Genomic DNA, 55,221 nt, shown 5'->3' on the forward strand with positions numbered 1-55,221 from the left:
GCCGCGCGAAGCCTTCCTCGGTCCTGGGCCGTGGACGATCATCGCCGGCAACGGCAAGATCACGACGCCGAGCGCGGATCCGGCTCACATCTACCAGAACGTGCTGGTGGCGCTCGACAACGACAAGGGCATCAACAATGGCGAGCCGTTCCTGCACGCCATGTGGATCGGCAAGCTTGCGCCGAAACCCGGCGAAGCCGTTTGCCACATCGGCGCCGGCACCGGCTACTACACCGCGGCGCTGGCCAAACTGGTTTCGCCCGGCGGCACCGTCACCGCTCTCGAACTCGACAAAAACCTGGCCGAACTCGCACGACAAAATCTCGAAACCTATGGCAACGTGACCGTCGTCCATGGCGATGCCGTGACGACGCCCTTGCCGCCATCCGACATCATCTATGTCAATGCCGGCGTCGCCGCGCCGCCGGCAGGATGGCTGAAGGCGCTGCGCCCAGGCGGCCGCATGATCTTTCCCTGGCGCCCGGCCGAGCGCGTTCCGCTGGCGGTGATTGTGACCCGCACCGCAAAAGGCTTCGCCTGCGATCCCTTCATGCGCTCATGGTTCATTCCATGTGTCGGCGCCTCGGTGGTAGATGCTACGGCGAAGATCCCGACGCGCGACCAGGCCGCGAGCAGCCGCTCGATCTGGCTGACGTCGGACAAGGTGCCGGACCGCACCGCCACAGCAATCTTCGGCGAGGTCTGGTTCTCCTCGCGCGCCCTCGATGCAAGGCCTCGCAGATGATGCATCGACGGCGGGCCCGCCAAAATTTTGCCAGCGGTGTCGGACGGGCGGCTATTCGCTCGTCCTTGGGCTGAAGTCCAGCCGCTACGGCTTGGATTGAAGAAACCGGAGCACTGGAATGAGAAAGATCATCGCCGCGACATTCGTCAGCCTCGATGGCGTCATGCAGGCCCCAGGCGGTCCGGAAGAGGATCCGGCCGGCGGCTTCAAGTTCGGCGGCTGGACGTTCCACTACTGGGACGACGCCATGGGCGCGTTCATGGGCGAGACCTTCACCAAGCCCTTCGACCTGCTGCTTGGCCGCAAGACCTACGACATCTTCGCGGCGCACTGGCCGTACCAGGACAACGATCCGATCGCTGAAAGCTTCAACGCCGTCACCAAATATGTAGCGACGCACCGGCACGACACGCTGACCTGGAACAACAGCCAGTCGCTGGGCGACGACGTCGTGGCCACGCTGCGCAAGCTGAAGCAGCAAGACGGCCCGGACCTGCTGATCCAGGGTTCGAGCGACCTGATCCAGACCTTGCTCGCCAATGATCTGATCGACGAGATCAACCTCCTGATCTTCCCGCTGGTGCTGGGCAAGGGAAAGCGGCTGTTCGGCAACGGCACCATGCCTTCCGGCTTGAAGCTGACCCGTTCGCAGGCCTCCAGCACCGGCGTCATCATGGCGACCTATGAGCGCGGCGGCGAGATCAAGACCGGATCGTTCGCGCCGGAAAAGCCGTCCGAGGCAGAGATCGAGCGGCGCAAGAATTGGAAGTAGCGTGTCGGACTCGGTATCAAGCTGGAGCACCCCTCATCCGACCGAGCTTTGCTCGGCCACCTTCTCCCACAAGGGGAGAAGGTGAAGCCTGGCATATACGGCGCAGCCAATCTCAACGTTGACGATCAGCAATGACATCCGTGCGCGCTTGCCTTCTCCCCTTGTGGGAGAAGGTGGATCGGCGCACAGCGCCGAGACGGATGAGGGGTGCTCTAGTGAACTGCAACCTTCACGCTGCCACCAGCCGCCGTGCCAGCCCTTCGCGAAAATACCGCGCGAATTCCTGTGCAGCGGGTCCGACACTATGCCTCGGCAAATGCAGGTTGATCGAGAAATTCGGCAGCGGCGGTAGCCCGGACTCCAATGGCAATATGTCGAGATCGGCCGGCACGGTGGAGGCCAGCCATGTGGTGACGGCGAGGTCCGAGCGCACCGTTGCCGTCGTCGCGTCGATGTTGCCGTTCTCGAACACGGTGCGCCATTCCAGCCCGTGCTCGCTGAGCGCCGACAGCACTGCCGGCCGGAAGGCGCAGGTGTCGGCAACGATCGAAACCGGCAGCGGCCGCTTGGCCCGGGCAACGCCGGCCCTGGCGCCGACCCAGACCAGCCGGTCTATGGCCAGGCACTCGCCGGCCGACGGGCCGACCCGTTCCTCGATCACCGCAAGGTCGATCGTGCCTGCCGCGAGAGCAGCAGTCAGTTCCGGTGACGAGGCACAGACCAGCGATATCTCGACCTGCGGATAGGTCTCGGCATAGCGCTTCAGCACCGGCGCCAGCAAGGTGCCGACAAGATCGTAGGGCACGCCGAGCCGCACCTGGCCGGCCACCCCGGTGCCCGCCATCTCGCCCCAGATCTCGTCATTCAAGGCCAGCAGCCGCTTGCCCTTACCGAAGAGCCGCTCACCAGCGCGCGTCAGTCTGAGGCCGCGCCGGTCGCGCTCGAACAGGCTGGCGCCGAGCGCCTCCTCCAGCCGCTTGACCTGCTGGCTGACGGCGCCTTGCGTCAGGTGCAGCGCATTGGCAGCCGCCGTCATGCTGGCCTTGTCGGCGACGGTGACGAAGGTGCGGATCAGCGCCATGTCGAGATTTCGGATCATAGCTGCATTATGTCTTCTAATGCCAAGCATAGCAAACATTGTATTTACTGAAGTTCATGCGCGGCTAGGATGGCGGTGTCCGTCGATGCATGTCGCCCAAAAATGCGCAGCGGTTTTGGGAGAACGAGATGCAGAAACAAAACTTGAAGCGTGTCGACACGCTTAAAGGAAGCCGCATGCTCGAGCCGATCATCCCCCTCGTCCTGTTTGCGATCATTGCCACCACCACGCCCGGCATCGCCACGACCCTGTCGACGGCGTCCGGCGCGCAGTTCGGCTTTCGCCGTTCCGTTCCCTTGCTCGTTGGAAGTGCCGCCGGCCTCGCCACGGTGACGGCCGCCGCGGCCGCCGGGCTCGCCGGCCTGCTGCTTGCGGTGCCCTCGCTGCAACTGGCGATGAAGGTCGTCGGCTCGCTCTATCTCGTCTGGCTGGCGATCAAGATCGGTCGCAGCGGACCGCCCGACCTGGACGTCACCATGGCCAGTCCGAACAGCTTTCTCGGCGGCGCCGGCATTCAATGGATGAACCCCAAGGGCTGGGCGATGGGGCTCGGCGCGGCAGCCTCGTTCGCGGCTTTGACCAGCGGCCCGCTGCAGCTTGCGCTGCTGCTAGGCGCCACCTTCGGCTTGGCAGCAGCTGCCTCGCTGTCGCTGTGGTGCGTGGCCGGGATGCTGCTTGCCCGGCTGCTCAAGACAGAATGGCAATGGCGCGCGCTCAACATCGTGATGGCGCTGGTGCTTGCCGCCTCGATCATTCCAATGTGGCGGTCGGCCTGAACGCCAACCGCCACACGCGGGCTCAAGCCGCGTAGCGTGCCGCCGGCTTGTTGGCATGCAGGCTGCCGTAGAAGGCTTGGCGCGCGCCGAGGAAAGTGTCCAGCTTGGTGGCGTCGGCAAGCCCCGGCACGGTAACCGTTTCGCCCTTGGCCAGGCCGACAAGTGCGGCATCGACCAGATCGTCCGCCGTCATGACGATCTCCTGCGGAAGGCTATCGATATCGCTGCCGGCGATCTCCCAGAAATCGGTCCGGGTCGCGCCTGGCAGCACCACCTGCGCCTTCACCTGCGTACCCGCAACTTCGCGCTGCAGGGCTTCGGTGAAGTTGACGACATAGGCCTTGGTGCCGCTGTAGATGCCGCCGAACGAGGTGTCGAAGGCAAGCACCGAGGCGATGTTGACGATGGCGCCACGGTTGCGCGCCACCAGACCTGGCAGCACCGCACGGGTCAGCCGCGTCAAGGCGATGACATTGACCTTGATCATGCGCTCGACGGCGTCGGCATCGGCTGTCGCCACCACCTGCTGGCCGCCAATGCCGGCATTGTTGACCAGCACCGTCACGCTGTCGTCGGCGGCGATCGCCTGCTCGACGCGGCGGACATCATTGTCGTCGGCGAGATCGGCGCTGATCACGCTGACCTTGCGGCCGTAGGCATAGCGCAGCTTCTCCGCCAGTTCCTCGAGCCGGTCGGCGCGCCGCGCCACCAGCAGCAGGTCATAGCCCTGCCCTGCCAGCCGATCCGCATAGACCGCACCGATGCCCGCCGAAGCTCCGGTGACCACCGCCGTGCCCTTGTTGCTCTGTCCACTCATTGTCTTGTTCCTTCTTCGACTGATTGCTTCGCTTCGACTTTTGCCGCCGGCACCGTGGGCAACTGCCCTTGCCTTGCCGCCAAAGTCATCTGATTTCATTTAGTGGCATATACCACTATCCTTGAAATAGGCATATGCCACTATCTTGTCAATGATCGGGACTGAGATTATTTAGGGGTAAGCGGTCGGGCGTGATGCAGCCGTCGCCGAGAGAAAGAGCCGAGAGAAAAACATGTCAAAAGATGCCCTGCCCGGCCTGACGCTGTGCAACAACGCCATGCTGCGTCGCGCGGCACGCAAGCTCGGCCAGTATTATGATGATGTGCTCGCGCCTTCGGGCCTCAAGGCCACGCAGCAGGGCCTGCTTTACCAGATCCATATCGGCAACGAGCCGGCGATGGGTGCCATTGCCGCGTCCCTGATCATGGACCTGTCGGCGCTTGGCCACACGCTGAAGCCACTGATCCGCGACGGCTATGTCGAGACTTTCGCCGATCCGGACGACCGCCGCATCAAGCGCGTGCGGCTGACGCCGCAAGGTCTGGTCAAACTCGATGAGGCGATGAAGCTGTGGCACGTCGCCCAGCAGCGTTTCGAGGACGTGGTCGGCAAGGATCAGGCGGCAAAACTGCGCGCGGCGCTGGATGATATCGCCGCGCTCGATTTCGAGCTGCCGCCGGCCGGCTAAGGCAGCCGACGGGCTTCCGAAAAGACTATTCAGCCGGCATTGCAACCGGCCGCGCCGCCCAGCGACCGGCCAGCACGATGCCGAGCCCGATGATCGGGAAGGCCGCGGCGACCAGCCCGAGATCGGCCGGCGCGCCGTAGCGCAGCACGGCGCCACCGACCACGGCGCCCAGCGCCACGCCGAGATAGAGTGCCGAACCGTTGAGCGACAGCACGATCGGCGCGGCGTCGGGCGCCAGCTTGATGATGCGGCTGGCCTGCGCCGGTGGGAACGCCCAGCCGACAATGCCCCACGGCACCATCATCGCCATCAGCGCCGGCCCGGCAATATGGGACGGCAGGAAGGTCGGGATAACCGACAGCATGACCAGCATCGCCGCACTCAGCGTCAGCGACCAGCCGACGGTGCGCGTCGCGCCGAAACGGTCGGCCGCCTGGCCGCCGGCGATGTTGCCGATGACGGCGCCGACACCGAAGGCGAGCAGCATGCCGGGCAGCGCGATCTGGCTGAGCCCGCCGCCCTCGATGGCGAGCGGCGCGACATAGGCAAAGACGGTGAAGGCGCCGGTCAGCGCCAGAAGCGTCGTCAGCAGGATCGGCATCACGCCGGGACGCATGGCCGCTGCCAGCCTGCGCTTCAGGGGCAGCCTGGTGCCGACGATGCCGCGCGGCAGCCGGTACCAAAGGATCGCGCCGGCAAGCGCGCCAAGGCCGGCGATGGCGTAGAACGTGCCGCGCCAGCCGGCGATTGTCGCAACCAGCGCACCGAGCGGCGCGCCGACCGCGACGGCCACCGTGGTGCCGCCGACGACGACGGCAATGGCGCGGGCCCGGTGATGGTCATCGACCAGCGCCACCGCCGTGCCTTGCGCGGTCGCGGCGAACAGGCCCGACGACAGCGCCATGACGATGCGCGCGATCAACAGCAGTTCGAAGGAGGAGCTCAAGGCGGCGGCAATGTTGCCGATGACGAAGAACACCAGCGTCCACAGGATGACGCGGCGCCGGTCCCATTCGCCGGTCAGCGTCGCCAGGATCGGCGTGCCCACCGCATAGGCCAGCGCGAAGGCGGTGATCAGCGTGCCGGCCAGCGGAATGGAGATGCCCGCGTCCGCCGCGATGTCCGGCAAAAGGCTGGAGATGACGAAGCCTTCGGTCGAGATCGTGAACGATCCGAGCGCAAGCCAGAAGAGGCGCTTGTCCATGGGGCGGGTCCTTAGTTCAAAAGTTATTGAACAATTGGACATGGCAGGGCATGATGTCAATGAAGCCAGGGAAAAATAGCAGCACCCTCCTGACAGCCCTGTGTCAGCACAGTCGGTCAGCACGGATCGCAACGGAAGAACGGCGCGTATGCGCAGAGCAGGATGGATGCGTTGAAATCGGCCCGAACTGTGCTTAGTTTCCAGCCATGACCTTGCCACACCCCAATACCGACCAGATCAGCCTGCCGATCGTGCTCGGCGTGCTCGGTGACCCGACGCGGCTCGCCATCGTGCGCTATCTCGCCAGCAAGGAAGGCGTGGCGCTGAACTGCAGCCAGTTCCTCGACCTCGGCTCCAAGACCAATCTGAGCTATCATCTGGCCAAACTGCGCGAGGCCGGGGTCACCCGCGCCGAAGTCGTTGGCACCAACCGCATGATAACGCTGCGTCGCGCCGACCTCGACGCCCGCTTCCCCGGCCTGCTCGACAGCGTCATCGCCGCCGCCGGAGACGATCCCGCGCTGCCCGCGGTCGGTGGCCACGATCTTGAAGTTTCCGCCTGACCCTTGCAGGAATTGGGTTCCTCGCCCCGCATAGCGGGGGAAAGAGAAAACGCTGCCCCACGTTCGGAGCCACCCAAGATGCGCATCGCCGTCCTCGCCGATATCCATGGCAATGTGCTGGCGCTGGACGCCGTGCTTGACGATCTGAAGCAGCGCGGCGGCGCCGACCTGACCGTCAATCTCGGCGACAGCGTTTCCGGCCCGCTGTGGCCACGCGAGACGTTTGCGCGGCTGGAGGCGCTCAACCTGCCGACGGTGCGCGGCAACCACGACCGCCGCGTCGCCGCCGATCCGACCAGCGACGAGATGTGGCCTTCCGACGCCTATGCGCAGCAGCGGCTGACGCTGGCGCAGCGCGAGGCGCTGTTCGCGCAGCCGCTGGCGCTGGAGATCGCGCCCGGCATCATCGCCTTCCACGCCCGTCCCGACCATGACGAGAAATATCTGCTCGATGCGATCACCGATGGCCAGCTGGTGCGCGCGCCATTGGCGGCGATCCGGCGCCGGCTGAAGGCGCTTGACCCGGCCTGCCGCATCGCGCTGTGCGGCCACAGCCACCGGGCCGAGCTGATCCGCATTCCCGATGGTCCGGTCGTCTTCAATCCCGGCAGCATCGGCTGCCCCGCCTATGACGATTCGACGCCGCCCGCGCATGTCTCGGAGCAGGGCTCGCCGCATGCGCGCTACGGCATTGTCACCTTGGGCAGCGCCGGCCAGCCCGACCGCTTCGAGGCCATCGCCGTCGACTACGACCACGAAGCCGCGGCCAGACAGGCCGAAGATGCGGGACGCCCGGAATGGGCCCACGCGCTCAGGACCGGCTTCATGCCGGGCTGAGCGTAGCTCATGCCGGGCTGAACTCGTTGATGCCGCCAGCCTCCCTGACCCGTAAACTTGCAACGCCAAGCCGCCGCGGCTAGACACGAAATGCCCTCAGCCAGGCCGGGAGGATTGACCTGGCGAGGGGATCAGCTGGGGCTTCGCAAGGAGCAGCAGGGTTTCTCCCGTCCGCCCAGCACCATGGTTCGTTCGAATTTTCGGGCTTACATGGCGGCGCGCCGTCGCTTATAAAACCGGCCGGGCATGCGACGGGCTCGATCCATAGCGTGCACGGTGTCTTTGAGTATCAGCGCACGGCCGAATGATGAGGCGCACAGTTACGCTCCGAACAACCCTGCATGCGCTGATTGCGGCTCCGCTTCTGATGGCGGCCTGGCCGGCTGTTGGCCCCGCCATGGCCGAAGAATCGCCGGATCTCGTCATCTCCATCGTCACCGGCCTTGCGCCGGATGACCTTCTCAATATCCGCACAGCAGCATCGCCGGTCGCCACGGTCGAAGCGCGTCTGGCCGGAGGCGCCAGCGTCACCAATCTCGGCTGCAACGACGTCAACGGCAACAAATGGTGCAAGGTCGAGAGCACCGGCAAGGACAAGCTGAGCGGATGGGCGCCGGCGCGCTACCTCATCCCACTCAATCCGGCCCCCTATGTCGAAGGTCAGGCAAGACCGGCCGACGCACCGACGGTCGCCTCCACTGGCAATGAGGCCGATCAGGCATCGGCGCCGGACAAACCACAAACCGGCGACCCCGCCAAGCCACAGCCGCCGATCGCAACGCCGCCCGACCTGGCGGCGCGCCTGGGTGGCGCGGGTCCGGAGGCTGGCGCCGAAAGCACCCAGAGATCAGCCGTCGAAATCGGCCAAACGGCCATGCGAGACGCCTACGGCCTGGCCTTCGCGGTGCAGGAAAACCCGACGACCGGCGAGATCGAAAAGCCGCCGGCCGCGGCATCCATTGCCCCGCCGCCTGACTCGCAAGCCGTCGCGCGGCTGGAACCGCCAGCCGGCCATGCCACCCCATCTGACCACGTCACCAAAGAAATTCCCTGCGCCCGCTATGTCGGCGAGCCGATGACGCGCTGCGCGGTCAGCGTCGTGCACGCCGGCACGGACAAGGCCGACGTCACCGTCACCTGGCCCGACGGCGGCACCCGCGTCATCTCCTTCGTCGCCGGCAAGCCGGCCGGCTCGGACGGGCAGACCGACTTCCGCTTCACCCGTGAAGGCAGCCTGAACATGATCCGCATCGGCGTCTCCGAACGCTTCGAGATAACGGATCAGCTGGCGCTGGGGGATTAGTCTTAGGGGAGTAAGCGAGTAGGGCAGTAAGGCAGTATGTTTGCAGCGCGCTCCAAACTCTACCTACTCCCCTACTCCCCTACTCCCCTCATTTTCGGGGTTACATCGGGCAAAACTCTTCCCTATAAGGCCCTCCTAGCCTGATACCAGAATCGCGAGCACAACCGGCCGGGTCTTCCCGTCCCGGTTTTTTGTGCAAGCCGCCCGCCGAACGGAACTTATCGCCCATGCCAAGACGCACTGACATCAAGTCGATCCTGATCATCGGGGCCGGCCCCATCGTCATCGGCCAGGCCTGCGAGTTCGATTATTCCGGCACCCAGGCCTGCAAAGCGCTGAAGGAAGAGGGTTTTCGCGTCATCCTGGTCAATTCCAACCCGGCCACAATCATGACCGATCCGGAACTGGCCGACGCCACCTATATCGAGCCGATCACGCCGGAAGTCGTGGCCAAGATCATCGCCAAGGAGCGGCCCGATGCGCTGCTGCCGACCATGGGCGGCCAGACCGCGCTCAACACCGCTTTGTCGCTGCGCCGCATGGGCGTGCTCGAGCGCTACAATGTCGAGATGATCGGCGCCGACGCCACGGCGATCGACAAGGCCGAGGACCGCGCGCTGTTTCGCGAGGCGATGAAGAAGATCGGGCTGGAAACGCCGAAGTCGATGCTGGCCAACGCCACCGACGTCAAGAACACCGACCGCAAGACGCATGAGGCCGAGCGCGCCGCCGTCAAGGCTGAGGCCCCGGCCGATCTCGACGCCGCGCTCGACGCGCTGGAAACCCGCTGGAACCTCGGCGAAGGCGACCGCAAGCAGCGCTACATCAGCCATGGCATGGCGATCGCAGCCCAGGCGCTCGACCATGTCGGCCTGCCGGCCATCATCCGCCCGTCCTTCACCATGGGCGGCACCGGCGGCGGCATCGCCTACAACCGCGCCGAATTCTACGACATCGTTCAGTCCGGCCTCGATGCCTCGCCGACCACCGAAGTGCTGATCGAGGAGAGCGTGCTCGGCTGGAAGGAATATGAGATGGAGGTCGTCCGCGACAAGGCGGACAATTGCATCATCGTCTGCTCGATCGAGAACATCGACCCGATGGGCGTGCATACCGGCGATTCGATCACCGTCGCCCCAGCGCTCACGCTCACCGACAAAGAATACCAGATGATGCGCAACGCCTCGATCGCGGTGCTGCGCGAGATCGGCGTCGAGACCGGCGGTTCCAACGTGCAGTTCGCGGTCAACCCGGCCGATGGCCGTCTGGTGGTGATCGAGATGAACCCGCGCGTCTCGCGCAGCTCCGCCCTGGCTTCCAAGGCGACCGGTTTCCCCATCGCCAAGATCGCGGCCAAGCTCGCCGTCGGCTACACGCTGGACGAGCTGGAGAACGACATTACCGGCGGCGCCACGCCGGCCTCCTTCGAGCCGTCGATCGATTACGTCGTCACCAAGATCCCGCGTTTTGCCTTCGAGAAATTCCCCGGCGCCGAGCCGGTGCTGACCACCGCCATGAAGTCGGTCGGCGAAGTCATGGCTATCGGCCGCACTTTCCAGGAATCGCTGCAGAAGGCCTTGCGTGGTCTCGAAACCGGCCTCACCGGCCTCGACGAGATCGAGATCCCCGGCCTCGGCCATGGGACCGCGATCGCCAACCATGCCGACGACCGCAACGCCATCCGCGCAGCACTGGGCACGCCGACGCCCGACCGGCTGCGCATGGTGGCGCAGGCGATCCGCATGGGCACCTCGCTGGAAGACGTGCACGCCATGTGCAAGATCGACCCATGGTTCCTCGAGCAGATCGCCGGCATCGTCGCCATGGAAGCCCGCATCCGCGAGCACGGCATCCCGGGCGACGCCGTCAATCTGCGCATGCTGAAGGCGATGGGTTTTTCCGACGCCCGCCTCGCTTCGCTGACCAGGACCGACATCGAGATAGTCCAGAAGGCTCGCGAAAAGCTCAACGTTCACCCGGTCTACAAGCGCATCGACACCTGCGCGGCCGAGTTCGCCTCGCCCACCGCCTACATGTACTCGACCTATGAAGTGCCGTTCGCCGGCCACCTCGCCAACGAGGCGCAGGTGTCGTCGCGCAAGAAGGTTGTCATCCTCGGCGGCGGCCCCAACCGCATCGGCCAGGGCATCGAGTTCGACTATTGCTGCTGCCACGCCGCCTTTGCGCTGCGCGACGCCGGCTATGAAGCGATCATGATCAACTGCAACCCGGAGACCGTGTCGACCGATTACGACACATCCGACCGGCTCTATTTCGAGCCGCTGACGGCGGAAGACGTGCTGGAGATCCTGCGCGCCGAACAAGCGTCTGGCGAACTGGTCGGCGTCATCGTCCAGTTCGGCGGCCAGACGCCGCTGAAGCTGGCCGACGCGCTGGAAAAGGCCGGCATACCGATCCTCGGCACCTCGCCTGACATGATCGATCTTGCCGAAGACCGCGACCGCTTCCAGAAGCTGCTGCACAAGCTCGGCCTCAGCCAGCCGAAGAATGGCATCGCCTACTCGGTCGAGCAGGCGCGCCTTGTTGCCGGCGAGCTCGGCTTCCCTCTGGTCGTGCGCCCGTCCTATGTGCTCGGCGGCCGCGCCATGCAGATCATCCATGACGAGGGCATGCTGCAATCCTACCTGCTCGACACCGTGCCCGGCCTGGTGCCGGAGGACATCAAGCAGAAATACCCCAACGACAAGACCGGCCAGATCAACACGCTCTTGGGCAAGAACCCGCTGCTGTTCGACACCTATCTCTCAGGCGCCATCGAGGTCGATGTCGACTGCCTCTGCGACGGCAAGGCGACCTTCGTCTCCGGCATTCTGGAGCACATCGAGGAGGCCGGCATCCATTCAGGCGACAGTGCCTGCTCGCTGCCGGTGCACTCTCTGCCTTCGGAGCTGGTGGATGAGTTGGAGCGCCAGACGGCGGCTCTGGCCCGCGCGCTCAATGTCGGCGGCCTGATGAACGTGCAGTATGCGATCAAGGACGGCACGGTCTATGTGCTGGAGGTCAACCCGCGCGCGTCGCGCACCGTGCCCTTCGTCGCCAAGACCATAGGCCGGCCGATCGCGAAAATCGCCGCCCGCATCATGGCCGGCGAGACGCTGGAAGACGCTTTCGCCCATTACGGCGCCATGCCCGACCCCAGGAACCCCGGCCACATCGCGGTCAAGGAAGCGGTGTTCCCGTTCGCCCGCTTCCCCGGCGTCGACATATTGCTCGGCCCGGAAATGCGCTCGACCGGCGAGGTCATGGGGCTCGACCGCGACTTCGCGCTGGCCTTCGCCAAGAGCCAGCTCGGCGCCGGCGTCGACCTGCCGCGCTCCGGCACGCTGTTCGTCTCGGTGCGCGACGAGGACAAGAAAGGCATATTGCCGGCGGTCAAGCGCCTCTCCGGGCTCGGCTTCAAGGTGCTGGCCACTTCTGGCACCCAACGCTTCCTCGCCGAAAACGGCGTCGTCGCCGAGAAGATCAACAAGGTCCTGGAAGGCCGCCCGCACATCGAAGACGCCATCCGCAACCGCCAGGTGCAGATCGTCTTCAACACCACGGACGGCCAGAAGGCGGTGTCGGACTCCAAGTCGCTGCGCCGCGCCACGCTGATGCAAAAGGTGCCGTATTACACGACGCTGTCGGGAGCGGCCGCGGTGGCGGAGGCGATTGCGGCACTGAAGGCTGGGAGCCTGGAGGTCAGGCCGCTGCAGGAGTATTTTGCGTGACCGCATCAAAAGATCGGAATAACCTATCCCTCGATGACAGCCCCGAAGCGTTCGATTGCAGATCGAATACTTTGTAGAACTGTCTCTTCAAGCTGGGTATAGAAAGGGGACTTAATATCGAAGAACGGTTTTTTCTGTCCGGACATATAATGTTCGAAATCTCCGTTCTTTTCTTTACGTCGACTTCTCTCAAAAAATTCTCGATACCTGCGCGGTGTGACGCCAAAGAAATGTTTAAACTCTACCGAGGGGTAGTCCTTGTAGCCACCCCTTTCTTGACCTTCAATTTCTATAGAGTCAGCATGCAGCCTTGCGGCTAGGCTCTTTGGATAAGGTTCAAGGAAAACAACTTCTGAGACGCCGCTAGCTACTATGTGCTTTGCACACATATGACAAGGGAAAGTAGTAGTAAAAAGGACGGAGTCTTTAACAGATCTACCAATACGAGCAGCGTCAAGTAATGCTGACATCTCAGCATGAACAATTCGTCCGTATTCCAAAGCGTCCATCAATGCCGCATCGTCCAACTTTCTTTTTGTTTCCTTATCCAGTTGAGACACGTCCTTTTCCAATATTTTCAAAATCTCGTTCAGTATCTCTCGTTTTCTCGCATCGTTGGAGTCGTTTCCTCTTTTGAACTCACGATCGTCGTTTTGCTCATCTGGCCAATAAGTACCGCCTCCGGCTTTGGGAACCTCATTAGAACCCAAAGAAATTACTTCACCTCTGTCTGAGAAGATGGCGGCGCCAACTTGCCGCGAGAGGTCAGCTGTTCGCAAGGCAGCCGACTTCGCAGCAAACATTCCATACTCCATTTTACTTGGTGTATGGAAGTTAGCAGAGAATAACAGCTCAAAAAATCGCTTAATTTGGGAAGCCACATCCGGGTCAGAAATGTCTTTGTTGACTATGAAATCCGCATCATGGAATATCTTTGCAACTCTTTGTCCGTATTTTTCTTTCTGCTGGTTTTGGTCTTCATTTACCAACTCCTCTGCGGCAGATCTAAAATGATCGTGATTCAATTCGCCAGCATCTACAGCAAAGCTACGAGCCAAATAATCGACCCTAGCCGATCGCCGAGAGTATACTGATAACTGGAAGAAAACTCTACCGTATACAGCTCTAAATAACTCTATTTCTTCTTGTCTTTTAAACTGATCTAGAATATATACCACTTTAGAAAACTTATCACTGTCTTTCTGCGCATTTCTTATTCTGCTTCCAACGATCCTATAAATCGTTAATGCAGCCAATATAGAATTGTCATCCATCTCTCTTCGAATTTGATTCCCATAATAAGATTTATATCTGTCTACTTTTGTACTCTCATTCAAGGGATCCCTTGGCAATATGAATTGCGAAAGCAATTTGTATATGTCTGTTACCTTTATCTGCCTCACCTGATAGCCGACAGCCTCAAAATGGCCTCGCAATTCGCTTACTGTCGGGCCAAGCGGCGTCCCGATGGGAGCTACTAGGCCAATCACAATTTCGGGAAATTCGATACGCGGGATTAAATGGCTCACAATGCACTTCCGAATCTGCTACTCTCCTCGTGGAGAGGGCTGACCGATGAAAGTATCACAAGTGACTAAAAAAGATACATCGCGGATTATTCGAAAATTGGAAGACGTGATCCTTGAGCATAGAGCCCATTTTGCGTCTTGGCGGAGCAATAGGTGGTCTGAGTTTGACAAGGCCACAAAGGATCGCGAGGAAAAGAAGAAAAAGAAATAAGGCCCCTAACACGAAGGCGCATTCTGTCATGCCTTCGATGTCATCCGGTGCTTGTCTACGGTATAAATGTCTTAGGGCCTAGTCCCGCTCTCATCGTTCAAGCATTCTTGCTGGCCACAGATAATGCATCATGTGGCCTCGTGCATCCGGAGCATTGGCGAATTTGATCGTCGGGCGGTCGTCCAAGTTCGCCAGGATTGGCACCTCACTCCTGCCCCGCAATCGGCCTCCCATCCTTGTGCAGTAAGCGCGCCCATCAGAACACAGGCTGATCTTGCTAATATCGCAGCAAGTGATGATATCGTCCGGGTCGCTCACGCCGAGTAACGCGCCGTGACTGACGAGCGGTTGATCATGCGTTGGCCGCTGTTCTTGGCGAAGGTAGCGCAGTCGCCGGCAGCGTCAGATCGATCAGGGAAAGCTCGATACCTCACGCCACAGCCACACACTCGATCTCGATATCAAACTCCATCGGCCATGACGCCACCGGCACGAAGCTGCGCGCCGGCGGGTTGACGCTGAAATACTTGGCATAAACCCGGTTGATGACGTTGTAGAAGCCGGAATTGACGGCGTAGATGCGCACCATCACCACGTTTTCCAGCGAAGTGCCGGCCGCCTCCAGGCAATGTTTCAGCGCCTTCAGCGACGCCTCGGTCTGCGTTTCGATGTCGCCGCGCACCATCTCGCCAGTCACCATGTCCACCGGCGGCGTCGCCGAGATGAACACGAAGCCGTTCGCCTTCACAGCTGTCGAACAGGGAAGGCCGAGCGCCTGCACCTTGGCCGACATGACAGGCACTTCGATGATTTCTTTTTTCATGCAATTCTCTCTTTGTTTGCAGGGAGCTTATCCCGGCGCCGGCGGAACGCCAGCGCCGAACCATGGTCCAGAGCCGCTCAGCTCAGGCCACCGCCACACACTCGATTTCGATATCGAACTCCATCGGCCACGACGCCACCGGCACGAAGGTCCGCGACGGCGGATTCTCGGGAAAATGCCTGGCATAGACGCGGTTGATGGCGTTGTAGAAGCCGGAATTGACGGCGTAGATGCGCACCATCACCACATTGTCCAGCGAGGTGCCAGCCGCTTCCAGGCAATGCTTCAGCGCCTTCAGCGATGCTTCGGTCTGCGCTTCGATGTCGCCCTTGACCAGCCTGCCGGTCAAGATGTCGAGCGGCGGCGTGCCGGACACGAAGACCAGCCCGGCGGCTTTGGTCACCAGCGACAGCGGCAAGCCCAAGGCACGCACGGCTGCCGACAGCACCGGCACTTCGACGATTTCTTTCTTCACGGCAATCCTCCCTGGGTTGCCGGGAGCTTATCCCGCCGCCCGGAGAACGCCAGCGCGGATGCATGGTCCAGAGCTACCCCTGCCCTGGATACGGCGTGCCATCCCTGTGCAAAAAACGTCCGTCGGAGCTGGGGCTCATCATGTCGATGTCGGAGCATGTGATGACATCCTCCGGGTTGCGCGAGCCGACCTCCAGATAGAGCGCCGTCGCGGTGGAACGGTTGATCAGATGATGGCCGTTGCCGCTGTTTTTGGCAAAGGTCGCGCAATCGCCTGCCTTGAGCAGCGTCTCGCCGCCGTCCTCGACCAGCGTCAGTTCGCCTTCCAGCACGGTGACGAACTCATCCTCATGGCTGTGCCAGTGGCGCTGGCTGGACCAGCCGCCGGGCGGCAAGGTCATCAGATTGACGCCGAAATCGGTGAGCCCGCCGGCATCGCCCAGCCGCCGCCGCGTGCGGTCGGCACAGGGTTGATCGAAAGGCGCGGGGTAGCCGGAGCCTTTGCGGACGGGCACGGCTGACAGGTCGATCTTTGGCATGGAATGCTCTCCTCGGGTTTGTGGAGCGATGAACGCCTGCCGTGGCGCTCTACGGCGCCCCCCTCTGTCCTGCCGGACATCTCCCCCAGGAGGGGGGAGATCGGATGTCGCGCCTGATTTCGCCAATTTTCGTTGAAAAAAAGAGCCGGCGTCACAGCTGCCAATCTCCCTCCTTGTGGGGGAGATGTCCGGCAGGACAGAGGGGGGCGCCGTAGAGCGCTGATCTTTGGATAAGGCGTGCTCCAACTCGACGCCTAGAAGGCAAGCCCTCCTAGTGACAACACGCCTCGCCATATTGCAGCTGCTCGTTCCAGTTCGGCCGGCCCTCGGGTGTGAAATCCATCAGGTTCCACAGCGGCTCGCAGGTGCCGACGCCACGCGGATCCTCGCCTGGGTCCGTTGGCGCGAAATCCAGTTCGGAACTCCAGAAATGGCGGATGCCGTCGGCGTCGCGATGGAACACCGACAGCAGCGGCGACTGTGCGCCGTCGGCCGCCTCCGCATTGTAGTCGCGCTTGAAGCCGTTGTTGGCCGACGACACCAGCCGCATGTTGCGCCAGCCGCGGTCGCGGCCGAGCGTGACCAGGTTTTCGAGCGCGGTTTTCGCCACCACGGCGAAGTTGAAGCCAGCGGCTTCGAGATGGCCGACCGCGCCGTCGAATTGGTCGAGCAGCGCCGTGCAGGACGGGCATGGCTGGTCCGGCCGCGCCAGCTTCGCCGTGCCGCCGCTGGTCGCCACGTCGCGCGTCTCCCGCGGGTGGCGGGGAAACATCATGTTGTAGAGGATGAGGGAATCCTTATCAGGCGCAAACAGCTCCGACAGCTTTGCCTTCGCGGGCTTGCCGTCCGGTCCCAGCGCGTCGAACACATAATCCTGAGGCACCAGCCCGCCGGGCGGCAGCGCGCGCCGCGCAACCGCAACCTCTTCCATGGCGCGGCGCAGCCCGATTTCCTTTTGCAGCAGTTTTTCGCGGGCGGTGCGGTATTTGGCGGATTCGTTGGGAAAGGTGATCATGATCGGCTCCTTCGGTCGCGGCGCCGGCGTCCCGGCGCGGTTGCTCTGCGACCCAAGGACGTTTGGCGGCGATCGGCTCCGACATTTCTGCGAATGGCCGAAACGACTTTCTCGCAGCGGAACCTCCCTGACTTTCCAGCATTCTCACCACAGGATAAGCCGGCGGATCTGGGGGGATAAAATGCACCATGACGATGGCGACGAGATCGACCTGCGCTGCCCGCAAGTGGTGGCCGACAATGCAGCCAAGGGGCTGCGGCTGCGCGGCGAATTCGGCCGTGGCGGCACTGAGATCGGCGTGGCCCGCGCCACCGAACTGAAGAACAGGGAAAAGCTCGCGCCCTCCACCATCCGCCGCATGGTCAGCTATTTCGCCCGCCACGAGGTCGACAAGCGCGGCAGGAACTACGGCAACGAGCAAAACCCGTCGGCCGGCTACATCGCCTGGCTGCTGTGGGGCGGCGACGAGGGCCGCGCCTGGGCGTTGGACCTCAAGCGGAAGATCGGCAACGCGCCGGACATCTAAGCGCCCTGCTCAGCTGTACCAATCCACCTCGAACATGCCGAGCCGATCGTAGAGCCGCACTGCGGCGGCGTTCTCTTCGGTGTTCGTCTTCAGGTCGACATGATCAGCGCCGCGTGCGCGAAAGGTGGCGAAGGCGTGCCACATCAGCGCTTCGGCAATGCCCTTGCCGCGCGCCTCGGGATGGACGGCGAGGTCCTTGACGAAGGCCGATTTCCAGCACAGGGCGGCCGCCGCCAGCCGGCCCTTGGCATCGATCACCAGGAAACACAGCGCCGGGTCGAATTCGGGATCCTCCGATATGCGTGGCCACCACTCGTCGAACGGGCCATCGGCACCGTCGTCGAACACTTCGGTCAAGAGCGCATGCAGGGGCGCTGCGTCACCGGGCTCGAAGCAGCGCATGACAAAGCCCTCCGGCCAGTGCGCGGGAACCAACGTCTCGTCGAGGATCTTGCGCAGCCGGATATCGTTCAGGGCCGGCGGGCGCGGTTCAGGCATCGCACTCAGGCGTCGGGCTGCAGGCGGCTGCGCTGGCGGTCGCGACCAAGCCCGGTCGCCTCGAGCAGGCCCTTGCGCTTGGCGTCGAAATAATAGCCGGTCTGGTAGAGCCAGTCGGCCCGCTTGGCGTTACCGCCGGACACCAGCCAGGCGCCACGCAGATATTTGACCGCGTATTTCAAATTGGTCTCGGCGTCGAACAGACCCTTGGCCGGTCCGTCATAGCCCATGCCGCGCGCCGTCGCGTGCTTGATCTGCATCAGCCCCCAATGGCCATTGTTGTAGGCTTTAGGGTTGAAGGTGCTCTCGCGGTTGACGACATGGCGCACCAGGTCCACCGGCACCTGGTAGAGGGCGGCGTATTTCTCGATCAGCCGCTCGACGTCACCGCGCACGCCCGGCGCGTGCTCTTCCTCCGCGGGTGCCATCGGGAATTGGACGAGGGCCGCCGGATTCTGCGGCACCATATAGGCGACCTGCTGGACGCCTGGCACGACTTTCCGATCGCCCTTGGCGGTCGCGGGCATGACGAGCCCGGCGGTCGTATAGGTCTCGGCCGTCTTGACGGTCTCACCTGCGGTCGCCGGCGGCGGCGCTTGCCAGGCATTGGCGGTCATGATGGCGGGGACTGCCGGCGCTGCCGGGGTCGATCCGGCGAAGGCGGCGGTCGCGGCAGCCGGCTGGACGGCGGCATCGGGTGCCGGCGTGGCCGGGCCGGACGTCAATTCAGCCGTCTGAACCGGCGCGATTCCCGATGATTGCGGAAGCACCGAAACGGTGTCCGGCAACGGTATGGTGAAGCCGGCATCAGCGGCGGCAGTCGCGGTTTCGGTCAGAGCAGGCGCGGATTTCATCTGCGAGGTCGACGTGCAACCGCTGATGCCGGCGGCAGCCAGGATCACGCCGATCGCGATAAGAGTGTGTTTTGCTGGCAAGCCGCGCTCGGGTCCGATTTGTCGGGTTATTAAGAAATTCCTTACACCAGCGATTCACGACCGGCAATCGGGGCCATCAGGTGGTTTTCGGGTGGCGAGACTCCGGTCGGGATGCCATATTGTTCTGGATATGTACCGGGAGGAATCCCGGATTTGGCCACTTTGCGGAAAGGAACGCATCATGGAAACGACACCTTCGATCACAGCCGGCCACGCAGTGTTAGAAACAGTGATCGGCTTCATGGGCATCGCCTGGAGCGAAAAGGGCCTGATCCGGCTCTGCCTGCCCGAACGCAGCCGCGAGGCGGTGGAGCGGCGGCTGATGCGCCATGTCGGCGTTTCCGCCTCCACCACCCAGCCGCCATGGGTCGTCGACCTGATCGCCTCGATCAAGGCCTATGCCGCCGGCGAGGATGTCGACTTCACCGGCGTACCGGTCGATCTCGACGGGATAGACGACTTCCGCCTTGCCATCTACGACGCGGCGCGAAAGCTCGGCTATGGCGAAACCACGACCTATGGCGAACTGGCCAAACGCGCCGGCCATGGCGGTCTGCCGCGCGAAACCGGTGCTGCCCTAGGCGCCAATCCGGTGCCGCTGGTCATTCCCTGCCACCGCATCCTTGCCGCCGGCGGCAAGATCGGCGGCTTCTCGGCACCCGGCGGCTCGAACACCAAGGAGAAGATGCTGGCCATGGAAGGCGTGCGCGTCGGCCCGCCGCCACCAGCGCAGGTTTCCTTCGGGTTCTGAGTACCCCGGAGTCTAGTGGCGCCGCAGGAAGCGGTGACGGAAATGTTCGTTATCCGGCCGCTTGCAGTTGTAGACCGGGCAGGACTTTGTGTCGGCGCTCGGCACGTAGGCGCGCGTCCTCACCTCGCCCATGGTGCAGAACTGCTCGCTCTGCACATAGCGGTCATAGAGCTGCAGGCCCGGCACCCGCGTCGACTGGTAACGCAGGATGACCGCGCCGTGGCGCGCGATCGTCGACTGCACACGCCCGCAGCTCATACGCGTCGGGTCATAGCGCGAGATCGCCTGCGCCTGGGCGGCCACCAGCGTCAGGCAGGCGGCAAGCAGAATGGTTTTCATGGTCTTCTCCCCCAAGCTCCTCCCGGATTGAACAACGCCGGGGCCTGATCCTGTTGCGACGCTCTCACGCGATTGGGGCGGCCATTGGGCGGCATCCTGATCACGGCCTTCTCACGCAGTCTTGTTTTTCGTGCGAAAGCAGCCTATATGCGTTCCATTGATATTTCGGCCGATCGATCCGGGCCTCGCGATAATCGCGTTTGCTGACGTCTATCTCCAAAATCTCGATGCACACCGGCTGGACTTCGGTCCGGTCAATCTAAAGCAAATGTGAAGGACTATCTAAATGGCAACTGGAACGGTCAAGTGGTTCAACGCCACCAAGGGCTTCGGCTTCATCCAGCCTGACGCGGGCGGCGCGGACGTATTCGTCCACATCTCCGCTGTCGAGCGCGCTGGACTGTCGACCCTGGTCGAAGGCCAGAAGATCAACTTCGAGATCGAGCAGGACCGCCGCACTGGCAAGTCGTCCGCTGGATCTCTGAGCAAGGCAGCCTGATTTTGCGAATGGCGCGCGCCGGGCGACAGCCCGGGGCGCGCGGCAAGTCACGGATGTACTGACAGTCGCGCGAGAAGCGCGCCGGAGCGGAAAGACCCGACAGACTGGATCAGCAGATAGCTGCCAGACCGGACCGGACGCTCCCGATCAGGCTACCGAAAATGGGAAGGCGGGATTTATCCCGCCTTTTTGTTTGTCTGGGGTTCAGCGTCCTTCTCCCACGGGGAGCTGAGGAGTGGTCCGCGCAGCGGACGAAAAGCCAATTGCTTGGCTTTTCGAATGACGAACGCCCGGCAGGGGCTGTGCTAACGCCTCCTCAAGAGTAACGACCGCAGCCCCAAACACAACGAAGTCTGGCGCCGCCCATCATCTGGCTCCCCGTAAACGGCAGGGCTATCGCATATGGCGCTCCCCCACTCCGTCTCGGCTTCGCCGAGCCACCTCTCCCCCACATTCGTGGGGAGAGGAAATGCCAACCGCCGGGGTCGCAGCCTTGAAAGGCTTGGGTTTCCTCTCCCCCATGGACATGGGGGAGAGGTGGCCGCGCAGCGGCCGGAGTGGGGGGCTGGCGCCGCCATATGCGATTGCCCTGCCGTAAAACGGAGAGAGGGACGCTGTGCTGCCGCTTTCGCCAATCGCCGACGTTGCTCACCCCACCCAGTCGATCGGCACATGTCCGGGATCCGCTTCCACCCGGCCAAGCCAGTCTGCCACCGCTGGATAGGCATCAAGCTGGAAGCCGCCCTGCTCTGCCGTATGCGTATAGGCATAGAGCGCGATGTCGGCGACGCTGTAGGCACCGCCAGCGAAGAACGCATTGGTTTCCAGATGTTTGTTCATCACGCCGAGCGCCTTGTTGCCTCGCTCCAGCGTCACTGCCAGCCGCTCCGGCGTCGCATCCCGGGCGCGTTCTGGAAAAGTCAGCAGCGCCTTGCGCACCGCGATATAGGGCTCGTGGCTGTATTGCTCGAAGAACAGCCATTGATAGGCCAGTCCCCGTTGATATCTGTCCGCCGGCAGGAAGCGCGTGCCCTCGGCGAGATAGAGCAGGATGGCGTTGGATTCGGCCAGCCGCCGGCCGTCGTCGAGTTCGAGCAGCGGCACCATGGCGTTCGGGTTCTTGGCGACATAGTCCGCTTTTCGCGTCTCACCCGTATGTGAACTCACCTCGACATTGGTGAAGGCGAGGCCAAGCTTGGCCATCAGCAGGCGCGGCTTGTAGCAATTGCCGCTGTCGATCATGCCGTAGAGTATCATTGCGGTGCCCCCGGTGCGCTGCCTCTGCCGACGCGATTATCGCAGCGGCCGCGTCCTCAACCAATGATTTGTTTTGGCACGACCATCAGCGCCGCTGATGAAAGCGTCCTTCTCCCCGTTTACGGGGAGAAGTGCCCGGCAGGGCGATGAGGGGCAGCACGGCGCATCAGGATTTCCCTCTTCGCAGCTGAGCCGTCTAACGCGAAAAGTTGGCGCTGCCCCTCATCTGGCTGCCGCCATCTTCTCCCCGCATAGTGACGGGGAGAAGGATGCTCTCGCCACGGATTTCGCCAACCACAAGCACGCCCTAGCCGAACAGCGGCACAACCTTGCTATCCCTGCCAAGCAGCGTGTCGATGGCGAGCGGCTCTTCGTTGAAGATCGTGCCAGCCAACGCCGGGCGGGCGAGAAGAAACCCCTGCAGCAGGTCGGCGCCGCCTTCGAGCGCGACGCGCAGATGGGTGGGCTGCTCGATGCCTTCGACCAGCACCTTGGCGCCGCGGTCGTGCAAGGTCGAAACCAGAGGGCGGAAGAACCGTTCGGCGGCGGCATGGCGGCAGAACTCGGCGAACCAGGTGCCGTCGATCTTGACGATGTCGGGGTGGAGCAGGCTGACCCGCTCCTCCGTCGAGTGGCCGGTGCCGAAATCGTCGATGGCGATGCGGATGCCGTCGCGCCGCATTTCGCGCACCAGTCGGATGAGAAGTGCGTCGTCGGCCGCCTGTTCGGTGATTTCGCAGACCAGCATCCCCGGCGCGAGGCCGAAATCGCCGAGATACCTGGTCATCAGCCGGATCTCGGCCAGCGCCCGCCCGGGATGGTCGTTGATCAGCGGATTGTAGTTGAAGAACAGATCGAGCCCATCGACGCCGATGTTATGAAAATTCCTAAGATGAAGCACCCGGCACATGGTCTCGACAAACAGCCGGTCGGAAGCGGCGATGCTTTCGAAAAACACCTTCGGCGCGCCGGGGCGGCCGGCACGGTGCGGCTCGATCAGGGCTTCGACCGCGACAGCGTGAAGGAAGCGGCCGCGCGGCGCGAAAATCGGCTGATAGGCGCTGCGCAGCCGGAACTCGCCATGGATGCCGTATTCGATACCGACTTCGTCGACCTGGATCGCGTTGCCAACATCGCGCCGCCGCTCGCGCCTCATGGCGTCACCCTGCGCCCGAAGGCCTTCGCCGGCCGTGTCGCATGCGGTGAGGCCGGTTGGACAGGCGCGGCTTCAACGGCCGCGGCGGCGGCCTGCTGCGTGGATTTGCCGAAGACACGAAAGCTTGTCGGCGCCAGTTCCGGCCGCGCCAGCACGAAACCCTGCACCATCGACGCTCCCGATTTCTCGGCGAGTTCCAGTTGCCAGCCCTCCTCGATGCCCTCGAACACCGTGCGGATGCCTTGCTGCTCGAAACTTTTCACCATGGTGGTCAACAGCGCGAAGCCGGCGCCGGACTCCATCAGCTGCGTGATCCAGAAGGCGTCGAACTTGACGATGTCGGGCTTCAGCTCCTTGACGCGGTTGATGTCGGAATCATCGGCGCCATAGTCGTCGACGGCGATGCGAAAGCCGTTGGCCCGCAGCGCGGCGACGAAGCTGTGCAGGGTCTCCTGCGACGCCGAGCGCTGCTCGGTCACCTCGCAGACCACACGGCGCGGATCGATGCCGGCCTCATGCAGCACCAGCCGCATTTCGCGCAAGGCATTGTCGGCAATGGTGCGCTCGGTGAACACCGACGGGTCGAAATTGACGAAGATCGAGGCCTCCTCCGGCAAGCAGGCGCCCGCGTTCAGAAGATGAAGCGTCCTGGTCAGCGCCTCGACATGCAGGCGGTCGGCGGCCGGACAGGTGCTGAAAAAGCTCATCGGCGATTGCGGCTCGCCGTCGCGGAACGGCCGGATCAGCCCTTCGAACGCCGCCACCGACAGCTTGCCCTCGTTGAAGGCGAAGATCGGCTGGAAGGCGCTTTGCAGCGTGTAGATGCCCCAGACACCTGTGGAGGTGCCGTCGTCCTGACGGATGATGTGGGCAAGCCCGATGCTGCGCGACACGGTTCCTCGCTCCGCAAACTGGCGGTCAAACTGTGATCCTGTCACGCAAGCCTCTACCGCCCGTTAATGAATTTATCGTTGCCGATCACGGGTCCTTGAGGCCTGGATCAGCCGACAATGCTTGCACTGCGCGAAATCATGCGACATGAGAAGCGCCGCGGCCGCTCCTGGCCTGCGCCGACCTTGTTTGGAGATATCCGGTCATGGCCTTTCTCGCCGACGCCCTTTCCCGCGTAAAGCCTTCCGCGACCATTGCGGTGACGCAGAAAGCGCGCGAGCTGAAAAATGCCGGGCGTGATATTATCGGCCTCGGCGCCGGCGAGCCGGATTTCGATACGCCCGACAACATCAAGAATGCGGCGATCGAGGCGATCCGCCGCGGCGAAACCAAGTATCCGCCGGTGTCGGGGATCGTGCCGCTGCGCGAGGCGATTGCGAAGAAGTTCAAGCGCGAGAACAATCTCGACTACAAGCCCGAGCAGACCATTGTCGGCACCGGTGGCAAGCAGATCCTGTTCAACGCCTTCATGGCGACACTGAACCCCGGCGACGAGGTCATCATACCGCGCCCCTACTGGGTCAGCTATCCCGAGATGGTGGCGATCTGCGGCGGCACCTCCGTGTTTGCCGACACCTCGATCGACAACGGCTTCAAGCTGACCGCCGCTGTGCTGGAAAAGGCAATCACGCCGCGCACCAAATGGCTGCTGATGAACTCGCCGTCGAACCCGTCGGGTGCCGCCTATACCGAGGCTGAACTGCGCGCGCTGGCCGACGTGCTGTTGAAGCATCCGCATGTCTGGACTCTGACCGACGACATGTACGAGCACCTGACCTATGGCGACTTCGTCTTCAAGACCATCGCCGAAGTCGAGCCGAAGCTCTACGAGCGCACGCTGACCATGAACGGCGTGTCGAAAGCCTATGCCATGACCGGCTGGCGCATCGGCTATGCCGCCGGTCCGGTGGCGCTGATCAAGGCGATGGACATGATCCAGGGCCAGCAGACCTCGGGCGCCTGCACCATCGCGCAATGGGCATCGGTCGAGGCGCTCAACGGCCCGCAGGACTTCATCGCCAGGAACAAGGCGATCTTCCAGGGCCGGCGCGATCTCGTCGTGTCGATGCTCAACCAGGCGCGCGGCATAACCTGCCCGTCGCCGGAAGGCGCCTTCTACGTCTATCCGTCCTGCGCCCAGCTGATAGGCAAGAAGACCAAAGCCGGCAGGCTGATCGACACCGACGAAACCTTCTGCTCGGAGCTGCTCGAGGCCGAGGGCGTCGCTGTGGTGTTCGGCTCGGCCTTCGGCCTCGGCCCCAACTTCCGCATCTCCTACGCCACTTCGGAGACGCTGCTTGAGGAAGCCTGCACGCGCATCCAGCGCTTCACGGCATCGCTGACCTGATCAGGCCAGTCTTGAAATTGAAAACCCGGCTTCACCGCCGGGTTTTTTGTTCGCAACCACGCCTCCTCACAGGCTCGACACTCAGCCGCCATATTGGACTGACGTCACCTCTTCCAGCCAGTCGGCGTGGACACCGTCCAACGCCTCCTGCATGGCGATATGCGTCATCGCCGATTTCGACGCCGCGCCATGCCAGTGCTTTTCGCCAGGCGCGAACGAGATGACGTCGCCGGCCCTGATCTCCTGGACCGGCTCGCCCCATGTCTGGGCAAGGCCGGCGCCTGAGGTGACATAGAGCGTCTGGCCGAGCGGGTGCGTGTGCCAGTGGGTGCGAGCGCCCGGCTCGAAGCTGACCAGCGTGGCCCGCAGCCGCGCCGGCGCCTCCTTCTCGATGATCGGCGTCTGCAACACGCGGCCGGTGAAATACTTTTCCGGCGCTATGATGGTCGGCACGCTGCCGCAAGCAATGATCTTCATCGGGGTGGTCCTGGAACTGGTGAAGCGGCCGGCGACAGACGCCGCCCGACATGTGACGAAAAATGCATTCTCGGCCGATATCATCCCAGGCGCAACCGGCCGTTTCGCGCACCGCCGCAAGACCGTTTTTTCTCCTTAACCATGAACGCTCCCGCACCGTGTCGGGGCACGGAAAGATGGCGAATTCAATGTCTTCTTAACAGCTGCGCACTGGCCCTGAGCCCGCATTTCAAGGGGCGATGAGATGAGCATATTGGCGACGATCAAGGATCACAGCGGCCGGACCTACCGCGGCATCCAGTTGCTGCTTCTGATCAGCATCGGCGCTGCGGTGCTTGGCGCGGTCGACCTGTCGCGAGACCTGCCCTCCAGCAACGCCTTCGCGGTCTCGATCCTCGCCACCAGCCTGGCCCTGCTGGCCCTGATGTATATGCGCAGCAGCGTCGTCCATCGCTTGCGGTCGGCCGCCGCCGCAGAGGCGGAAAAGCATCATTTCCTGACCAGGGACGCGATGACCGGGGCGATGACCCGCCGCTATTTCCTCGAAGCGCTGCACGACAGTCTCGGCAGCATGCGCGACCGGCGCGATGCGACCTTGCTGTTGATCGACGTCGATCACTTCAAGCAGCTCAACGACACGTTCGGACATCAGTTCGGCGACCTCGCTCTGGCGCATCTGGTCAAGACGGCCGAGCGCGTCTTTGCCGGTGGCATGGTCGGACGGCTCGGCGGCGACGAATTCGGCGTCATCGTCCCGCACAACGATCTCGCCATCATCAACAAGAAAGTCAGGCGCGTGCTGGATGCCATGCGGGCCGGGAAATCGCATGAGGGCAAGACCATCCCGCTGTCCATTTCCGTCGGCGTGGCGCTGGCGCCGGCACATGCCTCGAACACGACGGAACTGATGCTGGTCGCCGACCTGGCGCTCTATGAAAGCAAGGCGGCGGGCCGTGGCCGCGTCACTGTGTTCGACGAGGAGATGCTGTCCGACAAGCGCTATCGTCGCCTGGTCGAGCGGGAGTTGCGCGCCGCGGTCTATCTCGGCGAACTCGAGCTGTACTACCAGCCGATCGTCAATCCGGACAGTTCCACCTGTGGCTTCGAAGGGCTGATCCGCTGGCGCCATCCGGTTCGTGGTCTGATCTCGCCGGCCGAGTTCATTCCGATCGCCGAACGCTCGACCCTGATCGAAATGCTCGGCGAGTGGGTGTTCAAGCGGGCCTGCGCCGATATCAGCCATTTCCCCGGACGCCGCATCTCGATCAACGTCTCCGGCGAACAGCTGAAGCGTGACGAGATCGTCACCATGTGCGATCGCGTGCTGAAGGAAACCGGCCGTTCCGCCGCGCAATTCGTCATCGAGATCACCGAGACGGTGGCGACCGCCGCCACGCCCGAAATCCTGCGACGCCTCGAAGCGTTGCGCGGCCTCGGCTTCCACATCGCGCTCGACGACTTCGGCACCGGCCATTGCGGCTTCAACTATCTGAAGACCTTGCCCATCGACAGCATCAAGATCGACCGCTCCTACATCCGCAGCCTCGCCCATGACCAGGTGGCGCAGATTTTCGTTTCGGCGCTCGCCCAGATCGCACGCATCCAGGATGTCACCATCGTCGCCGAGGGCGTCGAGACGCAGGAGGAATTCGCCCTGGCCAAGGCCGCCGGCTGCAATCGTTTCCAGGGCTATTTCTTCGGCCGGCCGGCGCCGCGCGACAAGCTTGGTTCGTTGCGCGCCGTCCATGCCGAGCCGCTGGCGCTGAGCGCCTGAGGCGACGGCCGAAGAATTTCTATTTTTCTTGCCCTGCCGGCAAACAAGTGGGACGATGGCTTTGGGCAGGTGGCCAAACCAAAAGAACCCCGCCCGCGACGGTCGAACAGGCCGGCCGCCGCTCAGGACCGATTGACCAAGCCTGAACCATGCATGCCAGTCGGTCCTACGGGAAACGCCTGAGTGGAGGTCAGTCATGGGTACTCGCGCCGGAGGACGACGCACGGGACCGAAATGCATTGCCATAATCGGTCCCTTCGCCAGCGGTAAGACGACACTTCTCGAAGCCATATTGGCCCGCACGGGCTCAATCCCCCGACAAAACCCCGTCTCATCGGGCAACACCGTTTCAGATCATTCGCCAGAGGCGCGGGCCCACGCGATGAGCGTCGAGGCGACCTTCGCCACCACCGAATTCATGGGCGAGCAGCTTACTTTCGTCGATTGTCCCGGCTCCATCGAATTCTCCTTCGAGGCCGAGCCGGTGCTGGCCGCCTGCGACCTCGCCGTGGTCGTTGCCGAGGCCGACGAAAAGAAGATCCCTGCCCTGCAGCTGATCATGCGCAGGCTCGACGATCTCGGCGTGCCGCGCATCCTGTTCCTCAACAAGGTCGACAAGGCAATCGCCGGCGTGCGTGACACGCTGAAGATGCTGCAGCCGGCCAGCGCCGTGCCGCTGCTGTTGCGCCAGATTCCACTGCGCAAGGATGGCGTCGTCATCGGCTCGATCGATCTGGCGCTGGAACGCGCCTACATCTATCGCGAATATGCCGAAAGCGAAGTGGCCGAGATACCTGGCGATGACAAGGCACGCGAACTGGAGGCGCGCTTCTCCATGCTGGAGACGCTGGCCGATCATGACGACCAACTGATGGAACAACTGCTCGAGGAGATCGAGCCGCCCAAGGACGCCATCTTCGACGACCTCGCCGCCGATCTGCGCGATGGCGCGGTGACGCCGGTGCTGATCGGCGCCGCCGAGAAAGGCAACGGCGTGCTGCGCCTCTTGAAGGCGATCCGCCACGACGCGCCCGACATCGAGGCGACCCGCAAGCGGCTCGGCGCACCCGACGGCGCGGCCACCGTGGCTCAGGTTATGAAGACCATCCACACGCCGCATGGCGGCAAGCTGTCGGTGTCGCGCATCCTGTCCGGCCAGGTCGTCGACGGCTCCGAACTCTGGCTGCCTGGCGGCAACACGGCGAAGGTTTCCGGCATCTACCGAATGCTCGGCAAGGATCAGTTCAAGCTCACCATCGCCAAGGCCGGCGACACGGTGGCGCTGGGCAAGCTGGATGAGGTCAAGACCGGCCAGACGCTGAGTTCGGCCAAGGGCGGCATCAAGCCGCTGCTTGAGTTCGAGCCGCCGCAGCCGGTCTTCGCTTTCGCGCTGCGCCCCAAGGAGCGCAAGGACGAAGTGAAGATGTCGGCCGCCATCCAGCGGCTGGCGGAGGAAGACCCCTCGCTCAGTCTGCGTCACAACCAGGACTCAGCCGAGACCGTGCTGTCGGGCCATGGCGAGATGCATCTGCGGGTCGTGCGCGAGCGGCTGGAAGGCAAGAACCAGATCCCGGTCGAAGGTCATGCGCCGGCGGTGCCCTATCGCGAGACGATCCGAAAATCGGCGCAGCAGCGCGGCCGTCACAAGAAACAGTCTGGCGGCCATGGCCAGTTCGGCGACGTGGTGATCGAGATCAAGCCGCTGCCGCGCGGCTCCGGCTTCCAGTTCACAGACACCATCACCGGCGGCGTCGTGCCGAAGACCTATATCCAGTCGGTCGAGACAGGCGTGCGCGACTATCTGAAGTCGGGCCCGCTCGGCTTTCCCGTCGTCGATGTAGCCGTCAACCTGTCGGACGGTTCCTACCACGCGGTTGATTCCTCCGACATGGCCTTCCAGATGGCGGCCAGACTGGCGATGAAGGAAGGCATGGCCGCCTGCTCGCCGGTGCTTCTGGAACCGGTGATGAAGGTCGAGATCGTCACGCCCTCCGACGCGACCTCGAAGATCATCGCGCTCATCCCGCAGCGGCGCGGCCAGATCCTCGGCTATGATGCGCGGCCTGACTGGCCGGGATGGGATGTTGTCGAGGCAACCATGCCTCAGGCCGAGATCGGCGACCTGATCATCGAGTTGCGCTCGGCGACCGCTGGCGTCGCCAGCTACCGCGCCGTCTTCGACCACATGGCCGAACTCACCGGGCGTCTCGCCGACGAAGCGATGAACGCCAACGGCAAGGCTGCCTGATTCCATCTTCCCCCTCGAACCTCGGTTCGAGGGGGGCAAAATGAAAACGACGCCCGGCGGGGACCGGACGTCGTTTTATTCGCGAACCGTTTCCCGGGAGTAAAACGGAAGGTCCGCCGCATCTGGCGCCGCCGAGCTTCGGCGGCGGAAAAGGTTCGGACGCGGTAGCCGCCTGAGCCCGGGCCGTTCGAGTGATGCCCCCATCTCCCGCACGACCACACCGCGTCCTATGGTCTGGATAGCACGTGTCGGGCGTCCATGTCATGTTACCTGAGGTTACATGTCACTGTTACGTGGCAATTCTGATGAATTTTTGAGTTGCTCCCGCAGGGCCCAGGCAACAAAAAAGCCGGATCAACGAAGATCCGGCTGAGTTTGATTGGAAGTGCCTGTTAAGGCTAACCTCCAGAGGGGAACACTCTAGGGCGCTAATGGGAGGAGAACGCGCCCAGGAGATGATCTATATATGTGCTCATCATGCCCAAGAAACAAGCATCTATTTTGCAACACACGCATGCAAAAAGACGCAGGCTGTGGTCTAACCCATATCCGAGACCAATAGGACCAGCAAAATCAGCGAAACGGAGCGCCAGGCGCTGCGATTCACACTACAGAATCGCCAATCGCGATCGATTTCTGTGCCCAAATGCCAAAACCGCGCAATGATGTGGAAGCAGGCAGTAGCCGTTCATTTATCAGGCAATCAAGGAGGAAGCACCCAATGCGGACGTTTTCGGCGATCGCCGGCAGCGCGGCGTTCTTCATCGCCGCACCCGGCGTGGTTGCCGGGCTGGTGCCCTGGCTGCTGACCGATCATTGGAGATTGCCATGGTCGAGCCTGCCGGGCTTTGTGCCTGTCGGCGGGCTCCTAATTGTCGCCGCGATCGCTGCACTGCTGCATGCCTTCGGCCGCTTTGCGCTCGAGGGGTTGGGCACGCCCGCTCCGGTTGCGCCGACAGAGAGACTGGTGATCGGCGGCATCTACCGCCATGTCCGCAACCCGATGTATGTCGCGGTGCTGTCGATCATCCTCGGCCAGGCGCTGCTGTTCTCGAGCTGGACGCTTGCCGCCTACGCGACCATCGGCGCGGTCGCCATGGTATCGTTCGTCCGGCTCTACGAGGAGCCGACATTGGCCCGCCGCTACGGCGTGCAATACGAGGCCTATCGGCGCGCCGTGCCCGGCTGGCTGCCGCGGCTGACGCCCTGGCGGGGGTAATTCTAAAACAGGATGAAGACCAGAAAGTCGAACGCCAGGGGTGGATCAGAAAGACCAGCTACGGGCCTTGGCGATGATGAAATCACGAAAGACATGCAGCTTGGCCTGGTTCTTCATCGCGTCCGGATAAGCGAAATAGGTGTCGAAGGACGGCACCTCGGTCTCCGGCAACAATTGCACCAGGTCGGAGTCCTTGCTGATCACATAGTCGGGCAGCATGGCGATGCCGGCGCCGCCCTGCACCGCGCGCTTGATCGACAATATGTCGTTGATCTGCAGCGTCGGCACCCTTTGTCCGCCTTCGAAATCGCCAATCGTTTCCAGCCAGTTCAACTCCGACAGATGCGATGGCACCGGCACGCCGAAGGTGACGATGCGATGGCTCTTCAGCTCGGCCACCGAAGCCGGCTTGCCGTGCTTGGCGACATAGGTGGGCGAGGCATAGAGGTGGAAGTGCACGGTGAACAGGCGGCGCTGGATCAGGTCCGGCTGCTGCGGCTGGCGCAGCCGGATGGCGCAATCGGCCTGGCGCATGGTCAGGTCGAGTTCCTCGTTGGCGAGGATCAGCTGCAGGCTGATTTCGGGATAGAGCTCGATGAACTCCTGCACCCGCTCGGTCAGCCAGCCGGCGCCCAGCCCGACGGTGGTCGTCACCCTGAGCACGCCGGACGGGCGATCCTTGGTCTCGGTCAGCCGCGACTTGATGGTTTCGAGCTTCATCAGCACGTCATGCGCCGTGCGGAACAGCATTTCGCCCTGCTCGGTCAGCACCAGCCCGCGGGCGTGGCGGTTGAACAGCGGCACGCCGACATCATGTTCGAGCGCGCTGACCTGCCGCGAGATCGCCGATTGCGACAAATGCAACGTCTCGGCCGCATGGGTAAACGACCCTGCCTCCGCCGCAGCGTGAAACACGCGTAGCTTGTCCCAGTCCAACGCCATGCTACCCCTCATTCTGTTTTGGCGTCTGAATGAAAAATCAGGCTTTTACACGGCGTTTCTAAGTCGCCTTCTGAACTCTTTATTCCGCCGCTTCGCGGTGCACTTCGATGCCGGCCAGATACTTCTCCGCCTCGAGTGCAGCCATGCAGCCGAGCCCCGCCGCGGTCACCGCCTGGCGGTAGATGTCGTCGGTCACGTCACCCGCCGCAAACACGCCGGGAACGTCGGTGCGGGTCGAATCCGGCGCCGTCCAAAGATAGCCGTTCGGCTTCTGCTTCAGCTTGCCGGCAAACAATTCGACCGCCGGCGCGTGGCCGATGGCCACGAACACGCCGTCGACCTTGAGATGCGTTTCCTGGCCGGTCACCGCATGCTTGAGCTTCAGCCCTTCGACCGAAGGCGGCAAGGGCGCCTTGCCGGGACGGCCGGTGATCTCGTCGACGACCGTGTCCCAGATGACGCGGACATTGTCCTTCTTCAGGAGCCGCTCGCGCAGGATGCGCTCGGCGCGGAAATCGCTGCGCCTGTGGATGACCGTCACACTCTTGGCGAGGTTCGACAGGTAGAGTGCCTCTTCCACCGCCGAATTGCCACCGCCGACCACCGCGACATCCTTGCCGCGGTAGAAGAAGCCGTCGCAGGTGGCGCAGGCCGAGACGCCAAAGCCCATGAAGGTCTGTTCGGTGGGAATGCCGAGCCATTTGGCCTGCGCGCCGGTGGCGATGATCAGCGCGTCCGCAGTGTAGGTGGTACCGGAATCGCCCTTGGCGCGGAACGGCCGCACATTGAGGTCGACCTCGGTGATGATGTCGTTGATGATGTCAGTGCCGACGTGTTCGGCCTGCTTCAGCATCTGCTCCATCAGCCACGGACCCTGGATGGGGTCGGCGAAGCCGGGATAGTTCTCGACATCGGTGGTGATCATCAGCTGCCCGCCCGCCTGCAGGCCTGCGACCAGCATCGGCTTCAGCATGGCGCGGGCGGCGTAGACCGCTGCCGTATAGCCGGCGGGGCCGGAGCCGATAATGAGAACGGGCGCGTGCTTGGTGGTCATGTGGAAGCCTCTGCGGAGGGCTGCCGGCAATTGCGGCATGGAAAACTCGTCGATATCGCGCGTAATGTAAGTGTTGCCCACGGCGCCAGCAAGGCAGGTTGGCATTCGTCCCCGGAAAGCTTTGTCGCACCCCTGTCGCCGCTTTGATCGGCCGAAATATTCCGAGCGAGGGATGGAATGGACAGCGAAGTCGTTTAATTACAAGATCACGCAAGATTCTTGCGTATTGCCCCTGACTTATCGAGAGCCCTCATGCCGCTCAAGGCCGATCTCGACGCCATCGACTGGAAGATCCTGCGGGAGCTTCAGGCCGATGGCCGCATGACCAATGTCGAACTGTCGAACCGCGTTGGCATTTCGGCGCCGCCGTGCCTGCGCCGCGTCAAACGGCTGGAGGAAGCCGGCATTATCCGCGGCTACCGCGCCCTGCTCAACGCCCCCGCGCTTGGCCTCGATGTCGTCGCCTTCTGCCTGATCGGCCTGCATCACCAGGCCGACGCCGAACTGCGCACCTTTGCAGAGCGCACCCGCGGCTGGCCGATCGTGCGCGACGCCTGGATGGTATCGGGGGAATCCGATTTCCTGCTGCACTGCGTGGCGAGCGACCTGGGGGCCTTCCAGACCTTCGTCATCGAGGAGCTGACTTCGACCCCGAATGTCGACACGGTGCGCACCGCGCTCACCATCCGCCGGGTCAAGGACGAAGGGCTGGTCTCGTTTGCACAGCCTTGAGGCTGGTCGACGGCAGCACCACATCGTCCCCGCTCGATGCGAATTCCCGGCTTCGCCATACCAGAGCCGCTTTCGCATTCGACAGGCTCTGGTGTAGAAAGCCGGAGCGTTCTGACGGACGTGGCCGCTTTGTTGGTTTCCTAAGGCAATTTCAGGAAAGTGTGACGGGTTTTTCGACAGGGATTGCGTAACAACAGATGGCGCAAGCGGCGTAATTTCACAGAACAGTGTACTGTAGAGTGGGATCATGACTCGATTTTCTAGCCCGGTTTCGGCGCTCATCATCTGCATGAACGAAGCCGACATGATCGGCCCCTGCCTGGAGAGCGTCGACTTCTGCGCCGACATCGTCGTCGTCGATTCAGGTTCGACGGATAACACCCTGGACGTCATTCAGGAGTTCATCGCCAAGGGCTACCCGATAAGGCTGTTTCACAACGATTGGCCGGGTTTCCCACGTCAGCGGCAATTCGCGCTTGATCAAGCCACGCAGCCATGGTGCCTTTCGATTGAAGCCGATGAGGCCGTCGACGACCTGCTCAGGCGGTCGATCGTGACCGTGACGCAGCCTCACAACGAGGCCATCGACGGATGGTTCGTAAGACGGCGCGACAAGCTGAAAGGCTATGGCTATGCGCACCGCTGGGTGCTGCACAACAGGCTGCTGCGTCTGTTCCGCCGCGACAAGGCCACCATGGACATTGACCTGCGGGTCCATGAATCGTTCGAGGTGCCGGGCGAAACCGGTACGATTGAAAATGGCGTGTTGCTGCATCGCCGCGAAATGACTGTCGCGGAGGATCTGGCAAGGGCCAACACCTACTCCAGCCTCAAGGTTGCCACGCTGGTCGAGAGAGGCAAGAAGCCAGGCTTGATAAGGCTGGTCCTGTCGCCGCTCGGCAACTTCCTGAAATTCTACCTGGCCAAGCGCTACTTCCTGTGCGGCCGGCATGGCTTCGTCTATTCGATGATGGTGATGGTGTATTCGTTCGCCACCGAGGCCAAGCTTTATGAAGCTTCACGAGACAACGATCCGACTTGAGACCGCCACGGATGGTGCTTGAGCATGATCATGATCTTGTCCGAAACCGGATTCCACTTTTCGAGATCATGACACGGTGCCGAGTGCCGCTATTGCGGCGAGCAGGCCACCCAAATCCTCGTGGTCGCGCCAGGGCTGGACTGTAAAGCCGGATTGAACGGCCGCTTCGCCGTCGACCAGCCAGCCCTGCGAGAGGCCGGCGCGCTGTCCCGCCTCCATGTCCGCCGGCTTGTCGCCAACGATCAGCGAACGCCGCAGATCGAGCCCCAGACATTTGGCCGCCTCCAGCAGCATGCCGGGATTGGGCTTGCGCATCGGATGATCGGCGATCGCAAGCGGCCCCTCGCCCGCCTCGTGATAGGCGCAGGCAAGGACCATATCCACGAACGCGTTGTCGGCGCTCAGCAGGTCGAGCACACGGCCATTGACGGCGGCGAAATCGCTCCAGCCGTAGTAGCCGCGCGCGATGCCCGACTGGTTGGTGACGATGATGGCGGGAATGCCGGCCCGATTGGCCGCACCGATCGCAGCGGCGATATCCTCGCGCAGCACCATTTCGGCCGGGTCATCGGGATAGCCGGTGTCGAGATTGATGGTGCCGTCGCGGTCGAGAAACAGCGCAGGCGTACCGGTCGGAAAAATCCTGCTATCGATCCGCTCGACCCACAGTCCGGGCTCCTGGAGCGGATAGGGTTCGGGCTTCACGACCACTTCCCGTCAGCCATTGCTGAGACGCGCTTCGACCACTTCGCACAGATGATGATAGAGGCACAGATGCCCCTGCTGGATGATCGGGGTCGAGGTCGAGGGCACGTTGAGCAGGATGTCCGATAGCGGCTTGAGCTTGCCGCCGGTGTCGCCGGTCAGGCTGATCACCGTCATGTCCATCATCCGCGCCTGCTCGGCAGCGGCGAGAATGCTCGGCGAATTGCCGCTGGTCGAGATTGCCAGCAGCACGCCGCCCGCCGAGCCATGCGCCTCGACCTGGCGCGAAAACACCGTGTCGAAGCCATAGTCGTTGCCCCAGGCGGTCAGCACCGCGGCATTGGCCGGCAGTGCGATGACATTGTAGGCCTTGCGCTCCTTGAGGAAGCGGCCGACCAGTTCGCCGGCGATGTGGATGGCATCGCTGGCCGAGCCGCCATTGCCGCAGATCAGCAAGGCTTTGCCCTGCGCAAGAGCCGTCACAATGGCGCTCACCGCCCGCTCCATCTCGCTCGTCAGGTCGCGCTCGACCATGGCGGAAATCGCGGCCGCCGAGCGGACCAAGTAGTCGTTCAGGTCAGACATGAATTCCTCAGCTTGTGGTACCGCCGGCGCGCAATTTGCCGATGGTGTTGGTGGTGCTTTTGCCGGCGACGAGATCGATCAGCACGACGCGGCCGCCCGCCTTCCGCACCACATCGGCACCGACCACGGTGTCGATCGTGTAATCGGCGCCCTTGACCAGCATGTCGGGCAGCAGCGCTTCGATCAGCGCCAGGGGCGTGTCCTCCTCGAACACCACGACCGCATCGACCGAGGCAAGGGCGGCGAGCACGCAGGCGCGGTCATGCTGGTCGTTGACCGGCCGCCCGGCGCCCTTCAGCCGCCGCACCGAAGCATCGCTGTTGAGGCCAAGCACCAGCCGGTCGCATTGGCTGCGCGCCGCATGCAAGAGACTGACGTGGCCGGCATGCAGGATGTCGAAGCAGCCATTGGTGAAGCCGACGCTCAAGCCCTCCTCCTTCCACGCCGCGACCATGCGCGCGGCCGACGTAGCGTCGAGGATGGCATCCTTGTGGGCGGTCGGCCCGTGCGAACGGAACAGCGCACCGGTGAGTTCCTCGACCGTCAGCCGCGCGGTGCCGCGCTTGCCCACCACGACGCCGCCGGCGGCATTGGCGATCGATGCCGCCGCGACAGGGTCGGCACCGGCCGCCAGCGCCAATGCAAAACTCGCGATCACCGTGTCGCCGGCGCCCGAAACGTCAAACACTTCGCGCGCCTGGGTGGCGATATGCCGCGCCTCGGTCGGGTCGACCACGCTCATGCCCTTTTCGCTGCGCGTCGCCACGACGAAATCGAAGCCATGCGCTGAAATCAGCTGGCGTGCCGCCGCCACGATCTCGTCATCGGCGAACACCGCATGGCCAACAGCTTCGCCAAGCTCCTTGCGATTTGGGGTGATGGCGGTCGCCCCGGCATAGCGCGCATAGTCGCGGCCCTTCGGATCGACCAGCACCGGCTTTCCCGCATCACGGCAGATGGCGATCAAGTCGCCGGCGACGCCGTCGAGCAATATGCCCTTGCCATAGTCGGACAGGACGACGATGTCGGCGCGCGTCAGCGCCGCGCGGAAATGCCGGATCAGATCGTCGCGCTCCGCAACATCGAGCGGCTTGATCTCCTCTTCGTCGAAGCGCAGCACCTGCTGGTTGAGCGCGCTGAAGCGGCTCTTGGACGAGGTCATGCGGCCACGCGCCTGCGCCAGGCCGGCAGTGTCAGCGCCGAGTTCGCGCAGCATGCGCACGAGATTGTTGCCGGCAGCATCAGTGCCGATTACCGACACGGGAACAGCGGATGCGCCGAGCGAGACGATGTTGGCGACGACATTACCTGCGCCGCCCATCGTCGAGGTTTCGCCGCGCCCGTGCAGCACCGGGATCGGCGCTTCCGGCGAGATCCGCTCGATGACGCCGTTGACGAACCGGTCGAGGATGAAGTCGCCGACCACCAGCACGGTGGCCTGGCCGAACCGCGCAATGGCGCGGTGCAGGGGTTCGGGAGAAGGCGGATTGTGCTTGATCATGTCACTGGCAACGCGTGGAAAAGGCCGATTTCAACCTTGCGGGTAATCATCAATTGAAGGGCCGGTTCGTTCATGGCGAAGCCGATATACCGCAAATCCACGCAGCGCAACGGCTGGCCATCACCACGATGGCCGGGCGATCAGGTCTTCTGCAGAGCGACATGGACACCCAGCCCGACCAGCACCGCCCCACCGGCCCGCTGCATCAGGCGCTGTGCACGGCTCGAACGCCGCAAGCGGCCGATCACTGCACCGGCCAGGAACACGCAGACGATATCGGCCGAAGAGAACATCAGATTGACGATGGTGCCCAACACGACGAACTGCAGCCAGACCGGTAGCGCCGCCGAGGTATCAATGAACTGCGGCAGGAAGGCCATGAAGAAGATCGCCGTCTTGGGATTGAGCACCTCGACGGTGATGCTCTCGAAAAAGGCGCGCCGCGCCGATTTCCGCTCGATCGCGGGCAGCGCCATGTCACCCTCGACGCGCTTGCGGAACAGCAAAACGCCGAGCCAGATCAGATAGAGCGCGCCGACCAGCTTGACCGCCAGGTAGAGAGGCGGCACAGCGTGAAACAGCACCGACAGGCCTGCGGCAGCGGCAAAGACATGCACATAGCCGCCCAGATGAATGCCAAGTGCTGCCGTCAGGCCGGACCAGCGGCCGCGCGCCATCGTCTGCGCGGCGGCGTAGAGCATGGCCGGGCCGGGAATGTAGGCGAAGATCGCCGTGGTGGCGAAAAACGCGATGAGCAGTTCGGTCGACGGCATTCTTTGTCCCTCACGATCGTCACGGGCGGCACAAACCGACTGAAGCGGAAGCTTTGCGGCGCCACTGTGACATCCGCTTCGCTGCCTGCTTTATCGACAGCCCACCCTGCCTCCCTTATAAGGGCCGGAATCGGCAAGCGAAACGCGTATCAGGGCCAACAACATGATCATCGTCACGGGCGGCGCCGGCATGATCGGCTCCAACATCGTCGCCGCGCTGAATGCCGAAGGCCATGACGACATCCTCGTCGTCGACGACCTCACCAATGGCCACAAGATCGCCAATCTCGCCGATCTGCGCATCGCCGACTATCTCGACAAGGACGATTTCCTGGGCCGTATGGAGGCTGCCTCGTTCGGCCGCATCGAGGCCGTGTTCCACCAGGGCGCCTGCTCGACCACCACCGAATGGAACGGCAAGTTCATGATGGAGGTGAACTACGCCTTCTCGAAACGGTTGCTGCATGCCTGCCAGGCGCTGCGCGTGCCCTTCCTCTACGCCTCCTCGGCGTCCGTCTATGGCGGCGGCGCCGAATTTCGCGAAGACCCGGCGCTCGAGCGGCCGCTCAACGTGTATGCCTATTCCAAGAAGCTGTTCGACGACTATGTCAGGCGCACCGTCTTCGACACCGATCATGCGCAGGTTGTGGGCTTGCGCTACTTCAACGTCTACGGTCCGCGCGAGGCGCACAAGGGCGCCATGGCCTCGGTCGCCTTCCACCTGTTCAACCAGGTCGAGCGGGGCGAGAACCCGAAATTGTTCGGGGCCTACGATGGCTTCGGACCGGGCGAGCAAAGCCGCGATTTCATCCATGTCGGTGATGTCGCCGACGTCAATCTGTGGGTGTGGAAGCGCGGATCGAGCGGCATCTTCAACTGCGGCACCGGCCGCGCCCAGCCCTTCCGTGCCATTGCCGAAACCGTCATCGACACGCTGGGCAAAGGCGAGATCGAATTCATCGAGTTTCCCGACCATCTCAAGGGCAGCTACCAGAGCTTTACGCAAGCTGATATGTCCCGTTTGCGCGCGGTCGGTTACAATGGCCAATTCCGGACAGTGGAAACCGGTGTCAGAGACTATGTCGAATGGCTGAAAGCCCAACGATCCTCGTGATCGGCCCACGCTGGGTGGGCGACATGGTGATGGCGCAGTGCCTGTTTTCGGCGCTGAAAGAGCTTCATCCCAACGCCGCCATCGATGTGCTGGCGCCGGCTTGGGCCGCACCGCTGGTCAAGCGCATGCCCGAAATCCGCCAGCAGATCGACTTTCCGCTCAAGCCCGGCGCGCTGGAATTCACCATTCGCCGGCGTTTTGGCCGACTGCTGCGCGGCCGCTACGACATGGCCTATGTCCTGCCGGGCAGCTGGAAATCGGCGCTGATCCCGTTCTTTGCCCGCATTCCGCGCCGTTTCGGCTATTTGCGCGAAATGCGCTACGGCCTGCTGACCGACATCGTGCCGCTGCCCGACAGCGTCAAACGACGCACGGCGCAGGCTTATTTCGGCCTCGCCCAGGGCGGCAATTTCCGGCCGCCACGCCTGACCGTGGACGCGAAGAACCAGGCCGCTCTGCTCGACCGCTTTGGGCTCGCGCCCCAGAAATTCGCAGCGCTGATGCCCGGCGCCGAGTTCGGCCCGGCCAAGCGCTGGCCGAGCGAAAGCTATGCCGGGCTTGCCCGTGATCTCATGGCGAAGGGTTTGAAGGTCGCGCTGTTCGGCTCGAAGAACGACCGCGACGTGGCGGCGGAGATCGCCGCCCTCGCCCCCGGCGTTGTCGACCTCGCCGGCCAGACCCGGTTGGAGGACGCCATCGACCTGATCTCGGCGGCAAGGCTGGCGGTGTCCAACGACAGCGGGCTGATGCATGTCGCGGCGGGAGTCGGCACGCCGATCGTTGCCGTCTACGGCTCGACCTCGCCGCAAAATACGCCGCCGCTGGCGGAACGGCGCGAACTGGTCTGGCTCGGCCTGTCCTGTTCGCCTTGCCACCAGAAGGTCTGTCCGCTCGGCCACCTCAACTGCCTGAAGACGCTTGAAGTCGAGCAGGTCGCGGCGGCGGCGAAACGCCTGCTGGAAATCCCGGCAGCCGCATGAAGGTCCTCATCGTCAAGACGTCGTCGATGGGCGATGTCATCCACACCTTTCCGGCCGTCGAGGATGCCCGCCTTGTCAGGCCCGACATATCCTTCGACTGGTGCGTGGAAGAGGCATTCGCCGGCATCGTGGCGTTGCATCCGGCGATCGACAGGATCCACACGGTGGCGATCCGGCGCTGGCGCAAGACATTGCTCGACGGCGGCACATGGCGCGAAGCGGCCGCCTTGCGCCGCACCCTGCGCGACTGCCGCTACGACCTCGTCATCGATGCGCAAGGACTTCTGAAATCAGCCTTGGTGGCACGACAGGCCGGCGCGCCGATAGCTGGCTTCGACCGGTCGAGCGCGCGCGAACCTTCTGCGTCGCTGGTCTACGACGTCACCTACGCCGTGCCGCGCGACCTGCACGCCATCGAGCGCACGCGGCGGCTGTTTGGGCTGGCGCTCGGCTATCAGCCCGATCTTTCGAGGCTGGACTCCGGCATTGTCCCGCCGCCCGGCAGTCTTGTAGGCATCTCCGGAAAAATCGCGTTCCTGCTGCACGGGACCAGCCGCGAAGACAAGAAGTGGCCGGTCCAAGACTGGATCGAAACCGCCCGCCTGCTGGTCGAAAGGGAAACGACGCCGGTCACCACATGGTCGAACGAGCGCGAAAAGGCCGTCGCCGAAGCGATCGCCGGCGCTGTTCCGTCAACGGTCGTGGTGCCCAAATCGCCGCTCTCCGACATCGCCGCGATCATCGGCCGCTCGACGCTGGTCATTGGCGCCGACACCGGGCTAACCCATCTCGCCAGCGCCTTCGGCCTGCCGACGGTTGCGGTTTTTCTTGCCACCGAGCCCGGCCTCACCGGCCCGCGCGGGCCATACGCATCAACGCTTTTGGCCGCACCCGGGGACCATTTGACGCCGGGTCAAGTGGTGGCGCAGGCAGAGAGGCTGCTGGAGCGTAGCCAGGCGGATTGATTTATTCAATCAATTCAATTGGAAAGGTTAGTGCTGCCCTCATCCGCCTGCCGGCACCTTCTCCCGGATAGTGACGGGGAGAAGGGAGCAGAGCGCAAAGTTAGCGTATATTTGCGAACGCTGAAAATTAGCGAAATCATTGGTGAAGGCGTCCTTCTCCCCGTCACTATACGGGGAGAAGTGCCCGGCAGGGCGATGAGGGGCGGCGCTAGCCTTGGCTTGAAAAGCAAAACGGCGCTTCTCACATCCCCTAGATAAACTGCACCTGGACGATCTCGTAACCCCTTGCGCCGCCTGGCGCGTTGACCTCGATAGCGTCGCCGACTTCCTTGCCTATGAGCGCGCGCGCGATCGGCGAAGAGATCGAGATTCGGCCAGACTTCACGTCGGCTTCCTGGTCGCCGACAATCCGGTAGGTCTTCTTTTCCTCGGTGTCCTCGTCGACCAGCACCACGGTGGCACCGAACTTGACCTTGTCGCCGCTGAGCTTGCTGACATCGATCACTTCGGCGCGCGCGATATAATCTTCAAGCTCGTTGACCCGGCCCTCATTGAGGCTCTGCGCCTCTTTTGCGGCATGGTATTCGGCATTTTCGGAAAGGTCGCCGTGCGAGCGCGCCTCGGAGATCGCCTCGATGATGCGCGGCCGCTCTTCCTGCTGGCGCCAGCGCAGCTCTTTCTTCAATGACGCGAACCCCTCGCCTGTCATCGGGACCTTGTTCATGATGCCTGACCTTTCCTGCTGCCACCCCCGCGTTTCGGGGAAAGCCTTGTCGATGGGTACAAAAAGAAAACGGTCCGAGAGCCTCGGGCTAACGGAACCGTTTCACCGCAATTTCCCTGAATATAGCAATCTTCGCGGGTTTTTCACGCCCAAAAATAGGTTTTGCGAAAATGATCCGCTGCTTTCACAAATGCCGTCGCCGCAAATGCTGTCACGGCAGATGCGAACCGGCAATGGCCGGCAACAAAAAATCCGGCCGCGATCGCTGGCGGCCGGATTGAGAAGTATTGGGCGCCGAAATCAGCTCCGCATGAAATGGTCGATCTGCTCGGACAGCATCCCGTATTCGCGCGAACCCTTGCCGGTCCGCTTCTCGATTTCCATCAATTGCTGCTGGGCACCGGCCAGATCGCCGATCTGCAGATGCGCTTCGCCGAGATATTCGCGCACCAGCGTGTAGTTGGGGTCGATGCGCAGCGCTTCCTCATAATAGCCGAGACCGACGGTGACGCGGCCGGAATGGCGGTGCGAATAGCCGAGATAGTTGAGGATGCGCGGATCCTGCTTGTTGGCGGCAAGGCTGAGCACGGCGATCGCCTCGTCATAGCGGCCGGCCAGCGCCAGCGAATGACCGGCATCATAGATGCTGTCGTCGTCCAGCATGCCTTCCTGGGGTGCGACGCACTTTTTCTTCTTCTTGTCCCAGACTTCGCCCTTCTTGCACTGGGTCACGGTCTGATCGCTGCCGCCGCTACTGCCGGCGGCGAACACCGGAACAGCAAAGAACTGCAGCGCGACAAGGGCAGTCGCCGCCTGGATCAGAATTCTTTTATGCATCGAAGCCTCCTTGAGGGGTGAGAATGCAACACTAACGCCGGACGCCCTGGGTTTCATCCCGGAAAAAAAGCATATCGGAGAACATCAGGTGACGGATGCTGCAAATCCGCTATCATCCGGCAAACGAGCTGACGGAGACGGAATGTGCAGCGGCGCCTTGAAAAGGATTGGGAGCTTTCGATCGGCCCCGACACGGTGCGCCTGTTCATCCTCAAGGCCAAGGCCCTGAGCGCCGCCGTCAATGAAGACTATGCCGGTGGCGCCGAACACGAGGTCGAACTCGACGGCGAGGCGCATGCCAACCACCATCATGACGGCCTCGCCGAGGAAAGTTCCGAAAACCTCACCGAGGAAGAGTTGCGCGAGTTGATCAACGACCTCAATGTCGATGAAGCAGCCGAACTCATCGCCCTGGCCTGGATCGGTCGCGGCGACTACGATGGCACCGAATGGGCGGATGCGCTTGCCGCGGCGCGCGAACGCGCCAACAAACGCACGGCGAAGTACCTGCTTGGCATGCCGCTGCTTGCCGACTGGCTGGAGGAAGGGCTGGAGGCGATCGGCGCGTAACACCGTCGTTACCGTTCGTGATGGGGCCAAGGCAACCACCTTGCGTCCGCGCCGTTGACGGCCATGGGGTCGATTGCTTTTTCCCAAACCTGCAGGATTGCACTGGTCGTAGCCATCACGGCTGTGCTGGTTACGCCCGCCGACGCCAGACATCGCCATCGGCACCACAAGGCCCAGGTGGAGCAGCCGATGTCGCTGCGGGCCGACCAGCCGCTGGAACCGCGGGGCAGGCATCGCCTGAAACGGCGGGGCTCGCAGCACGTCACGCCGGGCCAGTCGCAGATACAACAGAAAACGATCGACCCGTTGACATCGCTTGGCGACGTCCCGGTACCGGAGCCACGTCCCGCGGACGCCCAGAAGGCCGACGTTTCAAAGAAGGACGAGCTGAAGACGCAAGCTCCAAAGACCGACGGAGCGGCTGACCGGCTCAATGAAGAAAAGTCGCATCAAAAAAAGCCGCCCCGCCCCGAACCATCGGCCGATACGGAAAACACCCCTGAACCGCCTTCTGTGGCGCCGACGCCACCACAAAAGCCAGGGACCGCGGAGCCCGAAGTTGAGCCGCCGGCTATCGCCCCGCAGCCGCCGCAAAAGCCGACGGATGCCGGCGACCAGAAAATGCTGCCCGACCCGCGCTCGGCCGATCTGCCCGACGAGAAGATGCCAGACGAGGAAGTCGCTTGCCGAGAGCGGCTGAAGACGCTCGGCGTCGAGTTCGAGGAACACAAGGCGGAAAGCAATCCCGACATCGGCTGCTCGATCCCCTACCCGATCGTGCTGAAGACACTCGGCAAGTCGATCGCCATCGGCCCCGGCACCGAGCTCAATTGCCCGATGGCCGAAGCGGCGGCGCGTTTCGCCGCCAATGTCATCCAGCCGGCGGCGAAAGCCGAATTCGGCGCGGATCTGAAATCGATCGGCCAGGCATCGGCCTTTGTCTGCCGGCCACGCCACGGCACAAGAAAACTGTCGGAACACGCTTTCGGCAACGCGCTCGACATCGCCAGCTTCACGCTGTCGGACGGCAAGAAGATCGAAGTCGGCCCGACGCCGCCGGAAAAGGACGCGAAATTCCTCAACGCCGTGCGCAAGGCCGCCTGCGGACCGTTCAAGACTGTGCTCGGACCAGGCGCCGACCCCGACCATGCCTTGCATTTCCATCTCGATCTCGAACCGCGCCGCCATGGTGGCACCTTCTGCCAGTGAGCATGGTTGGCCGGGACCGCGTGCCGCAATTCGGCCGCAGGCATGAACACGGGCGCTGAGTTTTCCTTTACCCTTGATCGTTAAAATGCCGGATATCCGTAAATGGGATTTCCGCCAATGGCCGGCAAATTTCGCGTCGTGTTTTCCACCGCCGCGCGCCAATCGAAACGTGCTGCGATGGTCGCCGCCGGCCTTGCCCTCGCGGCGGTTTCGGCCTGCAACACCGGCAGCGTGCTGTCGCTTGAACCGGCCGTCGATGTCGGCTCGCAGACCGCTGCCGTGCCGCAATACACGGGCATGCAGAAGCTTGTTCCGTCCAACCCCTATATGACGAGCGCCGCCTATCCGCGCATGGATGAGCCGATGTCGCCGATCGAGCAGATGCCGGCCAGCGAAACCGACTGCCGCCAGCAGCTGAAGCGCCTCGACGTCGCCTACACCGACCTGGCGCCGATCCATGAAGGTCAGTGCGGCATCGACTATCCGGTCAAGGTCTCGGCCATCGGCAGCATCCAGATGAAGCCCGCCGCCACGCTGACATGCGACATGGCCGCGACCTTCGCCGGCTGGACGAGGAACGAACTCGTTCCCTCCGCCCGCTGGCGCTATTTCTCCGGCGTCAAGACCATCCACCAGGGTTCCAGCTATTCCTGCCGCAACATTGCTGGCGAAGGCGTGCTGTCGGAGCACGGTAAGGGCAACGCGCTCGACGTGATGAGCATCGAGCTCAACAATGGCGACGACATCGACGTGCGCAAGCCCGGCCTGTTCGCCTTCCGCACCCGCGGTTTCCTCAACAATGTGCGCGCCGACGGCTGCCAGTATTTCACCACCGTGCTTGGCCCCGGCTACAATTACGACCACCGCAACCACTTCCACTTCGACATCAAGAACCGCAGGAACGGTTATCGCGCCTGCCGCTAGAGCGTCGGACAACAGCATGTCGACGCCCTTTGCCGGCGAAACACGACATCGCATAGAGTGATGCCGGAACGTTCGGGCGACGGTGATGAGCCAGCGAAGTTTTCGGCGACGCATTGCAATCTGGGTGGCGGCCTTCCTGGCCGCCTATCTGGCGCTCGCCTATTTCGCCGCGCCGGAATTCTGGACATTCCGGGATCGCGGCTTTCGCACCCAGCGCTTCGAGATGGTGACGCACACGCCGCAAGGCATTCCGGGTGATCCAATCAATGTCGGCCTTATCGGCACCAAGAAGGAAGTGGTCCATGCCTTCGCCGTCGCCGGCTGGGACACTGCCGACGCCGTGACCTTGACGACCGCGATCGAGATCGGTGAAAGCGTGCTCTTCGACCATCCCTATCCCGATGCGCCGGTCAGCCGGCTGCTGTTCGACGGCCGCGCCCAGGATCTTGCGTTCGAAAAGCCGGTGGGAGCCAGCGCCGACCGGCGTCATCATGTCCGCCTCTGGCAGACAGGCGCGAGCGGCGATGACGGCCGGCCGCTGTGGCTCGGTTCGGCCAGCTTCGATCGCGGCGTGGGGCTGAGCCACGATACCGGCGCCATCACCCATCACATCGGCCCCGACATCGATGCCGAACGCAATTTCCTGATGCGCGATCTGGCCACCGCCGGCACGCTGATTTCGACCAGAGACATGGCCGGCATCGGCGCCACCAGCAGCGGGCGCAATGGCGGCGGCGATCCCTATTTCACCGACGGCGAGGCCGTTGTCGGCGTGTTGAAGCAACTGCCATGAGATCATGTGTTCTGAGACCAGATGGTCTGGGATCGACCTGAAAATTGGCCGTGACCCCGATGCCGCAGACGACATCGGTTGAGAGCTGTCACTGTCATTTTCTAAAAATCTTGGCGGACTATTTTCGAAAGCCGCGCCGCAATGCTATTGACCGCTCATGCTATACGTCGAAATCGCTATCGTGGTCGTCCTCATCTGTGTGAACGGCCTTTTGTCGATGTCCGAGCTCGCCATCGTCTCGTCGCGCCCGGCTAGGCTCAAGGCGATGATCGACCGCGGCGTCAACGGTGCCGGCCGGGCTCTGGAGCTTGGCTCCAATCCCGGCAAGTTCCTGTCCTCGGTGCAGATCGGCATCACTTTGGTCGGCGTTCTCTCCGGCGCGTTTTCCGGCGCCACGCTGGGCGACCGGCTGGCCACCTTCCTGGCTTCGACCGGCATGCGCGAAAACGTCGCCGATCCGGTCGGTGTCGGCATTGTCGTCGCCATCATCACCTATTTCTCGCTGATCGTTGGCGAGCTGGTACCCAAGCAGATCGCCTTGCGCGATCCCGAGCGCGTTGCCGCGCGGGCGGCGCCGGCAATGACCATCCTCGCCACCGTCTCGGCCCCTCTGGTCTTCCTGCTCGACATTTCCGGCCGCGCCATATTGTGGCTGCTCGGCCAACGCGGCGAAAGCGATGAGAAGGTCACCGACGAGGAGATCAAGATGCTCGTCGCCGAGGCCGAGCATCACGGCACCATCGAATCGGACGAGCGGCGCATGATCGCCGGTGTCATGCGGCTTGGCGACCGCGCCGTACGCGCCGTGATGACGCCGCGCACCGAGGTCGACTGGATCAATCTGCAGTCCGACGAGAGCGCCATCCGCAAGCTTTTGATGGAGACCCAGCATTCGCGCCTGCCGGCAGGTGATGGTGGCGTCGATGTCATGGTCGGCGTCGTCCAGACGCGCGACGTGCTCGCCGCACTGCTTGCCGGCCGCGTGCTCGACCCGCGCAGGCATGTGCGCGCCGCGCCCATCGTCTATGATCAGGCCGACGCGCTGGATGTGCTGCAGAAGCTCAAGGAATCCGACGTGCCGATGGCGCTGGTGCATGACGAGTACGGCCACTTCGAAGGCATCGTCACCCCGGCCGACATTCTCGAAGCCATCACCGGCGTCTTCAGAGCGGACACCGACGCCGGCGACGAGGAGAATGCCGTCAAGCGCGAGGACGGCTCGTGGCTGCTTGCCGGCTACATGCAGGCCGACGAGATGGCCGATGTCCTCGGCATCGACCTGCCGGAAAACCGCGACTACGAGACCGTCGCCGGCTACGTGCTGTCACACATGCACCACCTGCCGGCGACCGGCGAATGCGTCGACGCACAGGGCTGGCGCTTCGAAGTGGTCGATCTCGACGGCCGCCGCATCGACAAGCTCATCGCCACCCGCCTGCCCGGTACGCACCGCGAGCCGGTGCGCTGACGACCAGCTCGCGTCGGTCCCGCTTCAGTGCGCGTCCGGAGGCGGCGCCTTCGGCGTGACGTTGCGCAGGAACGGAACGAGCGCCGTCGCGATGACGAACGCCACCATGATCACCAGGAACGCATCGGCATAGGCCATGGTCGACGCCTCGCGATAGGCCAACGCCCACAACTGCTTCAGCGAAGCGGTGTGACCGTCGCCGACGGCGCCGGGCAATTGGCCATAGCGCAGCGCGACGTTGTCGACGAGACGCATGGCAGCCTCATTCTGTGGCGTCAAATGCGATGCGATCATCAGGAAATGGAAGTTGGTGCGGTCGTTCAGGATCGCGCCGCAAACGGCGATGCCGACCGCACCGCCGAGATTGCGCATCGTGTTGAACAGGCCACTGGCATATTTCAGCCGTTCGGGCGGCAGGCTGCCGAGACCGAGATTGACGCTTGGCGCGACAGCAAAAACCTGCGGGAAGCCGCGAAAGATTTGGGGCAGAAGCAGCTGCGCGGCGCCCCATTCGCTGGTGATGGCACTGAAGCTCCACATCGACGCGCCGAAGGAGGCAAGCCCGAACATCATCAGCCAGCGTGTGTCGAAGCGCTTGGCGAGGAAGATGTAGACCGGGACACCAACCATCGAAGCAACGCCGGTGGAAAAGACCGCCAGCCCGGTCTGCAGGGCGTCGTAGCCGCGCACGTAACCGAGGAACAGCGGCGTCAGGAAGATCGTGGCGAAGATGCCGACACCGGTGATGAACGAGAGGAAACAGCCGATCGCGAAATTGCGGTTGCCGAAGGCGCGGAAATCGACCACCGGCTGCGAATAGGTCAGGCTGCGGACGACGAACAGAACTCCGGTGACCCCTGCGAGGATGGCGCCATTGCGGATTGTCGCATCATCGAACCAGTTCCAGCGCGAACCCTCTTCGAGAACATATTCCAACGTGCCCAGACTGACCGCCATCAAGACGATGCCGATGTAGTCGGCGCCCTTCAAAAGGGACGGATCGGGTTCGTCGATCTTGACCAAGGTGGCGACGAGGATGGTGATGATGGTGCCTGGAATGACGTTGACATAGAACAGCCAATGCCAGCTCAGCGTATCGGTGATCCAGCCGCCGATGACGGGGCCGAGCGTCGGCGCGATCGAAGCGATGCTGCCAACCACCGCGGCCGCATAGACACGCCTCGGACCCTGGAAATAATGGAACGACGAGGTGAAGACCGTCGGGATCATCGACGCCCCGAGCAGCCCCTGCAGTGCGCGGAAAGCGATCATGCTTTCAATGTTCCAGGCCAATCCGCAAAGCATGCTTGCCAGGGTGAATCCGGCCGCCGAGATGGTGAAAAGCCATCGTGTCGAGAACACGCGCGTGAGCCAGCCTGACAGCGGGATCACGATGATTTCCGCCACCAGGTAGGATGTCTGCACCCAGCCGATCTGATCCTGGGCAGCCGACAGGCCGCCACCGATATCCTGGAGCGAGGACGCGACGATCTGGATGTCGAGAAGCGCGATGAACATCCCCACGCACATCACCATGAACGGCAAGATGCTCGCGAGGAAGGATTGCGGGACGGCGCGCTCTGGCATGGCGTCCTCAGCGCGACGCGGTATCGACCGTCACGGCGGTCGACAGACCTGGCCTGAGCGCAACCTTCTGCACCTCGTCCTGGTCGATCGTGATCCTGACAGGGACGCGCTGGACGATCTTGGTGAAATTGCCGGTCGCGTTCTGCGGCGGGATCACGCTGAAGATGGCCCCGGTTGCCGGCCCCAGGCTGGTGACATGTCCTTTGAGCGGCTCGTCGGGCGCAATATCCGTATAGACCGTAGCCGCCTGCCCGTCGGCCATGTGGCGCAGCTGGTCTTCCTTGAAATTGGCATCAACCCACAGCCCCGAGGCCGGAACGATCGTCAGGAGATAGCTGCCGGGTGAAACATAGGTGCCGACCTGCGCCAGCCTGTTGCCGATGATGCCATCGATGGGCGAGCGGATTTCGGTGAAGCCGAGATCGAGCTGCGCGGTGTCGACATCGGCCTTGGCTGCCGCGACCGCCGCGGTCGCTTCCGAGATCTGGGTGTTGAGGACGTCGAGCTGTTGCTTCGCTGCCGCAAGTCCCGCACGGGAGGCGGCGACGGACGCCTTGGCCTGGCCATCGGCGGCAAAGCTTCTCTGTGCGTCTTGCTGCGAACCGGCCCTGGTACTGGCAAGCACCTCATAGCGCTTCGCATCCTGATCGGTGAAAACGGCCGCCGCGCTCTTGGCGTCAAGATCGGCCCCGGCTTGCTGGATCATCGAATTCTGCAGCGAGACCTGGGCATGAAGATTGTCGAGGGCCGATTGCTGCTGCTGGACCGACGCCTCGGCATGTTCCAACGCTGCCTTGAAGGGCCGGTCGTCGATGCGGATCACCACCTGGCCCGCGGCGACATGCTGGTTGTCCTCGACAAGGATCTGGTCGATATGCCCGGCGACCCTTGGGGCCAGCGGCGTGACGTTGCCGCCGACATAGGCATCATCGGTCGAGACGAGAAAGCGTCCGGCCTGCCACCACTGGACGCCGTACCAGCCGGCGACGCCGATCACGACAAGGCCCGCCAACATCAGCAATGGCCTGCGTCGTTTGCTGGCGGGCGTGGGAGCCATGGCCACGGAAATGGCAGGCGTCGGATTTTGGGCGACCGATGGTTGCAATTCGGCCGGTGAAAGAACCTTGTTCATCTGCCGCGCGCCTCTTCCTGGCTGTGCTGGTGCAGCGCGTTGTCGACCAGCGGAAGGCCGGAGCCCTCGCTGCCGAAGCGATACCGCTGCCGCATGCGATCGGTAGCCGCAGGTCCCGTCGCCATGGTGAAATCCTCACTGTCGAGTTCCCTGCCGCTGTGGCGATCGACCAGCACCGGCTCGGCCCAGCGCCCGTCCGCCTTGTCCACCACCACCAAGCTCGGGCCTTCAGGCGCCAGATGCCGGTTGCCCCAGGCGAGCAGCGACAGCAGGACCGGGCGAAAATCGCGAGCCTTTGAGGTCAGGACATACTCGTGGCGAAGCGGCCGCTCGCAGTAGATACGCTTCTCGAACAGCCCACGCTCAACCAGGCTGTTCAGCCGCCGCGTCAGAATGTTGGGCGCAATCTCCAGGCTCTTTTGAAACTGGTCGAAGCGCGTCAGGCCCTGGAACGCATCCCGCAACAGAAGAATGCTCCACCATTCGCCGACATCGTCGAGGCTGCGTGCGATGGGGCACGGGCGGGTTTCAAAGCTTGTTTTGGCAACCATTGTCGCTGGTCTCTTTCAAAATGAAAGTGACTTATAGCCTAGTGGATTGCATTATGCAAGTGACTTGTGAGGATCGAGGACTGGAACCTGGTTTTCAACGGAGATCGGCTAAAACACCAAGACGTCCATTCCGCCCCGTCGGATGGGCGGCGGCGCCGTACGCTACGCCGTGGATACGGATCGCGGCGACGTCACGTCAAAAATGTTTGGGTCACGTCCTCGATCGAAGGCTTTGGCCTCGCCATGCTCGCCGGCCCGCGCCACATCCCGGCGGTCGCCTGAATGGCCGCGGCGGGCCTGCCCCATGCCGGCCCGCGCGTTCATCGACAGCCTCCTCGCCACCCGCCTGCCCAGAGCTCACCGAGAAGCCGTACGCTGATAATCAGCGCGATCCGTTGACATCGTGAAACCTTTTGATTTTTAAGCCGTTATCGGCCTATGTCCGGGGCCAAATCCAAGCCGAAATCTGTCAATGGTGCCAAACCACGCGGTGCTGAAAAGTCGCGCCAGGAAAAGGCATCGACTGTCGAAGCCGCGCCCGGGGCCGAGGGGCATGCCGGGCCTGAGGTCGACGGGCATGCCGCGCCCGAGGTCAACGGCCAGGCCGCGCCGCCGCCGGATGTCATCGAACCCGATCCGGAACTGACGCCCGAGGAGGCCGAGCAGGCGCGCAAGAAATACTTGTTGAAGCGCTTCTGGATCAGCGCCCGCGGTTACTGGGGCCGCGGCGGCGACAGGCTCGCCTGGCCGTTCACGATCGGGCTGTTGTTCCTGATATGCGTGAACGTCGGCTTCCAGTATGGGATCAATCGCTGGAACCGGGCGATTTTCGACGCCCTTGAGCAACGCGATGCCCACACCGTGTATTTCCTGACCGCCGTTTTCGTGCCGCTGGTGCTTGGGAGCGGAAGCCTTGTCGTTACACAAGTCTTCCTTCGCATGACGATTCAGCGCCGCTGGCGTTCCTGGCTCACCACCGCGGTCATCGCGCGCTGGCTCGCGAACGGCCGTTATTATCAGTTGAACCTCGTCGGCGGCGACCACCAGAACCCCGAAGCCCGCGTGTCGGAGGATTTGCGGATTGCCACCGAATCCCCGGTCGACTTCACCGCCGGTGTCATCAACGCGTTTCTGTCGGCCTCGACCTTCATCGTGGTGCTGTGGACGATCGGCGGGGCACTGAGCTTCACAGTCTCGGGTTCGACCATCACGGTTCCCGGCTTCCTCGTCATCACCGCGATCATCTATGCAGCGATTACCTCCACCTCGATGGCAGTGATTGGCCGCCATTTCGTCCACCTCTCCGAGGAAAAGAACCAGGCGGAAGCCGAGTTCCGCTACACGCTGACGCGCGTGCGCGAGAACGGCGAGAGTATCGCATTGCTCGGCGGCGAAGAGGAGGAGCGCAGCGGCATCGACAAGAGGTTCGCCCATGTGCTCAGGCAATGGGCGCTCCTCACAGGCCAGCACATGCGCACGGCACTGGTGTCGCAGGGGTCGAGCCTGTTCGCGCCGGTTGTGCCGGTTTTGCTTTGCGCTCCAAAGTTTCTCGAAGGCAGCATGACACTTGGCCAGGTCATGCAGGCCGCCTCCGCCTTTGCCATCGTGCAGGGCGCATTCGGATGGCTGGTCGACAACTACCCCCGTCTCGCCGATTGGAACGCCTCGGCAAGGCGCATCGCCTCGCTGATGATGTCGCTCGATGGCCTGGAACGCGCTGAGCAGAGCGACGCCCTGGGACGCATCCAGCGCGGCGAAACCGAAGACGGTGCGATGCTCAGCATCGACAATCTCTCCGTGACGCTCGACGACGGCACATCCGTGGTCAAGGAAACCAAGGTCGTGATCGAAGCGGGCGAGCGGGTGCTGGTGGCCGGCGAATCCGGTTCAGGCAAGAGCACGCTGGTGCGGGCCGTCGCGGGCCTGTGGCCGTGGGGTGGCGGCAGCGTCAATTTCCATGCCGACAGACGGTTGTTCATGTTGCCGCAACGACCCTACATCCCCTCAGGCACGCTTCGCCGCGCTGTCGCCTATCCCGCCGCCGCCGACAACTGGACGATTAAAGAGATCAAGGCTGCGCTCGACAGAGTGGGGCTCGCCTATCTCGCCGGCAAGATCGAGGAAGACGCGCCATGGGACCAGACCTTGTCGGGTGGCGAAAAACAGCGACTCGCCTTCGCGCGTCTCCTGCTGCACAGCCCCGACATCATCGTGCTGGATGAAGCAACCGCGGCGCTCGATGAGAAGAGTCAGGGCAGGATGATGGAGGTGCTCATTCAAGAATTGCCGAAGGTCACCATCATAAGCGTTGCGCATCGCGCCGAGCTGGAAGTCTTCCATAGCCGCAAGATCACATTGGAGCGGCGCGAGGGCGGTGCAAAGCTTGTCAGCGATATCGATCTTGTCCCACGCAAGGGCAGACGCAACTTGATCGGGCGCGCCTTGTGGGGCTCCGGTGGGCTCCGATCGAAAGGCAGTGTGACATCGAACAAGGCGACGTTGTCCCAGACAAAAAAATGAAGTCCGCTCAGTTTGAAGCGATTGATCGACCACAATATCAGGGCATCAGCACCACCTTCCCCGTCGAGCGGCGCTCGTCGATCAAGCGGTGCGCTTCGCCAGCCTGGTCAAGCGGGAAGCGGCCGCCGATCGCGACCTGCAGCCGACCGCTTGCCGCCAGTTGGAACAGCTCGGACAGGCTAGCTTTCAGCACGTCCGTGGACAGCAGCGGCAGCAGCGCGAAACCTCTCAAAGACTGGTTGCGGCCGATCATCGTTTCGAGGTCCGAAGCCGCAAGCGCGTAGCGGCCAAGCGCCGCGAACACCAGTTCGCCGCCGGGTGCCAGAGCCCGCAGCAACGCAGCCGTCAGCGGGCCGCCGACCGTGTCGTAGATGATATCGGCGCCCTGCCCGTCCGTGATGTCGCGAACGCGGGCGGGCCAATCGGGCTTGATATAGTCGACGGCGGCATCGGCGCCCAGCGACAGAGCGAGATCGAGCTTGGTCTTGCCTCCGGCGGCCGCGATCACCTTGCGTGCGCCCTTTAGCCTGGCCAGTTGGACAAGCAGCGAACCGACGCCACCCGACGCGGCCGGCACCAGCACCGACTTGCCGCCGGGCGAGCTTTGCCGCAGCAGGTGAAGGGCCGTCAGCCCCTGCACCATCAACGCCGTCGCATCCCCGAACGACAGGGCATCCGGCAGCGGCACGATGAGATCCGCGTCGATCGTCACCTGCTCCGCATAGCCGCTGTGGGGACGCTTCGAAACGAACAAAGGCGCAGCGACACGGGCGCCCAGCAGCGACGCATCCACCCCGTGTCCAACGGCCTCGACGAAGCCCGCAGCCTCGACGCCAAGGATCATCGGCAGTTGCGGCGTCACCGCGTAGCCATCCCTGCGCATCAGCACTTCGAAGAAATTTATCCCGGCGGCATGGACGCGAACCAGCACCTCGCCGGCCTGCGGCACGGGCGACGGCAGGTCGACCGCCTCCAGCACGTCGGGACCGCCGAAGCGGCTGAGTTGAATGGCTTTCATGGCAAACTCCGATCGCTATGGCATCGGCCACGGTTTGCCACTATCTGCGCAGCCTCGACTACACACTCATTTGTCCTCTGCTGACCAAGAGGTGACCATGGCCAATCCGAGCAAGAGACTGACCATCAAGAGACTGCCGATGCTGCCGGCGGAGCGTGCCCTGAAAGTGATCGCGGGGCGCTGGAAGGCGGTCATTCTCTACCATCTCTTCGACGGCCCGCGGCGGCTGTCGGCGCTGAAGGCGATGATGCCCGGCATCACCCAGAAGGTGCTGATCCAGCAGCTGCGCGAAATGGAAGAGCACGGCCTCGTCAGCCGCGAGATCTTTGCCGAAGTCCCCTCGCGCGTCGAATATTCGGCGACAAGTCTCGGCCTCAGCCTCGAGCCGATC

General features: G+C 63.1%; 55 protein-coding genes (2 of these 55 running past the window's edge). 27 read left to right on the forward strand and 28 right to left on the reverse strand.

Annotated elements, in window-relative coordinates:
- Together AC0ZT5_RS14050 and AC0ZT5_RS14055 are read left to right on the forward strand one after the other, a co-directional pair.
- A protein-coding gene (locus AC0ZT5_RS14050; protein WP_488496920.1) for a protein-L-isoaspartate O-methyltransferase family protein crosses the window boundary here: on the forward strand, nt 1–745 show its 3' portion. The gene continues 98 nt to the left of window position 1, outside the view; only the last 745 of its 843 coding nucleotides appear in the window; its start codon lies off the left edge, out of view; it ends in the stop codon at nt 743–745.
- A gap of 118 nt (nt 746–863) precedes the next feature.
- Nucleotides 864–1,517 carry a dihydrofolate reductase family protein gene (locus tag AC0ZT5_RS14055; RefSeq protein WP_488496921.1) on the forward strand — a complete coding sequence of 218 codons (654 nt, stop codon included), beginning with the start codon at nt 864–866 and terminating at the stop codon, nt 1,515–1,517.
- Between the two features lie 229 nt (nt 1,518–1,746).
- Here the strand turns inward: AC0ZT5_RS14055 and AC0ZT5_RS14060 are convergent, their stop codons facing one another.
- Nucleotides 1,747–2,616 (reverse strand): LysR family transcriptional regulator, encoded by an 870-nt coding sequence (locus AC0ZT5_RS14060; protein WP_488496922.1) that lies wholly within the window; start codon nt 2,614–2,616, stop codon nt 1,747–1,749.
- Between the two features lie 176 nt (nt 2,617–2,792).
- Between AC0ZT5_RS14060 and AC0ZT5_RS14065 the strand changes: the two genes are divergently transcribed.
- On the forward strand, nt 2,793–3,392 hold the full coding sequence (locus AC0ZT5_RS14065) for a LysE family translocator (protein WP_488497075.1): 600 nt from the start codon (nt 2,793–2,795) through the stop codon (nt 3,390–3,392).
- A gap of 22 nt (nt 3,393–3,414) precedes the next feature.
- Here the strand turns inward: AC0ZT5_RS14065 and AC0ZT5_RS14070 are convergent, their stop codons facing one another.
- The gene (locus tag AC0ZT5_RS14070) at nt 3,415–4,209 is read right to left on the reverse strand and encodes an SDR family NAD(P)-dependent oxidoreductase (protein WP_457152522.1); all 795 of its coding nucleotides are present in this window, start codon (nt 4,207–4,209) and stop codon (nt 3,415–3,417) included.
- Between the two features lie 232 nt (nt 4,210–4,441).
- Between AC0ZT5_RS14070 and AC0ZT5_RS14075 the strand changes: the two genes are divergently transcribed.
- Entirely contained in the window at nt 4,442–4,897 is a 456-nt protein-coding gene (locus AC0ZT5_RS14075; protein WP_488496923.1) for a MarR family winged helix-turn-helix transcriptional regulator, read from the forward strand.
- 25 nt (nt 4,898–4,922) lie between these two features.
- Here AC0ZT5_RS14075 and AC0ZT5_RS14080 read toward each other — a convergent pair whose 3' ends face one another.
- The gene (locus tag AC0ZT5_RS14080; protein ID WP_488496924.1) at nt 4,923–6,101 is read right to left on the reverse strand and encodes an MFS transporter; all 1,179 of its coding nucleotides are present in this window, start codon (nt 6,099–6,101) and stop codon (nt 4,923–4,925) included.
- A 206-nt stretch (nt 6,102–6,307) separates the two neighbouring features.
- On the opposite strand from AC0ZT5_RS14080, the gene AC0ZT5_RS14085 reads away from it, so the two are divergent.
- The 4 genes from AC0ZT5_RS14085 to carB all read left to right on the forward strand — a co-directional run bounded on the left by AC0ZT5_RS14085 (nt 6,308) and on the right by carB (nt 12,535).
- Entirely contained in the window at nt 6,308–6,664 is a 357-nt protein-coding gene (locus AC0ZT5_RS14085) for an ArsR/SmtB family transcription factor (RefSeq protein ID WP_457152519.1), read from the forward strand.
- 78 nt (nt 6,665–6,742) lie between these two features.
- Nucleotides 6,743–7,501, forward strand: coding sequence for a metallophosphoesterase family protein (locus AC0ZT5_RS14090; RefSeq protein WP_488496925.1), 759 nt, complete (start codon nt 6,743–6,745; stop codon nt 7,499–7,501).
- Nucleotides 7,502–7,898: 397 nt separating this feature from the next.
- On the forward strand, nt 7,899–8,804 hold the full coding sequence (locus AC0ZT5_RS14095; RefSeq protein ID WP_488496926.1) for an SH3 domain-containing protein: 906 nt from the start codon (nt 7,899–7,901) through the stop codon (nt 8,802–8,804).
- A gap of 227 nt (nt 8,805–9,031) precedes the next feature.
- A complete protein-coding gene (gene carB / locus AC0ZT5_RS14100; protein WP_488496927.1) occupies nt 9,032–12,535 on the forward strand; it encodes a carbamoyl-phosphate synthase large subunit in 3,504 nt (1,167 codons plus the stop codon).
- Between the two features lie 23 nt (nt 12,536–12,558).
- On the opposite strand, the gene AC0ZT5_RS14105 is transcribed toward carB, so the two are convergent.
- The 5 genes from AC0ZT5_RS14105 to AC0ZT5_RS14125 form a co-directional block, all read right to left on the reverse strand.
- Entirely contained in the window at nt 12,559–14,064 is a 1,506-nt protein-coding gene (locus AC0ZT5_RS14105) for an anti-phage dCTP deaminase (protein WP_488496928.1), read from the reverse strand.
- Nucleotides 14,065–14,705: 641 nt separating this feature from the next.
- Nucleotides 14,706–15,098 (reverse strand): RidA family protein, encoded by a 393-nt coding sequence (locus tag AC0ZT5_RS14110; RefSeq protein WP_488496929.1) that lies wholly within the window; start codon nt 15,096–15,098, stop codon nt 14,706–14,708.
- A gap of 82 nt (nt 15,099–15,180) precedes the next feature.
- Entirely contained in the window at nt 15,181–15,573 is a 393-nt protein-coding gene (locus AC0ZT5_RS14115; protein WP_488496930.1) for a RidA family protein, read from the reverse strand.
- A 73-nt stretch (nt 15,574–15,646) separates the two neighbouring features.
- Nucleotides 15,647–16,111, reverse strand: a complete 465-nt coding sequence (locus AC0ZT5_RS14120) for a cupin domain-containing protein (protein ID WP_488496931.1) — start codon at nt 16,109–16,111, stop codon at nt 15,647–15,649.
- A 271-nt stretch (nt 16,112–16,382) separates the two neighbouring features.
- Complete coding sequence (locus AC0ZT5_RS14125) at nt 16,383–17,126, reverse strand: DUF899 family protein (protein ID WP_488496932.1); 744 nt, start codon at nt 17,124–17,126, stop codon at nt 16,383–16,385.
- A gap of 181 nt (nt 17,127–17,307) precedes the next feature.
- Between AC0ZT5_RS14125 and AC0ZT5_RS14130 the strand changes: the two genes are divergently transcribed.
- Entirely contained in the window at nt 17,308–17,652 is a 345-nt protein-coding gene (locus tag AC0ZT5_RS14130) for a hypothetical protein (protein WP_488496933.1), read from the forward strand.
- A 9-nt stretch (nt 17,653–17,661) separates the two neighbouring features.
- On the opposite strand, the gene AC0ZT5_RS14135 is transcribed toward AC0ZT5_RS14130, so the two are convergent.
- Together AC0ZT5_RS14135 and AC0ZT5_RS14140 are read right to left on the reverse strand one after the other, a co-directional pair.
- The gene (locus AC0ZT5_RS14135) at nt 17,662–18,150 is read right to left on the reverse strand and encodes a GNAT family N-acetyltransferase (protein WP_488496934.1); all 489 of its coding nucleotides are present in this window, start codon (nt 18,148–18,150) and stop codon (nt 17,662–17,664) included.
- Between the two features lie 5 nt (nt 18,151–18,155).
- Nucleotides 18,156–19,085 carry a transglycosylase SLT domain-containing protein gene (locus AC0ZT5_RS14140; RefSeq protein ID WP_488496935.1) on the reverse strand — a complete coding sequence of 310 codons (930 nt, stop codon included), beginning with the start codon at nt 19,083–19,085 and terminating at the stop codon, nt 18,156–18,158.
- Nucleotides 19,086–19,266: 181 nt separating this feature from the next.
- Between AC0ZT5_RS14140 and AC0ZT5_RS14145 the strand changes: the two genes are divergently transcribed.
- The gene (locus AC0ZT5_RS14145; RefSeq protein WP_488496936.1) at nt 19,267–19,836 is read left to right on the forward strand and encodes a methylated-DNA--[protein]-cysteine S-methyltransferase; all 570 of its coding nucleotides are present in this window, start codon (nt 19,267–19,269) and stop codon (nt 19,834–19,836) included.
- Between the two features lie 12 nt (nt 19,837–19,848).
- On the opposite strand, the gene AC0ZT5_RS14150 is transcribed toward AC0ZT5_RS14145, so the two are convergent.
- On the reverse strand, nt 19,849–20,175 hold the full coding sequence (locus AC0ZT5_RS14150; RefSeq protein ID WP_488496937.1) for a hypothetical protein: 327 nt from the start codon (nt 20,173–20,175) through the stop codon (nt 19,849–19,851).
- A gap of 286 nt (nt 20,176–20,461) precedes the next feature.
- Between AC0ZT5_RS14150 and AC0ZT5_RS14155 the strand changes: the two genes are divergently transcribed.
- Nucleotides 20,462–20,674, forward strand: coding sequence for a cold-shock protein (locus AC0ZT5_RS14155; RefSeq protein WP_010910991.1), 213 nt, complete (start codon nt 20,462–20,464; stop codon nt 20,672–20,674).
- Between the two features lie 648 nt (nt 20,675–21,322).
- On the opposite strand, the gene AC0ZT5_RS14160 is transcribed toward AC0ZT5_RS14155, so the two are convergent.
- The 3 genes from AC0ZT5_RS14160 to AC0ZT5_RS14170 all read right to left on the reverse strand — a co-directional run bounded on the left by AC0ZT5_RS14160 (nt 21,323) and on the right by AC0ZT5_RS14170 (nt 23,980).
- The gene (locus AC0ZT5_RS14160; protein ID WP_488496938.1) at nt 21,323–21,931 is read right to left on the reverse strand and encodes a glutathione S-transferase family protein; all 609 of its coding nucleotides are present in this window, start codon (nt 21,929–21,931) and stop codon (nt 21,323–21,325) included.
- Nucleotides 21,932–22,238: 307 nt separating this feature from the next.
- The gene (locus tag AC0ZT5_RS14165) at nt 22,239–23,087 is read right to left on the reverse strand and encodes an EAL domain-containing protein (RefSeq protein WP_488496939.1); all 849 of its coding nucleotides are present in this window, start codon (nt 23,085–23,087) and stop codon (nt 22,239–22,241) included.
- The gene (locus tag AC0ZT5_RS14170; protein WP_488496940.1) at nt 23,084–23,980 is read right to left on the reverse strand and encodes an EAL domain-containing protein; all 897 of its coding nucleotides are present in this window, start codon (nt 23,978–23,980) and stop codon (nt 23,084–23,086) included. The genes AC0ZT5_RS14165 and AC0ZT5_RS14170 overlap by 4 nt, the downstream gene beginning before the upstream one ends.
- A 203-nt stretch (nt 23,981–24,183) precedes the next feature.
- Here AC0ZT5_RS14170 and AC0ZT5_RS14175 point away from each other — a divergent pair, with 203 nt between their 5' ends.
- Nucleotides 24,184–25,386 (forward strand): pyridoxal phosphate-dependent aminotransferase, encoded by a 1,203-nt coding sequence (locus AC0ZT5_RS14175; RefSeq protein WP_477282446.1) that lies wholly within the window; start codon nt 24,184–24,186, stop codon nt 25,384–25,386.
- An 81-nt stretch (nt 25,387–25,467) separates the two neighbouring features.
- Here the strand turns inward: AC0ZT5_RS14175 and AC0ZT5_RS14180 are convergent, their stop codons facing one another.
- A complete protein-coding gene (locus tag AC0ZT5_RS14180; protein ID WP_488496941.1) occupies nt 25,468–25,863 on the reverse strand; it encodes a (R)-mandelonitrile lyase in 396 nt (131 codons plus the stop codon).
- A gap of 244 nt (nt 25,864–26,107) precedes the next feature.
- Between AC0ZT5_RS14180 and AC0ZT5_RS14185 the strand changes: the two genes are divergently transcribed.
- The 3 genes from AC0ZT5_RS14185 (at nt 26,108) to AC0ZT5_RS14195 (ending at nt 31,104) form a co-directional block, all read left to right on the forward strand.
- A complete protein-coding gene (locus AC0ZT5_RS14185; RefSeq protein ID WP_488496942.1) occupies nt 26,108–27,637 on the forward strand; it encodes a putative bifunctional diguanylate cyclase/phosphodiesterase in 1,530 nt (509 codons plus the stop codon).
- 196 nt (nt 27,638–27,833) lie between these two features.
- On the forward strand, nt 27,834–29,885 hold the full coding sequence (locus AC0ZT5_RS14190) for an elongation factor G (protein WP_488496943.1): 2,052 nt from the start codon (nt 27,834–27,836) through the stop codon (nt 29,883–29,885).
- A gap of 721 nt (nt 29,886–30,606) precedes the next feature.
- Nucleotides 30,607–31,104: a methyltransferase family protein gene (locus AC0ZT5_RS14195; protein ID WP_488496944.1), complete on the forward strand. Its 498-nt coding sequence runs from the start codon at nt 30,607–30,609 to the stop codon at nt 31,102–31,104.
- 45 nt (nt 31,105–31,149) lie between these two features.
- On the opposite strand, the gene AC0ZT5_RS14200 is transcribed toward AC0ZT5_RS14195, so the two are convergent.
- The gene (locus AC0ZT5_RS14200) at nt 31,150–32,046 is read right to left on the reverse strand and encodes a LysR family transcriptional regulator (protein WP_184874593.1); all 897 of its coding nucleotides are present in this window, start codon (nt 32,044–32,046) and stop codon (nt 31,150–31,152) included.
- A gap of 79 nt (nt 32,047–32,125) precedes the next feature.
- Entirely contained in the window at nt 32,126–33,100 is a 975-nt protein-coding gene (trxB, locus tag AC0ZT5_RS14205; protein WP_488496945.1) for a thioredoxin-disulfide reductase, read from the reverse strand.
- A 252-nt stretch (nt 33,101–33,352) separates the two neighbouring features.
- Here trxB and AC0ZT5_RS14210 point away from each other — a divergent pair, with 252 nt between their 5' ends.
- Complete coding sequence (locus AC0ZT5_RS14210) at nt 33,353–33,832, forward strand: Lrp/AsnC family transcriptional regulator (protein ID WP_095090929.1); 480 nt, start codon at nt 33,353–33,355, stop codon at nt 33,830–33,832.
- Nucleotides 33,833–34,079: 247 nt separating this feature from the next.
- Nucleotides 34,080–34,874: a glycosyltransferase family 2 protein gene (locus AC0ZT5_RS14215; RefSeq protein ID WP_488496946.1), complete on the forward strand. Its 795-nt coding sequence runs from the start codon at nt 34,080–34,082 to the stop codon at nt 34,872–34,874.
- A gap of 66 nt (nt 34,875–34,940) precedes the next feature.
- Here AC0ZT5_RS14215 and AC0ZT5_RS14220 read toward each other — a convergent pair whose 3' ends face one another.
- The 4 genes from AC0ZT5_RS14220 to AC0ZT5_RS14235 all read right to left on the reverse strand — a co-directional run bounded on the left by AC0ZT5_RS14220 (nt 34,941) and on the right by AC0ZT5_RS14235 (nt 38,438).
- A complete protein-coding gene (locus tag AC0ZT5_RS14220; RefSeq protein ID WP_488496947.1) occupies nt 34,941–35,579 on the reverse strand; it encodes an HAD-IIIA family hydrolase in 639 nt (212 codons plus the stop codon).
- A 12-nt stretch (nt 35,580–35,591) separates the two neighbouring features.
- Nucleotides 35,592–36,164: a D-sedoheptulose-7-phosphate isomerase gene (locus tag AC0ZT5_RS14225; RefSeq protein WP_488496948.1), complete on the reverse strand. Its 573-nt coding sequence runs from the start codon at nt 36,162–36,164 to the stop codon at nt 35,592–35,594.
- Between the two features lie 7 nt (nt 36,165–36,171).
- Complete coding sequence (rfaE1, locus tag AC0ZT5_RS14230; RefSeq protein WP_477282426.1) at nt 36,172–37,665, reverse strand: D-glycero-beta-D-manno-heptose-7-phosphate kinase; 1,494 nt, start codon at nt 37,663–37,665, stop codon at nt 36,172–36,174.
- Nucleotides 37,666–37,805: 140 nt separating this feature from the next.
- Complete coding sequence (locus AC0ZT5_RS14235) at nt 37,806–38,438, reverse strand: LysE family translocator (RefSeq protein ID WP_477282424.1); 633 nt, start codon at nt 38,436–38,438, stop codon at nt 37,806–37,808.
- A gap of 163 nt (nt 38,439–38,601) precedes the next feature.
- Here AC0ZT5_RS14235 and rfaD point away from each other — a divergent pair, with 163 nt between their 5' ends.
- From rfaD to waaC, 3 genes are read left to right on the forward strand one after another with little or no spacing between them, the layout of a single operon-like run.
- Entirely contained in the window at nt 38,602–39,552 is a 951-nt protein-coding gene (gene rfaD, locus AC0ZT5_RS14240) for an ADP-glyceromanno-heptose 6-epimerase (protein ID WP_488496949.1), read from the forward strand.
- The gene (gene waaF, locus AC0ZT5_RS14245; protein ID WP_488496950.1) at nt 39,525–40,532 is read left to right on the forward strand and encodes a lipopolysaccharide heptosyltransferase II; all 1,008 of its coding nucleotides are present in this window, start codon (nt 39,525–39,527) and stop codon (nt 40,530–40,532) included. Before rfaD ends, waaF begins: the two co-directional genes overlap by 28 nt.
- Nucleotides 40,529–41,497: a lipopolysaccharide heptosyltransferase I gene (waaC, locus tag AC0ZT5_RS14250; RefSeq protein WP_488496951.1), complete on the forward strand. Its 969-nt coding sequence runs from the start codon at nt 40,529–40,531 to the stop codon at nt 41,495–41,497. The genes waaF and waaC overlap by 4 nt, the downstream gene beginning before the upstream one ends.
- 250 nt (nt 41,498–41,747) lie before the next feature.
- Here waaC and greA read toward each other — a convergent pair whose 3' ends face one another.
- Both greA and AC0ZT5_RS14260 read right to left on the reverse strand, forming a co-directional pair.
- Nucleotides 41,748–42,221 (reverse strand): transcription elongation factor GreA, encoded by a 474-nt coding sequence (gene greA / locus AC0ZT5_RS14255; protein ID WP_488496952.1) that lies wholly within the window; start codon nt 42,219–42,221, stop codon nt 41,748–41,750.
- 300 nt (nt 42,222–42,521) lie between these two features.
- A complete protein-coding gene (locus tag AC0ZT5_RS14260; RefSeq protein ID WP_184874602.1) occupies nt 42,522–43,058 on the reverse strand; it encodes a tetratricopeptide repeat protein in 537 nt (178 codons plus the stop codon).
- A 144-nt stretch (nt 43,059–43,202) separates the two neighbouring features.
- Between AC0ZT5_RS14260 and AC0ZT5_RS14265 the strand changes: the two genes are divergently transcribed.
- The 5 genes from AC0ZT5_RS14265 (at nt 43,203) to AC0ZT5_RS14285 (ending at nt 48,022) form a co-directional block, all read left to right on the forward strand.
- Nucleotides 43,203–43,628, forward strand: coding sequence for a DUF3775 domain-containing protein (locus AC0ZT5_RS14265; RefSeq protein ID WP_184874603.1), 426 nt, complete (start codon nt 43,203–43,205; stop codon nt 43,626–43,628).
- 177 nt (nt 43,629–43,805) lie between these two features.
- Entirely contained in the window at nt 43,806–44,837 is a 1,032-nt protein-coding gene (locus AC0ZT5_RS14270) for an extensin-like domain-containing protein (protein ID WP_488496953.1), read from the forward strand.
- Between the two features lie 117 nt (nt 44,838–44,954).
- The gene (locus AC0ZT5_RS14275) at nt 44,955–45,761 is read left to right on the forward strand and encodes an extensin-like domain-containing protein (RefSeq protein ID WP_488496954.1); all 807 of its coding nucleotides are present in this window, start codon (nt 44,955–44,957) and stop codon (nt 45,759–45,761) included.
- 85 nt (nt 45,762–45,846) lie between these two features.
- Nucleotides 45,847–46,554: an LssY C-terminal domain-containing protein gene (locus tag AC0ZT5_RS14280; RefSeq protein ID WP_488496955.1), complete on the forward strand. Its 708-nt coding sequence runs from the start codon at nt 45,847–45,849 to the stop codon at nt 46,552–46,554.
- A 157-nt stretch (nt 46,555–46,711) separates the two neighbouring features.
- Complete coding sequence (locus AC0ZT5_RS14285; RefSeq protein ID WP_488496956.1) at nt 46,712–48,022, forward strand: hemolysin family protein; 1,311 nt, start codon at nt 46,712–46,714, stop codon at nt 48,020–48,022.
- 24 nt (nt 48,023–48,046) lie between these two features.
- Here AC0ZT5_RS14285 and AC0ZT5_RS14290 read toward each other — a convergent pair whose 3' ends face one another.
- The 4 genes from AC0ZT5_RS14290 to AC0ZT5_RS14305 all read right to left on the reverse strand — a co-directional run bounded on the left by AC0ZT5_RS14290 (nt 48,047) and on the right by AC0ZT5_RS14305 (nt 51,616).
- The gene (locus tag AC0ZT5_RS14290) at nt 48,047–49,609 is read right to left on the reverse strand and encodes a DHA2 family efflux MFS transporter permease subunit (RefSeq protein WP_488496957.1); all 1,563 of its coding nucleotides are present in this window, start codon (nt 49,607–49,609) and stop codon (nt 48,047–48,049) included.
- Nucleotides 49,610–49,616: 7 nt separating this feature from the next.
- Nucleotides 49,617–50,741: an HlyD family secretion protein gene (locus AC0ZT5_RS14295; RefSeq protein ID WP_488496958.1), complete on the reverse strand. Its 1,125-nt coding sequence runs from the start codon at nt 50,739–50,741 to the stop codon at nt 49,617–49,619.
- Entirely contained in the window at nt 50,738–51,292 is a 555-nt protein-coding gene (locus tag AC0ZT5_RS14300; RefSeq protein ID WP_488496959.1) for a winged helix-turn-helix transcriptional regulator, read from the reverse strand. Before AC0ZT5_RS14300 ends, AC0ZT5_RS14295 begins: the two co-directional genes overlap by 4 nt.
- A gap of 162 nt (nt 51,293–51,454) precedes the next feature.
- On the reverse strand, nt 51,455–51,616 hold the full coding sequence (locus AC0ZT5_RS14305) for a hypothetical protein (protein ID WP_488496960.1): 162 nt from the start codon (nt 51,614–51,616) through the stop codon (nt 51,455–51,457).
- A 114-nt stretch (nt 51,617–51,730) separates the two neighbouring features.
- Here AC0ZT5_RS14305 and AC0ZT5_RS14310 point away from each other — a divergent pair, with 114 nt between their 5' ends.
- Entirely contained in the window at nt 51,731–53,812 is a 2,082-nt protein-coding gene (locus AC0ZT5_RS14310; RefSeq protein ID WP_488496961.1) for an ABC transporter ATP-binding protein/permease, read from the forward strand.
- Between the two features lie 37 nt (nt 53,813–53,849).
- On the opposite strand, the gene AC0ZT5_RS14315 is transcribed toward AC0ZT5_RS14310, so the two are convergent.
- Nucleotides 53,850–54,830, reverse strand: coding sequence for a quinone oxidoreductase family protein (locus AC0ZT5_RS14315; protein WP_488496962.1), 981 nt, complete (start codon nt 54,828–54,830; stop codon nt 53,850–53,852).
- Between the two features lie 97 nt (nt 54,831–54,927).
- Between AC0ZT5_RS14315 and AC0ZT5_RS14320 the strand changes: the two genes are divergently transcribed.
- Nucleotides 54,928–55,221, forward strand: partial view of a winged helix-turn-helix transcriptional regulator gene (locus AC0ZT5_RS14320; protein ID WP_488496963.1) — the 5' portion only. It continues 120 nt past the right edge of the window; 294 of the gene's 414 nt are visible here — the first part of the coding sequence; its start codon is at nt 54,928–54,930; its stop codon lies beyond the right edge, outside the window.

Source organism: Mesorhizobium sp. CNPSo 4670, assembly GCF_057784235.1.

What these genes read in the sequence shown, in the direction of transcription:
- AC0ZT5_RS14055 (WP_488496921.1), top strand. Translation starts at nt 864, where the DNA reads ATGAGAAAGATCATCGCCGCGACATTCGTCAGCCTCGATGGCGTCATG.
- AC0ZT5_RS14060 (WP_488496922.1), bottom strand. Translation starts at nt 2,616, where the DNA reads ATGATCCGAAATCTCGACATGGCGCTGATCCGCACCTTCGTCACCGTC.
- AC0ZT5_RS14065 (WP_488497075.1), top strand. Translation starts at nt 2,793, where the DNA reads ATGCTCGAGCCGATCATCCCCCTCGTCCTGTTTGCGATCATTGCCACC.
- AC0ZT5_RS14070 (WP_457152522.1), bottom strand. Translation starts at nt 4,209, where the DNA reads ATGAGTGGACAGAGCAACAAGGGCACGGCGGTGGTCACCGGAGCTTCG.
- AC0ZT5_RS14075 (WP_488496923.1), top strand. Translation starts at nt 4,442, where the DNA reads ATGTCAAAAGATGCCCTGCCCGGCCTGACGCTGTGCAACAACGCCATG.
- AC0ZT5_RS14080 (WP_488496924.1), bottom strand. Translation starts at nt 6,101, where the DNA reads ATGGACAAGCGCCTCTTCTGGCTTGCGCTCGGATCGTTCACGATCTCG.
- AC0ZT5_RS14085 (WP_457152519.1), top strand. Translation starts at nt 6,308, where the DNA reads ATGACCTTGCCACACCCCAATACCGACCAGATCAGCCTGCCGATCGTG.
- AC0ZT5_RS14090 (WP_488496925.1), top strand. Translation starts at nt 6,743, where the DNA reads ATGCGCATCGCCGTCCTCGCCGATATCCATGGCAATGTGCTGGCGCTG.
- AC0ZT5_RS14095 (WP_488496926.1), top strand. Translation starts at nt 7,899, where the DNA reads ATGGCCGAAGAATCGCCGGATCTCGTCATCTCCATCGTCACCGGCCTT.
- carB (WP_488496927.1), top strand. Translation starts at nt 9,032, where the DNA reads ATGCCAAGACGCACTGACATCAAGTCGATCCTGATCATCGGGGCCGGC.
- AC0ZT5_RS14110 (WP_488496929.1), bottom strand. Translation starts at nt 15,098, where the DNA reads ATGAAAAAAGAAATCATCGAAGTGCCTGTCATGTCGGCCAAGGTGCAG.
- AC0ZT5_RS14120 (WP_488496931.1), bottom strand. Translation starts at nt 16,111, where the DNA reads ATGCCAAAGATCGACCTGTCAGCCGTGCCCGTCCGCAAAGGCTCCGGC.
- AC0ZT5_RS14125 (WP_488496932.1), bottom strand. Translation starts at nt 17,126, where the DNA reads ATGATCACCTTTCCCAACGAATCCGCCAAATACCGCACCGCCCGCGAA.
- AC0ZT5_RS14130 (WP_488496933.1), top strand. Translation starts at nt 17,308, where the DNA reads ATGCACCATGACGATGGCGACGAGATCGACCTGCGCTGCCCGCAAGTG.
- AC0ZT5_RS14135 (WP_488496934.1), bottom strand. Translation starts at nt 18,150, where the DNA reads ATGCCTGAACCGCGCCCGCCGGCCCTGAACGATATCCGGCTGCGCAAG.
- AC0ZT5_RS14145 (WP_488496936.1), top strand. Translation starts at nt 19,267, where the DNA reads ATGGAAACGACACCTTCGATCACAGCCGGCCACGCAGTGTTAGAAACA.
- AC0ZT5_RS14150 (WP_488496937.1), bottom strand. Translation starts at nt 20,175, where the DNA reads ATGAAAACCATTCTGCTTGCCGCCTGCCTGACGCTGGTGGCCGCCCAG.
- AC0ZT5_RS14155 (WP_010910991.1), top strand. Translation starts at nt 20,462, where the DNA reads ATGGCAACTGGAACGGTCAAGTGGTTCAACGCCACCAAGGGCTTCGGC.
- AC0ZT5_RS14160 (WP_488496938.1), bottom strand. Translation starts at nt 21,931, where the DNA reads ATGATACTCTACGGCATGATCGACAGCGGCAATTGCTACAAGCCGCGC.
- AC0ZT5_RS14165 (WP_488496939.1), bottom strand. Translation starts at nt 23,087, where the DNA reads ATGAGGCGCGAGCGGCGGCGCGATGTTGGCAACGCGATCCAGGTCGAC.
- AC0ZT5_RS14175 (WP_477282446.1), top strand. Translation starts at nt 24,184, where the DNA reads ATGGCCTTTCTCGCCGACGCCCTTTCCCGCGTAAAGCCTTCCGCGACC.
- AC0ZT5_RS14180 (WP_488496941.1), bottom strand. Translation starts at nt 25,863, where the DNA reads ATGAAGATCATTGCTTGCGGCAGCGTGCCGACCATCATAGCGCCGGAA.
- AC0ZT5_RS14185 (WP_488496942.1), top strand. Translation starts at nt 26,108, where the DNA reads ATGAGCATATTGGCGACGATCAAGGATCACAGCGGCCGGACCTACCGC.
- AC0ZT5_RS14190 (WP_488496943.1), top strand. Translation starts at nt 27,834, where the DNA reads ATGGGTACTCGCGCCGGAGGACGACGCACGGGACCGAAATGCATTGCC.
- AC0ZT5_RS14195 (WP_488496944.1), top strand. Translation starts at nt 30,607, where the DNA reads ATGCGGACGTTTTCGGCGATCGCCGGCAGCGCGGCGTTCTTCATCGCC.
- AC0ZT5_RS14200 (WP_184874593.1), bottom strand. Translation starts at nt 32,046, where the DNA reads ATGGCGTTGGACTGGGACAAGCTACGCGTGTTTCACGCTGCGGCGGAG.
- trxB (WP_488496945.1), bottom strand. Translation starts at nt 33,100, where the DNA reads ATGACCACCAAGCACGCGCCCGTTCTCATTATCGGCTCCGGCCCCGCC.
- AC0ZT5_RS14210 (WP_095090929.1), top strand. Translation starts at nt 33,353, where the DNA reads ATGCCGCTCAAGGCCGATCTCGACGCCATCGACTGGAAGATCCTGCGG.
- AC0ZT5_RS14215 (WP_488496946.1), top strand. Translation starts at nt 34,080, where the DNA reads ATGACTCGATTTTCTAGCCCGGTTTCGGCGCTCATCATCTGCATGAAC.
- AC0ZT5_RS14225 (WP_488496948.1), bottom strand. Translation starts at nt 36,164, where the DNA reads ATGTCTGACCTGAACGACTACTTGGTCCGCTCGGCGGCCGCGATTTCC.
- rfaE1 (WP_477282426.1), bottom strand. Translation starts at nt 37,665, where the DNA reads ATGATCAAGCACAATCCGCCTTCTCCCGAACCCCTGCACCGCGCCATT.
- AC0ZT5_RS14235 (WP_477282424.1), bottom strand. Translation starts at nt 38,438, where the DNA reads ATGCCGTCGACCGAACTGCTCATCGCGTTTTTCGCCACCACGGCGATC.
- rfaD (WP_488496949.1), top strand. Translation starts at nt 38,602, where the DNA reads ATGATCATCGTCACGGGCGGCGCCGGCATGATCGGCTCCAACATCGTC.
- waaF (WP_488496950.1), top strand. Translation starts at nt 39,525, where the DNA reads ATGGCTGAAAGCCCAACGATCCTCGTGATCGGCCCACGCTGGGTGGGC.
- waaC (WP_488496951.1), top strand. Translation starts at nt 40,529, where the DNA reads ATGAAGGTCCTCATCGTCAAGACGTCGTCGATGGGCGATGTCATCCAC.
- greA (WP_488496952.1), bottom strand. Translation starts at nt 42,221, where the DNA reads ATGAACAAGGTCCCGATGACAGGCGAGGGGTTCGCGTCATTGAAGAAA.
- AC0ZT5_RS14260 (WP_184874602.1), bottom strand. Translation starts at nt 43,058, where the DNA reads ATGCATAAAAGAATTCTGATCCAGGCGGCGACTGCCCTTGTCGCGCTG.
- AC0ZT5_RS14275 (WP_488496954.1), top strand. Translation starts at nt 44,955, where the DNA reads ATGGCCGGCAAATTTCGCGTCGTGTTTTCCACCGCCGCGCGCCAATCG.
- AC0ZT5_RS14280 (WP_488496955.1), top strand. Translation starts at nt 45,847, where the DNA reads ATGAGCCAGCGAAGTTTTCGGCGACGCATTGCAATCTGGGTGGCGGCC.
- AC0ZT5_RS14285 (WP_488496956.1), top strand. Translation starts at nt 46,712, where the DNA reads ATGCTATACGTCGAAATCGCTATCGTGGTCGTCCTCATCTGTGTGAAC.
- AC0ZT5_RS14290 (WP_488496957.1), bottom strand. Translation starts at nt 49,609, where the DNA reads ATGCCAGAGCGCGCCGTCCCGCAATCCTTCCTCGCGAGCATCTTGCCG.
- AC0ZT5_RS14295 (WP_488496958.1), bottom strand. Translation starts at nt 50,741, where the DNA reads ATGAACAAGGTTCTTTCACCGGCCGAATTGCAACCATCGGTCGCCCAA.
- AC0ZT5_RS14300 (WP_488496959.1), bottom strand. Translation starts at nt 51,292, where the DNA reads ATGGTTGCCAAAACAAGCTTTGAAACCCGCCCGTGCCCCATCGCACGC.
- AC0ZT5_RS14305 (WP_488496960.1), bottom strand. Translation starts at nt 51,616, where the DNA reads ATGAACGCGCGGGCCGGCATGGGGCAGGCCCGCCGCGGCCATTCAGGC.
- AC0ZT5_RS14310 (WP_488496961.1), top strand. Translation starts at nt 51,731, where the DNA reads ATGTCCGGGGCCAAATCCAAGCCGAAATCTGTCAATGGTGCCAAACCA.
- AC0ZT5_RS14315 (WP_488496962.1), bottom strand. Translation starts at nt 54,830, where the DNA reads ATGAAAGCCATTCAACTCAGCCGCTTCGGCGGTCCCGACGTGCTGGAG.